The sequence below is a fragment of the Sphingobacterium sp. UBA7625 genome, from assembly GCF_002484085.1.
GTDB classification, from domain to species: Bacteria; Bacteroidota; Bacteroidia; order Sphingobacteriales; family Sphingobacteriaceae; genus Sphingobacterium; species Sphingobacterium athyrii.
On the sequence record NZ_DLJD01000026.1, the window covers coordinates 57672 to 115342 of the forward strand.

38 protein-coding genes (2 of these 38 cut by a window edge) are annotated in these 57671 nt (G+C 40.9%); 31 read left to right on the forward strand and 7 right to left on the reverse strand.

Features of this window, described 5'->3' with window-relative positions:
* The 3 genes from B4G94_RS10760 to B4G94_RS10770 form a co-directional block, all read right to left on the reverse strand.
* A protein-coding gene (locus B4G94_RS10760) for a SusC/RagA family TonB-linked outer membrane protein (protein WP_286858818.1) crosses the window boundary here: on the reverse strand, positions 1-565 show its start. It extends 2909 nt beyond the left edge of the window; 565 of the gene's 3474 nt are visible here — the first part of the coding sequence; the start codon lies at positions 563-565; its stop codon lies beyond the left edge, outside the window.
* 163 nt (positions 566-728) lie between these two features.
* Positions 729-1865, reverse strand: a complete 1137-nt coding sequence (locus B4G94_RS10765; RefSeq protein ID WP_286858820.1) for a FecR family protein — start codon at positions 1863-1865, stop codon at positions 729-731.
* Between the two features lie 110 nt (positions 1866-1975).
* On the reverse strand, positions 1976-2548 hold the full coding sequence (locus B4G94_RS10770) for an RNA polymerase sigma factor (RefSeq protein ID WP_286858821.1): 573 nt from the start codon (positions 2546-2548) through the stop codon (positions 1976-1978).
* Between the two features lie 402 nt (positions 2549-2950).
* Here B4G94_RS10770 and B4G94_RS10775 point away from each other — a divergent pair, with 402 nt between their 5' ends.
* From B4G94_RS10775 to B4G94_RS10915, 29 genes are all read left to right on the forward strand, one after another.
* Positions 2951-3937 (forward strand): LacI family DNA-binding transcriptional regulator, encoded by a 987-nt coding sequence (locus B4G94_RS10775; RefSeq protein WP_286858823.1) that lies wholly within the window; start codon positions 2951-2953, stop codon positions 3935-3937.
* 172 nt (positions 3938-4109) lie between these two features.
* Entirely contained in the window at positions 4110-6461 is a 2352-nt protein-coding gene (locus B4G94_RS10780) for a GH92 family glycosyl hydrolase (RefSeq protein WP_286858825.1), read from the forward strand.
* An 18-nt stretch (positions 6462-6479) separates the two neighbouring features.
* A complete protein-coding gene (locus B4G94_RS10785) occupies positions 6480-7199 on the forward strand; it encodes a basic secretory protein-like protein (protein ID WP_286858827.1) in 720 nt (239 codons plus the stop codon).
* A gap of 10 nt (positions 7200-7209) precedes the next feature.
* The gene (locus tag B4G94_RS10790) at positions 7210-9513 is read left to right on the forward strand and encodes a GH92 family glycosyl hydrolase (protein ID WP_286858828.1); all 2304 of its coding nucleotides are present in this window, start codon (positions 7210-7212) and stop codon (positions 9511-9513) included.
* Positions 9514-10172: 659 nt separating this feature from the next.
* Positions 10173-13109 carry a SusC/RagA family TonB-linked outer membrane protein gene (locus B4G94_RS10795; RefSeq protein WP_286858830.1) on the forward strand — a complete coding sequence of 979 codons (2937 nt, stop codon included), beginning with the start codon at positions 10173-10175 and terminating at the stop codon, positions 13107-13109.
* A gap of 10 nt (positions 13110-13119) precedes the next feature.
* Positions 13120-14634: a RagB/SusD family nutrient uptake outer membrane protein gene (locus B4G94_RS10800; protein ID WP_286858832.1), complete on the forward strand. Its 1515-nt coding sequence runs from the start codon at positions 13120-13122 to the stop codon at positions 14632-14634.
* 13 nt (positions 14635-14647) lie between these two features.
* Positions 14648-15754, forward strand: coding sequence for a fasciclin domain-containing protein (locus B4G94_RS10805; RefSeq protein ID WP_286858834.1), 1107 nt, complete (start codon positions 14648-14650; stop codon positions 15752-15754).
* Positions 15755-15776: 22 nt separating this feature from the next.
* Positions 15777-16889 carry a DUF5007 domain-containing protein gene (locus tag B4G94_RS10810; protein ID WP_286858836.1) on the forward strand — a complete coding sequence of 371 codons (1113 nt, stop codon included), beginning with the start codon at positions 15777-15779 and terminating at the stop codon, positions 16887-16889.
* Positions 16890-16901: 12 nt separating this feature from the next.
* On the forward strand, positions 16902-20060 hold the full coding sequence (locus tag B4G94_RS10815) for a SusC/RagA family TonB-linked outer membrane protein (protein WP_286858837.1): 3159 nt from the start codon (positions 16902-16904) through the stop codon (positions 20058-20060).
* 12 nt (positions 20061-20072) lie between these two features.
* The gene (locus tag B4G94_RS10820) at positions 20073-21620 is read left to right on the forward strand and encodes a RagB/SusD family nutrient uptake outer membrane protein (protein ID WP_286858838.1); all 1548 of its coding nucleotides are present in this window, start codon (positions 20073-20075) and stop codon (positions 21618-21620) included.
* 11 nt (positions 21621-21631) lie between these two features.
* Entirely contained in the window at positions 21632-22396 is a 765-nt protein-coding gene (locus B4G94_RS10825) for a fasciclin domain-containing protein (RefSeq protein ID WP_286858839.1), read from the forward strand.
* Between the two features lie 30 nt (positions 22397-22426).
* Positions 22427-24043 (forward strand): DUF5008 domain-containing protein, encoded by a 1617-nt coding sequence (locus B4G94_RS10830; protein WP_286858840.1) that lies wholly within the window; start codon positions 22427-22429, stop codon positions 24041-24043.
* 15 nt (positions 24044-24058) lie between these two features.
* Positions 24059-25795, forward strand: a complete 1737-nt coding sequence (locus tag B4G94_RS10835) for an alkaline phosphatase family protein (protein WP_286858841.1) — start codon at positions 24059-24061, stop codon at positions 25793-25795.
* A gap of 16 nt (positions 25796-25811) precedes the next feature.
* Complete coding sequence (locus B4G94_RS10840) at positions 25812-27182, forward strand: DUF1735 domain-containing protein (protein WP_286858842.1); 1371 nt, start codon at positions 25812-25814, stop codon at positions 27180-27182.
* A gap of 47 nt (positions 27183-27229) precedes the next feature.
* The gene (locus tag B4G94_RS10845) at positions 27230-28273 is read left to right on the forward strand and encodes a PKD domain-containing protein (RefSeq protein ID WP_286858843.1); all 1044 of its coding nucleotides are present in this window, start codon (positions 27230-27232) and stop codon (positions 28271-28273) included.
* A gap of 296 nt (positions 28274-28569) precedes the next feature.
* Entirely contained in the window at positions 28570-30858 is a 2289-nt protein-coding gene (locus B4G94_RS10850; RefSeq protein ID WP_286858845.1) for a GH92 family glycosyl hydrolase, read from the forward strand.
* A gap of 158 nt (positions 30859-31016) precedes the next feature.
* Complete coding sequence (locus tag B4G94_RS10855; protein WP_286858847.1) at positions 31017-31397, forward strand: hypothetical protein; 381 nt, start codon at positions 31017-31019, stop codon at positions 31395-31397.
* 151 nt (positions 31398-31548) lie between these two features.
* Entirely contained in the window at positions 31549-32655 is a 1107-nt protein-coding gene (locus B4G94_RS10860; protein ID WP_108636337.1) for an efflux RND transporter periplasmic adaptor subunit, read from the forward strand.
* A 13-nt stretch (positions 32656-32668) separates the two neighbouring features.
* Positions 32669-37219, forward strand: coding sequence for an efflux RND transporter permease subunit (locus B4G94_RS10865; RefSeq protein ID WP_286858848.1), 4551 nt, complete (start codon positions 32669-32671; stop codon positions 37217-37219).
* Positions 37220-37495: 276 nt separating this feature from the next.
* The gene (locus tag B4G94_RS10870; RefSeq protein WP_286858850.1) at positions 37496-39016 is read left to right on the forward strand and encodes a DUF6377 domain-containing protein; all 1521 of its coding nucleotides are present in this window, start codon (positions 37496-37498) and stop codon (positions 39014-39016) included.
* A 253-nt stretch (positions 39017-39269) separates the two neighbouring features.
* A complete protein-coding gene (locus tag B4G94_RS10875) occupies positions 39270-42242 on the forward strand; it encodes a SusC/RagA family TonB-linked outer membrane protein (protein ID WP_286858852.1) in 2973 nt (990 codons plus the stop codon).
* Positions 42243-42252: 10 nt separating this feature from the next.
* Positions 42253-43773, forward strand: a complete 1521-nt coding sequence (locus B4G94_RS10880; protein ID WP_286858853.1) for a RagB/SusD family nutrient uptake outer membrane protein — start codon at positions 42253-42255, stop codon at positions 43771-43773.
* Positions 43774-43807: 34 nt separating this feature from the next.
* Positions 43808-45280 (forward strand): glycoside hydrolase family 30 protein, encoded by a 1473-nt coding sequence (locus tag B4G94_RS10885; RefSeq protein WP_286858855.1) that lies wholly within the window; start codon positions 43808-43810, stop codon positions 45278-45280.
* Between the two features lie 11 nt (positions 45281-45291).
* Positions 45292-46623, forward strand: coding sequence for a DUF5125 domain-containing protein (locus B4G94_RS10890; RefSeq protein ID WP_286858857.1), 1332 nt, complete (start codon positions 45292-45294; stop codon positions 46621-46623).
* Positions 46624-46733: 110 nt separating this feature from the next.
* Entirely contained in the window at positions 46734-47114 is a 381-nt protein-coding gene (locus B4G94_RS10895; RefSeq protein WP_108636332.1) for a hypothetical protein, read from the forward strand.
* A 376-nt stretch (positions 47115-47490) separates the two neighbouring features.
* A complete protein-coding gene (locus B4G94_RS10900) occupies positions 47491-48435 on the forward strand; it encodes a hypothetical protein (protein ID WP_286858858.1) in 945 nt (314 codons plus the stop codon).
* Positions 48436-48440: 5 nt separating this feature from the next.
* A complete protein-coding gene (locus B4G94_RS10905) occupies positions 48441-50429 on the forward strand; it encodes a TonB-dependent receptor plug domain-containing protein (RefSeq protein WP_286858859.1) in 1989 nt (662 codons plus the stop codon).
* A gap of 22 nt (positions 50430-50451) precedes the next feature.
* Positions 50452-51303, forward strand: a complete 852-nt coding sequence (locus B4G94_RS10910) for an MbnP family protein (protein ID WP_286858860.1) — start codon at positions 50452-50454, stop codon at positions 51301-51303.
* A 91-nt stretch (positions 51304-51394) separates the two neighbouring features.
* Entirely contained in the window at positions 51395-52417 is a 1023-nt protein-coding gene (locus B4G94_RS10915) for a cytochrome-c peroxidase (protein WP_286858862.1), read from the forward strand.
* Positions 52418-52465: 48 nt separating this feature from the next.
* On the opposite strand, the gene folP is transcribed toward B4G94_RS10915, so the two are convergent.
* From folP to B4G94_RS10935, 4 genes are all read right to left on the reverse strand, one after another.
* The gene (folP, locus tag B4G94_RS10920; protein ID WP_286858864.1) at positions 52466-53305 is read right to left on the reverse strand and encodes a dihydropteroate synthase; all 840 of its coding nucleotides are present in this window, start codon (positions 53303-53305) and stop codon (positions 52466-52468) included.
* Positions 53302-53781 (reverse strand): DUF4920 domain-containing protein, encoded by a 480-nt coding sequence (locus B4G94_RS10925; protein ID WP_108636326.1) that lies wholly within the window; start codon positions 53779-53781, stop codon positions 53302-53304. The genes folP and B4G94_RS10925 overlap by 4 nt, the downstream gene beginning before the upstream one ends.
* A gap of 132 nt (positions 53782-53913) precedes the next feature.
* Positions 53914-54492, reverse strand: coding sequence for an L-threonylcarbamoyladenylate synthase (locus B4G94_RS10930; RefSeq protein ID WP_286858866.1), 579 nt, complete (start codon positions 54490-54492; stop codon positions 53914-53916).
* Positions 54493-54520: 28 nt separating this feature from the next.
* On the reverse strand, positions 54521-55339 hold the full coding sequence (locus B4G94_RS10935) for a 2,3,4,5-tetrahydropyridine-2,6-dicarboxylate N-succinyltransferase (RefSeq protein ID WP_108636324.1): 819 nt from the start codon (positions 55337-55339) through the stop codon (positions 54521-54523).
* Between the two features lie 174 nt (positions 55340-55513).
* Between B4G94_RS10935 and B4G94_RS10940 the strand changes: the two genes are divergently transcribed.
* Positions 55514-55924 carry an RNA-binding S4 domain-containing protein gene (locus B4G94_RS10940; protein ID WP_108636323.1) on the forward strand — a complete coding sequence of 137 codons (411 nt, stop codon included), beginning with the start codon at positions 55514-55516 and terminating at the stop codon, positions 55922-55924.
* 99 nt (positions 55925-56023) lie between these two features.
* On the forward strand, positions 56024-57671 hold the 5' portion of the coding sequence (locus tag B4G94_RS10945; RefSeq protein WP_286858868.1) for a SusC/RagA family TonB-linked outer membrane protein. It continues 1481 nt past the right edge of the window; the window shows 1648 of its 3129 coding nt (coding positions 1-1648); the start codon lies at positions 56024-56026; its stop codon lies beyond the right edge, outside the window.

Genomic DNA, 57671 nt, shown 5'->3' on the forward strand with positions numbered 1-57671 from the left:
TTGATGCGCCTTCTACGGGTTTGCCTTGCTCATCTACGACCCTACCCTTGATTCCCTGTTGGATACTGGTGTTGACAATCTTTTCAGGTGAAATGGTTGTTATTGTTTGAAGTGGCGTTGTCGCCGCTCTCTTTTTTACAACAACTGTTTTGTCGAAAAAATCGTAAGAAAGATTCGCTTTGTTAAAAATGATATTCAGCACTTGTTTGAAGGGTGCTTCCTTTATATCAGCAGATAGATCAATGACTTGATTGATCTCATTTTTCTTGTAAAAAAATGTATATCCACTTTGTTTTTCAATTTTTTTCAAAATAGCTTCAAGGCTTGCCTTTTGCTTTTTGAGGGTGATCTGTTGTGCATAGGTGTTTGCGTCTACTTGAGACAAACCTAGGCCGATCATTAAGGTAATTAGGTTGATCCTCATGAGAGATCTCGATAATGGGCGCGCAAAAAAAAGGCTGTGTTTTTCATAGGAACGCCACGGATTGGGTACAGCATTTGCCGCCAACGTGGTCAAATGAAAATCTTTCTCCTTCTTGTTGAACGGAGTTAGTGTAAATTTCATTAAATTCGTTTGGTTTTAACGTGTTAATAATTTAGAAGTTAGACGATACTTTAATACCAACAAATCCGACGGGTTCTGCGCCAACAGAATCCGTCTTTTTATTGATATTATTGATATGATCAAGGAGGAAATTTTTTACTTTTCATAGTTCAACAATTTTTGGTTATGTAATGATTAAGTTGATTTTATTGTTTTTATCTAGCACTGCCTTTGTATTTAAATCAGCAAAATTCAACAGTTTGATTAATTTATCCAAGCTGAGGTTACGGGGAATTTTTCCAGAATATTGTTCCTTGTTGCTGTTCGCTTTATAGGTAATTGTAATATTATACCATCGGGCAATCTGTTGAAGTACTTCGGCTGTATTATTCCCATTGAAATAGAATTGACCATTTTTCCAGCTTAGCGCTTCTTCTATATCAATTTTATGAACACTCAATCCACCTTGTTTGAGTACGGCTTGTTCATTGGGCAGGAGCCGAACACGTGATTTATTGTTTTTTTCCAGAGAGACAAGGACAGAGCCCTCTGCCAAACTCGTTTGGATTTTTCCAGTTTCTGGATATGCATTGATATTGAATTGCGTTCCTAAAACTTCCACATGTTGATCTTTTGTTTTGACAATAAATTTGCTTTTATTGCTTGTCTTTCGTACGTGGAAGTAGGCTTCTCCTTGTAGTTCTACGACTCTGTTGCCCTCAGTAAAAGATGTGGGATAGGTAATTTTTGATTCCGCATTTAAGGTAACTAATGTGCCATCAGAAAGGGTTAGGTCATACGTAGCGCCCTTGGGGGTATGCATGCTGTTTTTTTGAACTATTGGCTTGTTGCTTTTCGCATCATGATAACTTATCTGTCCATTGCCATCCTTGATAATGATAACATCTCCTGTTTGAATACGCTGATTTAAATTCAGTTGTTCGAGGTCGATCTTTTTTCCGTTACCTAAAGTAATGGTTGCTCGTTCTTTTCCAGCAGGGACGGAAGCCAATAATTCTTCGGAAGCAATATTTTCGGTTGAGGGCCATAAGTTGTAAGCGAAGAAACCAATAAGCAGTACCGCAGCAGCAGTACCGATATATTGCAAATATTTTAGTGTAGTGGACGTTCTTTCAGTTGTCCCGATTTCGTTCAATAAACGATTTCTGACATTCTGTTGGATGTCCGAAAACTGCTCTTTAGGTATTTGATCGGCCGATTGCTGATCAAACCAATCAAAAAGCTGTTTACGTTCCTCAATATTTTCGGCTCGGCTCAGAAAACTGCTTATCAATCTATATAATTCTTTCACTTGCTTCATAAATCGCAACTTATACTGGTTGGTTATATTACAAGTGATGTAAATGAAGAGGAGCTTCTACTCAGAAAGTAAAAAAAAAATTTTTTATTGAAATCGACGATTACTGATAACTAAAAGAATAAAATAAAGTGGAAAAGATGGCTAGTTGCTGTACGTAGATGTCGGATGGCTTTGTTAATATGTTTTTCCACCGTGGATTCGCTGATTTCCAATTTTATAGCAATCTCTTTGTTACTCATATAATATTCCCTGCTCAATTTGAATACTTCCCGACATTTTTGAGGAAGATTTTCTACTTCTTTGGCAACTATATCGATAATATAACGGTAATAGAGTCGATCTTCGATGTTTATGGATTGATCTGCAAACTCAAGATGTTCAACGTTTTGGGTAATCTTTAGTTTCATCTCTTTGCGGTAATGGGCAAGGACTAAATACCGGCAAGAACTAAATAGATATGCTGGAAGAGACTCTATTTTTTCAATTAACGCTCTATTTTTCCATACGGAAATAAAGAGGTCATGCAGGATATCTTCGGCTACTTCGCGGCTGCTGATCTTTTTTGCAATAAAAGAAGTAAGATCGGGGGCAAATAAATCATATAATGCCGAAAAAGCACGCTGATCCCCTTGCTGTATAAGGGGGAGGAGATCTTGGTAGTGATATGATCCAGTGTTTTTCATAAGGAGCTAGTCGCCAGTAAATTTAAAAAAAAATTAACATTCTCATTACAAGATTGGTAAAGTAGTGCTGTTTTTTGTGTTCATTTTTGTGTTTTTATTAAAATTCAACAAAAATTTATATTTTTTAATTTGAATTAACCAATAACTCGTCATAGGCGAAATAGGCTTCCAGTAGGTTTGAAGTATAGATTAGGTATTGTTATCGTATGACAGTGAAGCTACTTTAGCTAACTTAAAATGTTGTTATCATAAAAAGGCTATTTGTTATTGCGCAAGGTAGCGGGAACAACAAAAAAGTATTCAGTTAATTCACGCAAACGATTGTGTTGATATTCATTTGCCTCAATAAGAGTTTATTCTTCATTTATTTTCTAATTTCACCTAATTTTATGAAATGCTCTTATGGCCAAATCTATTAAAGAAATTGCACAGGAACTTAATGTATCCAAATCCACCGTTTCGTTGGTGATTAATCATAAAGCGGAGCAGGCTCGTATTAGTAAAGAGCTTGAGAAACGTGTACTGGATTATGTCAAGAAAGTTGGGTACAAACCTAATTCATTGGCAAAGAGCCTCGCCACAGGCCGTTCGAATACCATTGGCCTTATTGTCGAAAATATTGGTGATTCGTTTTTCGGTCCTTTTGCTTTGCATGTTGAGGAGCTATTGCGCAAGAAAAATTACCATGTTCTATACAGCAGTACATTAGGGGATCCTCAAAATGCGCAGGATATCATTGATTTTATGCTTGAAAAGAAAGTCGAAGGCATCCTCCTGGCACCTACTGTAGATCTGGAAGAACACCAGCGAAAGATATTGGAACATAAAGTCCCTTTAGTCGTTTTTGACCGAAATTCGCCAGAAGTAGCCACACATTATGTCCATATTGACAATGGAGACAGCAGCTTGAAGGCTTGTTCACATTTGCAGTCGATTGGATGTGAGAATTTTGGATTGGTCACAATTGATTCGGATCAACCTCAGATGCTTGCGCGTAAAAATGCCTATTTGCAATTTTGTGAAGAAACGGGGATGCAAGCACGGATATTACATTTGCCCTATCAGAACCTGCGGCAGAAGGGTATGACAACCTTACAGAACTGGGTGGCAAAAAATATAGAATTGGATGGTTTATTTTTTACCACCAATTACCTGTGTATCCTTGGTCTGAAATCGCTTCGGACAGAGGAAGGAAAGAATTTTGATTTCCCATTGTTTTCTTTTGATGATCATGAATTGTTTGATCTTTTGAATCCTAAGATCTCCTGTATCCGGCAACCTTTGGAGCCTTTGGCAAAAACCTGTGTGAAAGTCCTGTTAAAAGAAATAGACCGAGGGGTTTCCAGTCCCAGAGAATACGTAATTTCGACCGACTTGATTAAAAGATAGTCGAATAGCTGAAGCGCGAATTCGCTTTGGGTTTGCCCCAAAGAAAGTGAAGCCCTATTGTAAAAATCTTAAGACCTCCACTTCGGAAACATAGCGTTTATTTTGATTTAATAATCTTTTTTATATCTTTACTAATACGTTTTAGTAGAAATATTTATATATATCCTAAATAATGAAGAAATCATTAAGTGTTTTTCTAGGGTCATTATTGTCCTTGGGTTTGTTTTGCGCAAAACCGGTTTTGGCTCAGAAGTTTAGAGGACAGCAAATGGAAGCTGTGGATCTGGTGAATCCTTTGATGGGTACAGAATCCAAATTTGAGCTTTCCAACGGGAATACTTACCCTTCCATAGCGAGGCCATGGGGGATGAATATGTGGACGCCACAGACAGGCAAAAATGGTGATGGTTGGCAGTATCAATATACAGCTGATAAAATCCGCGGATTGAAGCAGACTCATCAGCCATCTCCCTGGATGAACGACTATGGTGTTTTCTCGATTATGCCGGTGACGGGAAAACCGGTTTTTGATCAGGACGAACGTGCGAGTTGGTTTTCGCATAAAGCAGAAATTGTGAAGCCTTATTATTATTCCGTTTATTTGGCAGATCACGATGTAACAGCTGAGATGACGCCAACTGAACGTGCGGCGATGTTTCGAATCTCTTTCAATAAAACGGATGATGCCTATATCGTGTTGGATGCTTATGAAAAAGGTTCAGAGGTGCAGATCATTCCTGAGAAAAATATGATTATTGGCTATTCTTCGAAATACGCGCGTGGACCTTTACCTGAAAATTTTAAGAATTATTTTGTACTTGTCTTCGATCAGCCTTTTGCCAGTGTTGCGACTTGGGAAGGAAAGCAAAAGAAAGATGGACAGCTGCAAATTAAAGGTGACCATACCGGCGCTATTGTTGGCTTTAAAGTGAAGGATAAATCAAAACCTGTTCAAGTCAAAGTTGCATCCTCTTTTATCAGTGCTGAACAGGCGCTGTTGAACTTAAACGAACTCGGCAATAAGTCTTTTGATCAAATTAAAGAGGATGGTCGCCAGATTTGGAATACAACCTTAGGTAAAATTAAGGTAGAAGGAGATGATATCGATCAATTGCGTACATTTTACTCGACTATGTACCGGACGTTATTTTTTCCGAACAAATTATATGAGATTGATGCAAAAGGTCAGCCTGTACATTATAGCCCATATAACGGTAAGACGCTTCCGGGATACTTGTTCGGCGGGACAGGTTTTTGGGACACATTCAGAGCCTTGTATCCTTTCTTAAACTTTATGTACCCATCGATCAATAAAGAAATGCAAGAAGGACTGCTCAATGCTTATCTTGAAGGTGGATTTCTACCTGAATGGAGCAGCCCGGGATATGCTGACATCATGGTTGGTAACAACTCCGCTTCGGTCGTTTCGGATGCTTATATGAAAGGTCTGCGTGGTTATGATATCAACAAATTGTATGAAGCCTTGCAACATGGTGCAAATAATGAGGGACCAATGACTGCTGTCGGGCGAAAAGGTGTTGAATATTACAATAGCCTGGGTTATGTTCCTTATGACGTTAAAATTAATGAAAATGCTGCCCGTACATTAGAATATGCTTATGATGACTTCACCATATACCAATTGGCAAAAGCATTAAATCGTCCTAAGGCCGAAATTGACTTATATGCTAAGCGAGCTCAGAATTATAAGAACTTATTCGATCCTTCCACCAATCTGATGCGTGGTAAAAATAAGGATGGTAAATTCCAAACTCCTTTCAATCCATTGAAATGGGGAGATGCATTTACGGAGGGCAATAGCTGGCATTACTCCTGGAGTGTTTTCCACGATGTGCAAGGACTGATCAATTTAATGGGTGGCGAAAAAACTTTTGTCAATATGTTGGATTCTGTATTTGTCCAAGCTCCAGATTTTGATGATAGTTATTATGGTGGTATTATCCACGAAATTCGGGAGATGCAGGTTGCCAATATGGGCCAATATGCACATGGTAATCAGCCAATCCAGCATATGCCATACTTGTATAACTACGCCGGCCAACCTTGGAAAACACAATATTGGGTTCGCCAGGTCATGGACAGGATGTACAAGCCGACTCCTGACGGTTATTGTGGTGACGAGGATAATGGTCAAACATCGGCATGGTATGTGTTTTCGGCTTTAGGTTTTTATCCCGTTTGTCCAGCGACAGATGAATATGTGCTTGGGGCTCCATTATTTAGGAAAGCTACCTTAACTTTTGAAAATGGCAAGACATTGACTATTGATGCGCCTAAGAATTCCGGTGAAAATGTTTATGTGAATACTTTGCAGTTTAACGGAACAAATTATGGTAAAAACTGGTTGAGTCACAAGGCTCTTCATGAAGGTGGAAATCTGAATTTTGATATGGCCGCTAAACCGAACTATAATAGAGGGGCTACCTTAAGCGCGGCTCCATATTCGATGACGAATGAATTGAAGGGGGATGTGAATTCAACTAAATCAAAGAAGAAAAAATAGCAAATTATAACTCTAATTATGAACTTTAATTTTTTGAAACAAGCATTGGCCATCGTCGGTCTGCTGTATTCTTTTTCAGTTTCGGCACAGGATAATTGGCAACATACCGAAAATGACCGTAAGGCAGCGGTGGATGTTGATAGCATTACCAAAAATGGATACACCTTGATCTGGATTAATAAAGACAAGGGGTTTAGTCCAGCCTTAAAGGATAGATTGGTGGCGGCGTATTTTACTAATTACCCCAAGCTGGCAAAAAAATATAATAACAAGACCATAAAAAAGGTATCCTTTGTCATTGACCCCGATTATAAGGGTGTAGCGGCTACAGCAGGTGGAATTGTCCGCTATAGTCCGGAGTGGTTTGCAAAAAATCCGGGCGATATAGATGTCGTAACGCATGAAGTCATGCACATTGTTCAGGCTTATCCAGATGGAGCCGGCCCTTGGTGGATTACTGAGGGAATAGCAGATTTCGTTCGGTTTGACGAAGGAATAGACAACGCTGGTGCAAATTGGAAATTGCCGGACTATACAGAGAAACAAAAATATACGGATTCATATCGTACGACGGCACGATTCCTTTACTGGATTAACAAAAATGTAAAAAAAGATTTTGTTAAAAAATTGGACGGAGCAATGCGAAATAAAACATATACCGATGATTTCTGGAAGGCACAGACCGGCAAGACGATTGACGAGTTATGGAGTGCTTATAGTCAAAACCCTAAGATCTAATCCTGAAGTGATGAACGTAAGAAGTTTAGTTTGTGTCGGTTTACTATGTATTCCTTATTTTTTAAGGGCACAGGAAACCAAATTAATTCAATATGTCAAACCGCTTATAGGAACGGCACGGATGGGCCATACTTTCCCCGGTGCGACAGTTCCTTTTGGGGCAGTGCAGCTCAGTCCGGATACAGATACGTTATCGTATGCCGTAAATGGACAATACAATGGCGACGTGTATAAGTACTGCGCCGGCTACCAGTACGGCGACCCAACAATTGTGGGTTTTAGCCATACCCATTTTAGTGGTACCGGCCATTCTGATCTGGGCGATATTTTGATCATGCCAACTCAAGGTAAGGTACAGCTCAATCCGGGAACAGCGGATAAACCGCAGGAAGGATATAGGTCGCCTTATTCACATGCAAATGAACGGGCGGAGCCAAACTATTACAGTGTTTTGTTAGACAAACATCAGATTAAGGCCGAATTGACGACGACAACTCGTGTGGGGATCCATCGTTATACCTTTCCGCAATCTGATGCGTCGCATCTTGTCGTGGATTTAACGGCTGGAATTTATAACTACGATGGTAAAAATGTCTGGACGGTTGTCAAAGTTTTAAATGACTCAACTTTAGTAGGCTACCGCCAAACCAATGGATGGTCCCGGACACGTACCGTATATTTTGCGATAAAGACGTCCAAACCTTTCAAAAACTACGGTGCGAAATATGAAGATGGTAAGTCCGTATATAATGGTTTTTGGCGCAAGTTTGACCAGCAGCATAATTTCCCCGATCTGGCGGCTCACAACATCAAGTTGCATTTGGATTTCGATACCAAAGCGCAAGAATCCATCCAGATGAAAGTTGCATTAAGCCCTGTAAGTATGAAAAATGCACTCAGCAATATGGAAGCGGAAGCACCGAACTGGGATTTTGACGGCTACGTGCGTAGAGGGCAATCGGCTTGGGAAAAAGAACTTCAGAAGATTGAAGTGGATATGTTAAACAAGGAAGACTTGGTTAACTTTTACACGGCCATGTATCATGCCAGTCTAATGCCTACCATTTATATGGATCAGAATGGTGAATATAAGGGACTGGATCAGGAGATACATCAGGCTAAGGGATTTACGAACTACACCTCGTTTTCGCTCTGGGATACGTTTAGGGCATTCCATCCGCTGCTGAACTTAATTAATCCTTCCCGCAATTCAGACATTGTCGCTTCAATGATGGCACATTACGATCAGAGTGTATTGAAAATGCTGCCCATTTGGTCGCATTATGCAAACGACAATTGGTGTATGAGCGGTTATCATTCCGTATCCGTCATTGTTGACGCGATATTAAAAGGTGTCTATAAAGGCGATCCGGAAGCTGCTTTAAGGGCTTGTGTACAAACGGCAAATACCCGTAATTATGAGGGAATTGGTGCTTATATTGATAAAGGATATGTCCCGGATGATGTGTCAGGTACTTCCGTATCCAATACACTAGAATATGCTTATGATGATTGGTGTATTGCTCAATTGGCGAAGAAGCTGGGTAAAGAAGATATCTATCAGACTTTTTCAAAACGGGCCGAAAGTTGGCGAGCACTCTATGATCCGACGATTGGCTTTATGCGACCAAAGAATGCTCAAGGAAAGTTTAAGGAACAGTTTGATGTCCTAGATACACATGGACAGGGGTTTATTGAAGGGAATTCGTGGAACTATAGTCTATATGTGCCGCATCAACCGAAGGAAATGATGGAACTTATGGGCGGTAAAAAGAAACTGGAGACCTATCTGGATTCTTTATTCACAATGGAACTGCCGGATAAATATTTTGAACATACCGAAGATATAACACGGGATGGTATTATTGGCAATTATGTCCATGGAAATGAACCATCTCATCATGTGGCTTATCTGTATAATATTACCCAAAGCCCTTGGAAGGCGCAGGCAAGATTGCGCCAGATTATACGGAATCAATATCACAATGGGCACGCTGGTTTAGGTGGAAACGATGACTGTGGACAAATGTCAGCTTGGTACTTGTTTACAGCACTGGGATTTTACCCTGTGGCACCCGGTGAGGATGCCTATTGGATCGGTAGCCCACTGGTGAAATCTGCGAATGTCAATCTAGAAAATGGCAAACGCATCTCCATTACTGCGCGTAATCAGTCTGAAAAGAATGTGTACGTCAAATCCGTAACATGGAACGGTAAAGTGCTGGATAATCTAAAATTATCCTATGCGAGTTTGATGAATGGTGGAGAATTGGTTTTTGAAATGACAAATAAGCCCAAAAGAGGGAAGTCTTAATTCAGCTTAACTTACTTACTATATAGGAAAAAGACCGATCGTTTATTGATCGGTCTTTTTTCGTTAATTCCCCATGTTGCTTGCCTTTAACTTTCCTTGAAATCAAAGACTTATTTGATCCCATTTTGGACTGCCTTTTCGATAAAGATATTTTATAAGCTTTTTTGTATGAATAGGCGGCGGGCTTTTAGTCGTCAAGACGGGGCGGAGTGTTACAATTTGTAAAAAAAAATAACTCATGAGTTTTTTTAGCAAATCTTAATTTTGGTGGTCAAAAATCGAGTTTTTTAGTAAAAAACAGCTTAATGTTGCATACTAAACCAGTTTAGCAAAATAAAAAAAACGGAGAAAAAATTTTTTTTTCTCCGTTTTCTATATATCTTCAATATAACCGAAAGCGATAAGTGCTGACCAATTAAGTAATTAAACCAGTTTTGACAGAAGGGGATTCCCTATTATGCTAAAACGTTTTTTATAAACACTTTAAACCTTAGATTATGATAGTAGTTTTATTTGATACTGCATAACGTGTTTTTTGAGAAAGAATAGGCCAATTTTCTTATCTCAAAATATCAACACCTTTAGCCGCTGATTCAGGGGCAAATAACCAACTAAACTAGAAAAGTAAAATAACCTAATTATATATCATTCTTATGCACATGATTAAAAAGAGGTGTTTAAGTGGGCTTGTTGTCTTGGGATGGTCCTATGCTTGCTGTTCTTTTGCTTCTGGCCAGGATAATAAGCAATTATCTCCTTCAGACAGTCTTAAGCTTCAGATTGGAACTGTAAAATTAGACTCCATATTTCAGATCAAAGCTAGTCAGGTCAATCCTGTTGAGATCAACAAGCAAAGTTTGTTGCCCTATACATCCCTTCAACAGTACCTTAAAGGAAACAATACGGGACTTTACGTGACCGAGCCGTCTGGAGAGCCCGGGACGAAACAACCCATGTATTTCCGTGGCGTTTCTCGACCATTGCTTTCTGATATTGATGTGTTTCAAAACCAGCCTTTGGTGGTCGTGGATGGTATCCCATTGGTCGGGGAGCATCCGTTTGCCTATGCCGTGCAGACTTATGACCTCGAACGTATCGGCCCAGCGACTAATCTTTTCGCTAATATCAATATTGATATGGTCAAGTCGATCGAAGTATTGAAAGACGTCGCTGCAATGGCTATGTACGGGCCCAATGCCGCCAATGGAGCAATTGTCGTGCAGACAAAGGAACCTAAAGCGGACAAAACAAATCGTATTGCTGTCAATATGTATACTGGATTAGCGCAACGGCCGCAGGTGACCACAATCAACGGTGAATACGAAAATAAATTCAGAAAGCAGTTTTATGATCTGTATACATCCAATGGCCGATATGATGATGGCGATTCCTATCCTGTATACCTGAGCGATTCCCTTAACATGAACTATTTTGGTAAATCAGATTGGACCGATTCTTATTACAACAATGGCCTAGTATATAATTTAAATGCCAACCTTTCCGGAGGTGGTCCACGGGCAAATTTTCAATTTGCGGCAGGATCGACGCAAGATAAAGGTGTTGCGGATAAGGTAAAACTAAATAAGTATTATGCGTTGTTTGGTTTAAACATGCGACCTCTTACTTGGCTGACCTTCTCCATGCAGGCCAATATCTCCAGGTTGGACCGGAATCGGAATCTCAATATGAGGGACAGATTTGCACAATTGGCTTATTTTCCGGATCTGTCCGCCCCTCTTTCGCCAAATAAAGAGGTATACAATGAGTATTTAAGTTACTATAAAAAAGGTTTCGATAACAATAAAACCAACGTTGTACAAGGGTATGGAAAGCTGCAGTTGGATTTTGGAAATTTCCACTTTCTAACAACCGGTATGGTCGATTACAACGAGGGCTATAGAGATCAGTTTTACCATAGTAAATTGATGGAATCCAATAATTTCGCGTCCAATTATTATGGTTATAACCAACGTGCAATTTTTGACAATAAGGCATACTATGATTGGAAAATTGATGATAAAAACAGCCTGAATCTTTTGATCGGAAATAGCCTGCAATGGGACACTTATCGCTATAATTATGCATATGCTTACAAAGGAGTAAACGATTTTATCAAGGTGAATCTTTTGGAGGATGATCCGTTCAATTCAAATTATCTGGAGGCTACGGCTTACCCTAAGGCACTTATATTTAAATTTTTGGATCGCATACGCCATAATTTGGTCTCCTTCTATGGCCGGGCAAATTATAATTATGATAAAAAGGTTGATGTTTCACTCTTGTTGAGAACAGATGGTTCTTCCAATGCACAGCCGGATGCACGCTGGATTTTTACGCCTTCGCTATCAGCGAATTGGAATATTAAAAACAGTTATTTCGTTTCCGATAATAGCTTGAAAGATCTGACCGCCAGATTTAGCATCGGACGCATTGGCGTGAGTAACGTGTTTGATGATTTTGCGCAGGGACCCAATTATGTTGCTCAAATGGGATTCACAGGTAACCAGCTGATCGCAGGATATAATGCAATCGCTGGGCTGGTACGTCCTTATGAATCGGGATGGGTAGGCTACAATATTCCCTGGGCTTACACAGATCAGGGCAATTTAGGTCTTGACTACGCAATTGAAAAAAAGAACTTTCATGTATCCTTGGATGTGTATATGAAACAAACTAAAAATCAGCTTATTAATATTCCATCCTATAGCGAATATGGCTATAAATCCAGTTACATGGCAGGAATGGATGTTCAAAATACAGGTGTTGAACTTACTGTTGGACTCGATCCGATCCAGTCCGGGCGGTTTAAATGGTCCACGGCACTCAATGTATCACACAATCAGAATAAGCTCAAGGCACTACCTAATGGTTTGGAACAGCTCGTCATGGGCAATAGCCTGTTGGAGGTGGGAAAATCCCTTGACCAATACTGGTTGCTTTCTAATACAGGGATTTATAAAACGGATGCCGAGGTGCCGCAGGGGATGACTTATAATTCTATTCAATTACACGCCGGAGATCCGATATGGAAAGACCAGAATGGGGACAACCGGATTGATGATAGTGACCGAACCTTGCAGGGGCACCGATTACCCCTATTGTTTGGTAATTGGTTTAACAATTTTGTCTTTGGGAAATGGGATTTAGGGATCAATATGTACTACAATATCGGACGTGAACTAATTAACCAGGAAATGGCGACCCGATTTGACTTTATCAATAATGAAGGTGCTAAAAAATTAGATGCGATCAAGGAGATCACGTATTGGGAAAAAAGAGGCGATTATAGTAAGTATCCATTATACAATCCTTGGAGTTCTGTCATTCCTTATCAAGCGGATCAGGATCTTTTTTTAGAAAATGCGTCTTTTTTGAAAATACGGGCCATTACCCTGGGTTATGATCTGACTTCGCTTTTGGGTGGGCGGCAACAACGTATCCAGCGTGCCTATGCTTATGTTTCTGCGAATAATGTAGCGACAATAACATCCTATAGTGGTGTTGATCCGGAGATTGTGGATTATACCGGCTATGATATTGGATCCAAAATGCAGATACCACGGATCTATACCCTCGGTATTAAAGTTGACTTTTAAACGAAAAGAAATGAAAAGATACCACCTTATAATTCGTTTTTTACCATTTTTCCTACTCACTCTGGGAGGGTGTAAGAAAATGTTGGATATTGATTCTTCTCGTACAGTCAAAGAGGAGAATATGTGGAATGCCCTTGAGGATACCCGAGCAGGTCTGATGGGGATCTATGGTCTGACCAAAGCAGCATTGGACGATAATAATGCGTATTGGCTTTATGGAGAAGTTAGGTCGGGGGATTTCGAAAGTCCAAATCGGCAGGATTTAAAGGCTATTATTAAAAATGACCTCAAGGCAAATTATGAATCTTTAAACGCATTGTCCAATTGGAGACGCTGGTTTGCGGTAGTCAACGCTGCTAATATATTTATGGAACGCGCTCCGGAAGTACGGACAAAAGATCTGCGCTATACCGAAAATAACCTGGTGGTAGATGTCGCCCAGGCAAGATTTTTACGTGCCTATGCCTATTTTAATATGGTACGTATCTGGGGTGATGTCCCATTGATTTTAAATTCCCACGATGGAAATTTTGAAAATAAAGGTCGGGAGGATCGCCTAAAAATCTATGCCTGGATCGAAAAGGAAATGTTTGATGCTGCACAGCTCTTACCTTACTCTTATAGCACAGGAGATGAACAGCAAATAGGCAATTATTACAATGAAGCCTCCTCACGCTGGAGTGGTGCACTCGTCCGTAAACTTTCTGCCTATGCCATCTTAGCACATTTAGCCGCCTGGCAGGCAAATTATGCGGATGCAGCTGCATACACACAATTTATTATGAACAATTATTCAAAAGGGGGAGCTTATTATTTATCAACTTCATTTTTAACAGATGGTAATGGGTTTTTCTTTGAAAAAAGATCAGAACAGATGTTTTCTTTCCCCTATATCTGGGCACACGTTGAAGCGTCGTTCACAGGGCATATTGAAGAACTTACACTTGCCTCTCCTGTGGTGAGTAAATCTGTTCCGGATATTTATATGCCGAAGGAGACGATCCTAAAAACCTTTAACGAGAAAAAAGATCAACGCTTTAGCATCGATACACTCGGAAATCCGAATACGGAAGTCTATTTCCGAAATTTTAATAGCAAATATCCCATTTTTAGCAAAATCAAATGTATCATGGGCGGTTCGTCCGATCCCACCTTCCGAATTTTTACCAGTGCGACAATTTTGACCCGACTGGAAGATATCACTTTGTTGCGCGCCGAAGCGCTTGCTGTACTGGGGGAGAAATCTACAGCGATTGAACTATTGAATGAAATCAGGGAAAGGAGAGGCCTCAAAGTTTATAGCGAAACGGTCAATGGCGATTTAATTGATGCAATTTTTTTGGAGCGGAAAAGAGAATTGATGGGAGAGGGGCATCGTTGGTATGATATGATCCGTCGTGAAAAGATCAAACATGATAATCCCCAGTTGGCCGGATTAATTGCAAACGATGGAATCTATTGGCCAATTGCCAAGGAAATTCTGGCCCAAAATAAGTTGATAGCACAAAATTCTTACTGGAAGTAAAGGAACAACAAAAATGAGAAAGAACCTATTTGTACGCTGCATATATGCATTTTTAGTTTTGGCCTTGCTCTACGCTTGCGCCAAGGATAAAGGCTATTATTCGCCGATATCGAAAGAGCAAGTTTATAAGGGCAATTTATATAGCTATCTGAAAAGTAAACCCGGGGTTTACGATTCGCTGATTAAGGTGATTGATCGGATCGGCTTACAAAAAAAACTGGAGGACAGCACGGTGACTTTGTTTGCATTGACCAACGCAAATTTTCAATTGGCTATTCAGAATCTCAATAATACGCTGAATGTCTCGGATAAGCCGGGGCAGTATCTGACCTCGGTAAAATATGAGATACTTGACTCATTGATGTGCCAGTATATTGTCCAGGGAAGGACCTCGAGTGATTCACTTTTAAATCAAGACGGTAAAGATGTTCGTGGTATCCGCTATGGCTATCCGATGCATATTGGATTGAATCGACAAGCTTCGTCCGGATTCTTGGATGGTGGACCAACTATCATCGACTTTTCTGATACCAGAAGATCTGTTTTCAATCGGAACTGGGTGACCACGGAGACAAGCTCACTAAATATACAGACCGACAATGCAGTGGTGCATGTGTTGAATCCAGACCATGTTTTTGGTTTCAACAAGTTTGTCAGTCAAATCATATACATCCCACCACCAGAGAATCTATTCGTTACAGTCGGTGGTAAGGGCTCCGCATCAAAAGAAGCTTCTGGCGGGCCAAATGCGGTAGAGGCATCCAAGTACGTGTTTGATGGTAATCCGGAGACCAAATTTTTCCTTTCAAATCCTGGACAATTCTATTTGCAATGGGATTTTCTGGTCGCGGTGGCCGCTAACAGTTATACACTCCGGTCAGCCAATGATATTCAGCAGCGGGATCCAACAGACTGGACTTTGCAGGGACTGAATGAGCAAACAGGCAAATGGGAACTTTTGGATACCAAAAAAGACGAAGTATTCGACGAGCGGTTTCAGTTACGTGTATTCTTCTTCAATAATACCACAGCCTATAAAACCTATCGTTTGAATATTGCCCGGATGTATAGCGGGGGTGATTTCCAGTTGGCAGATTGGACGATGAACCGCAATCAATAAACCAAATTAACAAGATATAGACATGAAAATTTCGAAAAGAAATAGTACGATATATAGGCATGCATGCTCCTGGGGTTTATTGATCTCGTTGTGTGCGGGCTTAAGCGGGTGTAAAAAATTATACAATCTACCGGATGAAAAGGACTTTTTGAGTGTGAATCTGACCTATGATGGAAAATCCTTTTACCCCATTTTGGGCCGTACAACGCTTATGGGGACAGTCAATACAGATCATTCAACCACACCATTGCATTTTGAGATTATTAATCCCCGCTATGGTGATGGTAGACCTTACACTGATCTTTTTCAGGTAAAACCTGTATACCAGTGGGTCACACGTTATGATGGTACAGAAAAGAATCTGGAAGAAATTGAGGCCAAGCGTAAGCTGGTCAACCGTCCACTTTTTGAAGTGGATTCCACCGGTACCTTTATCCTCTGGAATTCTTCTACCAATGAGTTGATCCCGCCCCGTTCTAAAGACAGTATTGATCTCGTTCAAAATGTACGTTATTTTGATCTCAAAGTCTCTAATTCTGGTGGCTCGACCATCGTTAAAGATTTTATGATTCTTCCCTGGCGGGTGCAGGATTATGAGCCTTATTCGGATAAGAATCCCTATAATGGTGAAGTTGCTCCCGATCCACAAGATCCCAAAAACCCCAAGAAGCAAAGTTACATTTGGCCCGCTTATATGAACAACGTTTACGGCGAGTCTTCCAACCAGCTTTTGCGGACAAATGATGAATTCAAAGATTTAGTTGTTTATATCCGCCGTTTCGATGGAGGCAATGGCCATAATCTGCGATTTGTTTTTTGGGATAAAGACAAGAAACCGATCAATCCCGAAAGTTTTAATGAAACAAACTGGGCTGAACTTGTGCACGGTTTTAACATAAAGAAAACGCCTACTTATGTGCAATATGATGTGGCATATCCGATTCCGTTGACCAATTATCCGACCAAATACACCAGCGGAAGTAGCGCAAAAATTGATTTTGGCTATTCAAGGATTGGATTTGGGGGGACATTGATCACGGCAGGATTTGGCCTAAACTTCAAAATATTTACCAAAGGTGATTGGGAGATTGTCTTCCATTTTCAACGGGAAAATCCACGATTTGATAATGAATAATAGCGGAAAGTTATGCAATTAAAAATATTTTATAGCAGATTTATTTTACTGGCGTTGTGTATGCTTTTGTCTGTTGGGGCTTTTGCACAAGCGATTATTATGTCCGGCAAAGTAACGGATGATAAGGGGCGGGCGCTTGCCGGGGTAACTGTGCGTTTTGGAAAAAGCTCACGTGAAGTTACCTCGACGAATTCCTCGGGAGCGTTTAGCGTGACTGTTAGCACCGGCACGTCAATCGCATTTCGATTGATCGGTTACGAAGGGGTCTCGATGACTGCCCGGGCAGACCGCACAGTAACTGTTCGTATGAAGGAACTCGACAATCAGATGGATGAGGTTGTAGTACGGGGCTATGTCAAGCGGCCAAGGGAGACAACTACCGGGGCTTCGACCAAAATTAGCGGAAAAGAAATTCAGGATATTCCTGCAGCCAATGTAGAAAACCTGCTGCAAGGTAAGGTGGCTGGGTTAAATATACAGGTGAATACAGGGGCTCCAGGGTTTAGGGGCTCAACGCAGATCCGGGGACTTTCGACCATTAGTGTCAGTGGCAGTGGAGATCAATCGTTTTTGACGCCAACGTCACCCTTATATGTCATCGACGGGGTACCCATGGACGCTGACCGCGCAAATGAGTTGGGATTGAGCCAACAGGGGCCGGGTATCAGTCCTTTGTCATTGATTCCGCCTGAAGATATTGAAAGTATTGAGGTTCTGAAAGATGCACAAGCAACATCGTTGTATGGTTCACTGGCCGCTTACGGTGTTATTATTATCAATACCAAGCGCGGCAATTCTGAAGTACCCAGGGTACGGTATACAGGTAATTTCTTTTTGAAAACACCACCAAAACTACGGGCGACTTTGGGCGGAAATCTTGAACGCCGCCTTAAACTGATGCAAATTTACGGCAATGCCTTATCTCAATTGGATCTGGATCAAATTTCGCAGACACCCATGTTGTCCGACAGTTTGAATGCTTATTATAATAACTCGACTAATTGGCAGGACTTATTTTATGCAACAACTTATAACCAAACGCATAATGTCGCCATCGATGGTGGTAACCAGAAGTTGAACTATAAAGCAAATCTGAATTATTACAATGAAAACGGGATCATCAAAAATACCGGTTTTGATCGTTACATGGCCAATATGCGCTTTGAGTACTATCCAAATGAAAAATTTAGGTTTACAGCTCAGGTAAATGCATCCCTTGGATCTAAAAGTAAGGGAAATGGCTTAGGTATATTGCAGTCTGGAGTTGCAACCAATGGAACATTCTCTACCTTACTCCCTGGGCCCTCCTTTTATCTAGCATCATCGGGATATAACTCGGCTTTGCAAACAAAGAATGATAATTCCTCCAAGTCGATCAAACCATTTATCGAAGCGTCCTATGAATTTCTCTCCGGCCTACGCGCAACAACGACTGTAAGCTATGAGTCTACTTCTGACAATGAGAATACCTTTACGCCGGCTGCGGCAAACGGTCAGTTTGCCCAGGTGTATGCCTACTACGGGCGTTACAATTCCCTCTATAATCGGAATTCGATCAACTATAGTCATACGTTCAACGAAAAACATACCGTGTTCTTCAATTTGTTCAATGAAATCCGCACCTTAGAAAAGCAGGCAAATGCGGCATTACAGGCACGTACGCCAAATGATCAATTTGAAGGACCTTTGGGTTTTGACGGGTATTTCTCCAAAGGTGGGGGGCTATTGCGACGCGGATTTGGAAAAGAACGTGGGTTATCTTTTGCGATTGCGGGTACCTACGATTACATGAAGCGCTATGTGGTAGATCTTTCCTACCGTAGGGATGGATCTTCTCAAAACGGATTTGGAAATTTGTACACCAAAAACCCAGCGGTAGGTTTCCGCTGGAATGCCTACCATGAAGAGTTTTTAAAAGAAGTCGATTGGATAAACCTACTTTCCCTGCGAACCAGTTGGGGGGTAAATGTGATGCCCAATAGTACATTGGAGCGGGTCTATGGTAAATACGACATTACGGGGAGTTACAATGACAAGATCGGTATCGGTATCAATTATGAGCAGATTCCAAACCCAAATCTAAAACCTACGACAACGACACAATATAATCTTGGATTAGACCTCGCTCTCTTCAACAATAGGTTTGAAATGACTTATGACACCTATTATAAAAAGGTGGATAATATTCTTTTCGAAGAGCGCCTGTCTTCTTCTTTGGGGTTTGAAAAGGTCAATAGTAATTCTGCTGCAATTGCCAATTATGGGCATGAGCTTTCCCTGATGTTCAGACCTTGGACCGAAGGACGCTTTACCATGTCAATTGGCGCGAATGGGGCCTATAATAAGGATGTATTGCTCAAGTTGCCAGAGCATTATGGCGGTCAATTTGTCCGTTGGGAGAACGATGATAAATATAAGCAACATGTTGTTTTTCGGGTTGGTACATCAACTATGTCTAACTACATGTTGCTAAACCGTGGTGTATATAGTACAGATGCCGATGTGCCTGTGGACCCGGCGACTGGCCGACGCTACCGGATGGCAAATGGTACTGAGTTTCAGGCCGGAGATCCCATTATTGCTGATCTTGATGGCAACTATATCTTAGATGAAAATGATTATGCGCGTACAGGAAATTCTCAACCCTTGATCACAGGCGGTATGCAATTGAATTTTAATTACAATCATGAGACTTTAGGCTCATTTGGATTAAATGTATATGCATCTTATACAGCCAAACGTACAATTTTAAATAATGCTCTGGCGGAACGACTCCAATTAATGAGTGATCCTTATGGAGATAAGGCGGTAGTTCCATTGGATGATATCAACATGTGGATGAAGCCTGGTGATGTAGCGAAGTATCCCTATGCTTATGATTTTAAACGGTATGCGAACATCAACCCTTTCCGAATGGATCAGGATCTATGGGCTGAAGACGGATCCTACTTTAAATTAAACAGTGTAACGCTTTCCTATATGTTTACAAAAAATGCGGCAAGACGGTATGGTATGGAGCGCCTGCGCGTGTTTGTATCGGCAGAAAATTTAAACACATTTTCGAAATACAGCGGTCCCAATCCAGAGAATGTTACAAGTATGGGAAGGGATGGTTCTGGTGGATATCCCGTTCCAAGACAATATAATGTAGGTGTTAATATCGATTTCTAATAGGTTGTTGTCATGAAAATTAAAATGAATTTAGGAAAAATCGCAGTTGTCTTATGCCTATGTGTATTTGTTACTGTGAGCTGTAAGAAGTTTTTGACCGTTGAGCCCATTGATCGGCTTACAGGGAACAATTTTTATCAATCCAAAGAGGATGTTGAAGCGAATATTGCCCGTATCTATAGCCAGTTTTTTGAAAAATTGAATGAATCTTGGGTGATGGGTGCCATAGGAGAGGCTCGGTCTGGTGAAATATTTCCATCTCCGACCTCTTCAGGCGACCGGATGATCCTGCGGGATCTGGGCACGAATAATATGAACATGGTTTATATCAATAGTTCTTCTGGAGGTCGCTCAAGTGGTTACCAGATGTATAAAGTTGGAATCTGGGATACCTACTATAAAGTGATTCAAAGTTGTAATATCCTTCTTTCCAAATTGGAGGAAGGTATCCCTGGACTTTCAGCCCCCGATAAAGACCGCTATAAAGCAGAAGCGACATTTATGCGCTGCCTCAGCTATTTTTGGATGGTTCGGCTTTATGGTGATGTGGTTTATTATACTGATCCCTATTTTGCGCAGCAGTTGGGTAGAGAGGACATGGTGTCTGTCATCGACAAGTGCATCGCTGATCTGGAACCGGTCAAAGATATTATGCCCTGGACTTTTGGCGATGCTTCACAACGTGGCGCCAGGGCGAGCCGTGGAAGTATTATCGCTTTGTTGATGCATATGAAAATGTGGAATGCAAACTTTAATCCATCTATTGCAACGAAATATTATGAAAGCGTCGCAGCTCTAGGTAAGGAGCTGCGGGGTAGTGGCGCACATTATTTGTATGCGCTTACACCGGAAAATTGGGCTAAAGTCTCGAAAGGCCGTACCGAAGAATCTCTTTTTGAATTTTATCGCACGATCAATTATGGCGATCAAAATAATGCCTATGCTCCCTTGTGGGACCACTTTTTGAGGTGGCCATATAAATTCCCACGTTACAATCAACAATTTAGCATCGCGTATTATTCATCCGTGTTTATGTCGCGGATTTATCCCTTGAACGGACCGGCGGATAAACGAAAAGAGATTTGGTACGAGGATATGTATGCGAATGATGGTCTATTTGTGTTGAAAAAATTTGCTGCAAATGTATTTGCCTCAGGAAATGAGGATTCTAATCCGGACAATACCTTTATGATTTTTCGCTATGCCGATGCACTTCTTTTGGAGGCCGAAGCTTTGGCAAATCTTGGATCGGCACGTGAGGCCGAAGCAATCAACGTTTTAAATATTGTTCGGGACAGAGCTGAAGCCCCCAGATATACTGGCGGCGGTACTGAGCTCAAGAACTTCATTTTTGAAGAGCGCTGTCGAGAATTGATCGGGGAGGGGGTACGCTATTTTGATCTGATCCGAACACGACGGATATTGAACCCGCAGTGGACAATGGCGCCGATGACAATTGATCAGTACAATCGACGCGCCTGGACATGGCCTTTGGACGCTTCGGCTAAGAATTTTAATGCTAAAATCGTATTGAACGAATATTGGACTAGTGGAAACTAACGATGTGTATTATGAGAAGTTTAAAAAATATAAGCTACGTAATTTTGATAAGCCTGTTGTTTTGTGGTATAGCTTCATGTAAGAAAGATGATTATTACAAAGATGGTGGATTGGCGCAGGCGAAATTTGAGGGATCAATTATAGCCTATCTGGATTCAAAACCGAGAGAATTTGATTCCATTGCACAGATCATCCGTTTGGCTGGATTGGAAGAAGATTTCAAAACCAAAGAATTTACCTTCTTTGCACCAAGGGATGAGAATATCAAGAGGTTAATTGGTCTGGCAAGAGGAAATGCACAAAACGGCCCTTCGGGTGCCAATATGTTGCTGTACCAATTGGGGAGGGATACAATTAAAACACTGGCGGATGTAGATAGTACGATTTGGCGAAAATATCTTTTGCGGTATATGTTCAATGGAAAACGTAAACTGATGGATTATCCGCAGATTGATTTCGACTTATTAAATGTCTATAAGGGGCAGAATTATACGTCGTTTGGTAATACTGTCTCTAATATTGGTGTGGTGTACAATGACGCTATTAATGACTCGGACAAAAATAACATTACCAGATTGAAATATATGGGGTATAGGCAGCTTCATATTTCTTATATCCCAGATATCAGTAGGCCAAGGGAATGGATTTCTTGCCCCGTTGCCTCCTCTGATATACAGCCTGATAATGGTGTTGTGCACGTTATCGATTATACAAAAGCTGAGTTTGGATATGGAAGAGGAGAGATTATGGTTGATATTTTGGAAAGTAAACGTTAAGAACCAGTTATGAAATAAATCATGGATGTTATGTATAGAATCATGTGGAAATATATTGCCCTATTGTTTGTTTTCTCTCTCTTTTTCGGATGTAAGAAGGATGACAAAACATTTTCTGCACCCTATGAGGAGGGATTACCTCCTTTGGATATCGAGATTAATCCAACAGATAAGATGCAACCGGAGTCTGGAAAAACCGGTACGGAAACAACTATGCGGATCAAGGGATTGGATAAATATAAAGATAAAGCGGTTATTCGATTCAATGGAGAAAAAGCTGATGTGATTGAACTGACCGCAGATCACGTCAAATTGAAGGTGCCTCCGTATGCAAGTACAGGTGTACTTTCGGTAACAATTGATGATATCGTATTCTTTGGCCCACAATTTACTGTTTTAGGAAATGTGGCAATAGATGCAACCTTTCAGGTGGGCGTGGGGACAAATAATTTTGTTTCGGACGTACTCTATTTGGAGGATGGTAAAATGATCTTTACCGGTGCCTTTACAAATTATAATAATAAGGGGTCAATACGTCCGATAAACCGCCTGGTGCGGACTTTTGCTGATGGTACTTATGACGCAAGTTTTCGCATAGGAACCGGCGCAAATAATTCACTGAATAGCATTTTAAAGTTTGGTAACTTTTACTATTTGGCGGGATCTTTTTCTGGATATGGGCAGCGGAATGCCGATATCAGCAATTTGACCCGGATCAGTATGACAGGCGCGATAGACACTATGGGGATCAAACCATTCCGTAGACCCGGTCAATCGGATACGTTGAAATATTATCCTGCGTTTAATGGTGGATTTGACGGCAATGTGGGGAATATTTATGAATCTGATGGGAAAATTTTAGCCACGGGAAATTTTAGATATTATATACATCGTACCTATGGTAAGCCTAATAAACTGGAAACGAGAGACACTGTTATTTTGGACAGTACGGAAATCCGGCACGTTGCCCGGCTCAATACCGATGGTTCATTGGATAAGTCGTTCAGATTTGGGCCTGATGGTAAACCGTTTGTCGGTGGAAATGGCAGTGTTGCCACAGTTTATCATACCGTTGGTCCACTAAAAGGAAAAATTTTGGTGTATGGTGGTTTTAACCGGTTTGATGGTGAGTCCAAAGGGTATATCGCCCGCTTAAATGAAAATGGCACCTTAGATGCAACATTTAATCCCGGTGCACAAGGCGCCGATTACAACATCTCTTCGGTCACGTATAACAGTGTGACGAATAAGTATCTGGTCGTGGGCTCTTTTACAAAATACAATGGTTCTACGGCAGTCAAAGTCGCCTTGCTCAATGCAAATGGCACGTTGGATCCTTCTTTTCAGGTGAAAATATTCGAGGGTGGAGACCCATCGTATGGTGTGCAGCTGAACGATGGACTGATCGTATTGGCGGGAGATTTTGTGCGCTATAATAATATCGCCCGTAACGGATTTATGATTTTAAATGCAAATGGCGAATTGAATGCTGCATACAATACTTCGGGGTACTTTTCAGGATATATCAACAAAGCTGTTGAAACGAAAACGGAGGATGGAAAACGCGCATTGCTACTGATGGGATCTTTTGATCGATTTAATAATGAAGAAGTGCGCAATTTGATTCGCATTAAACTGGAACAATAACCTAAAATTAAACGGATGAAAATGCAAGATAATTTTCGAAATATACATTTGTGGCTAATTTATTTACTGCTGATTTCGACGATGGCTGCCTGTAAGGATGAGTTTGGACGCGTTATACCGGACAATCAGGGTAAGCAAGATACGGTAGATTTAGTGTACGGAAAGCCAAAAGTACTGCTGATAATAGCGGATGGGGCCAGAGGTGAGTCTGTCCGTAATGCCAATATTCCTGTCATAAACGGGTTACTGGATCATGCCATTTATTCATGGGTATCGTTGAGTGAAGAGCATGAAGATAAGCAGGCGACAGGAGCCGATTTGGCAAGTATTATTACCGGAGTCACCCAAAACAAGCATTTGGTAATTGGAGACAATTTTAGCAATAATAACCTACAGACTTTTCCTACAGTCTATACGCGGATTGCTGCGAATGTTAAAGCGCCCGAGTTTAAAGTGTATAGTAGCTCCAAATTGTTTGTTGACAACCTGGCTCCTACAGCCGTCGCCAAACTTGAAGGTTCTGATCAAGCAGTTGCTGATGCCGTAAAAGAAGGGTTGAAACAGCCGGACTTAACGATGTTGACTGCCCATTTCACCGAAATTGACAAGGCTGGAAAGGCAACAGCCTATGATAATAGCAGTGTGCGATATAAAATGGCGATCGAAAACTTCGATAAACAAGTGGGCGAAATCACAAAGGCACTGGAACAGCGGTCGACCTTTAAAAAGGAAAATTGGCTGGTGATTATCACCTCAAGTAAGGGTGGGCCTTTTGAAATTCCTCCAGCACAAAACGACAACACGATTTTTAGCAATGCCAATGTCAATACATTTACCATATTCTATTCACCTAAATATAATTCAAGATTTATCAATAAGCCTTATCTGGGGAGCAGGTTTTCCGGAGACTTTCTACGGTTTAAAGGAGGCATATTTGCCGAGATGGCCGAGGCCGATACACTTTTTGACCTGGGAGATAAGAATAGCGAATTTACCATCGAATTAAAGGTGAAAAAGAATAAGGGGCCAAATAATACATACAGGTTTCCAAATTATCCGTCTTTTATTGGAAAACGTGAAAAATGGGAGTCTGGCGCGCCTACCAACGGATGGATTATGGCCTTTAAGGAAGATTATTGGATGTTTAATGCGCGGGGCCCGAATGGAAGCGGAGAGGTTAACGGCTCGAAATTAAACAATGCAACCTGGAACAATGTCACCGTTGTGGGATCCATAAGCAGTGGCGGAAAAAGGGTTATCAAAACCTATACAAATGGGTTGCCAGGAAATGAAATGGATGTCAGCGATTGGGGCGTGATTAAAAGTCCTGCAAAACTGCGGCTTGGGTTGGTCAATGGCGGTAGCAATTGGAATGAAGGTGACTATTATATCGCAGATGTGCGTTTTTGGAAGAAGGCTTTGCCTGAGTCGGTTGTTTCACAATATAATTGTGAGGTTGGGATAAGTGAGGATCATCCTTATTTTCATACGTTAGCGGCGAATTGGCCAGTCGTTGGCACGGTCACAGACGGTGTACTTTATGACGAAGGACCATTTGGAAATACCTTGAAAGTTGGTAATACAACATATGAGATATCAAAACTCAATGATTTTCTATGTGCCCCTTCCGTGGAGACCATCAGCACCTTAGTGCCGAAAAGTACAGATATTACTGCGCAGATTTTCAGTTGGCTTCAGATTGCAAGACAGGAGAACTGGCAGCTGGATGGTCGAGTGTGGATTGATAAATAATCTTAAAGAAGATAATATGAAGAGATTTTTTTATTTTTTGGCGATGATTTTGAGTTATGGCCAATTCATGGGCTGTTCGAAAGATAATCTTGAAGTATTTAACTTGCAGGATAATAGGCCTGTGCAAGTAATTGCTGAAGGCGGGGGCAAAGATCTGGTCAAGACCAATGATTATGTTCAGGTACCCATGAAAGTTAAGCTGAGCGCTCCCGCATCAAAAACTTTTGATGTCGAGCTCCAGCTGAATACCGACACGGTAACGAAGCTTATTGAATCAGGAGCTTTAAAAGATGTAATAACATTGCCTAATTCGGCTTTTTCTTTCCCGAATGTGGTTAAATTTCAATACGGTTCGGATACGGCTTCCTTTGTGCTCACTATATCCAGAACGGAAATTGAGCGGGTGTATGGTGAAAAATTTGCACTTTCTTATAAACTAACGAATCCGGGTAAGGGCAATCAGTTGGGTAATCCCAATAGCATCATTATAACCCTGGATTCCAAAAGTTTGCTAACGGCTGCAGATATTCATTATCTTTCCATAACAAATTCTCCCGCAACCATCATTTTGGCAAGCAGTCACAATAATTATAATACAACCCCTTCAGGGATTGAAATCCCATTAGGGGTTTCATTGGCCTCATTTCCGAGTAAATGGTTTTATGTGGAAGTACGCGGTACGACGGACTCCATTTCAAATTGGATAGCTAAGAAAATATTGCCCGCAAATACGATAGGATTGAAAGATAATGAGTTTATGCTTCCATCACGTGTGCAGGTATTGGGTAACAAGTCATCTGCGGACTTCAATATTTCAGTTCCTTGGGACATTATTGCAAAAAATAAAGACAAATACCTGGCAATTACTGTCTATTTAAAAGATCCGACATTGCATGTCATCAATCCGAAAAAGAACTATACAACTATTTTAATTGACTGTGCGAACGTTGTTGAATTTGATGTGACGCAAGAGGGGACGTTAACGGTTAATAGGGATAATAATGGCGGACCAAATGCAGGTGAGGGAAGTCTTAAATTTGTAGATAATCTGATAAACTCCAAATTTTTGCAAAGTGCTTTTACAGGTGATTTGCAATGTACATTGACCTTTACGCGCACACTTAAAATTGGAGCCTACACACTTACTTCTGGAAATGACGCGATCGAACGTGATCCAAAGAGCTGGACACTTGAAGGTTCTCTTGATGGTAGCACTTGGGAAGTTATCGATACGAGGACAAATGAAAGTTTCCCAAATCGTATGCAAACACGAAGATTTAACATACAGAAACCGGGCAATTATAAAATTTATCGTCTCAACATCACGGAGAATGTTGGTAGTAGTTTGTTCCAATGTTCGGAGTGGCGGATGATTGAATTCTTGTAGTTTGCGCTTGTCACTTGGGTTATTTTATAACGATGAAAATTATAGTCATGAAATTAGGAAGATATATTTATAGTATAGTTTTACTATTTACCTTAATGGGCTGTGGTAAGGATAAGGAGGTTGTGGTTGAAAAACCGCAACTCCCTAATCCTCAGTCAGCCTTCTCAATCAAGCAGATCGCTAAGGATGATCCCTTTACATTTGCATTTACAAATCAATCTAAAGATTACACGGAAACGCGCTGGAGTTTTGGTGATGACAGTACATCATCTAAAACATCTCCACAGCATACATTCTTAACCACAGGAACTTTTATTGTGAAGTTGCGCGTGCTTAATGAAAATGGCGATTGGGCGCAACGCGAACAACTGGTGACAATTGATGCAGAAAAATTGGTACGCTTCAATGCGACAAAAAATGGAACGGGTAAACTGACCTTGAGCTACGATAGCGACGTTGCGGTGAAAGGCGTCACCTGGTCTGTGATGACGGATGAGGACAAGTACCAACAGGTTTCTGATCAGGCCAGAGCCGATATAGCTATTGACGTTGGAACGTTTGCAAATTATAAACTTGCCGTCAAGACACCAAAAGGTTCTGTGATAGAAATTCCCAAATTACTTACGGACCTTGGGATCGTCAAAGACTTGACCAATATCGACAATACCTTCTACATTTCGCAGGATAATTCCAGCGGGCCTGATGCGGGAGAGGGGTCGAAGAAGCTTATAGATGGTGATCTGACAACTAAATTATTTATCGGTGGCTACCAGTCGGGAATGTTCTGGCAATTTACGTTCTATCAACCTCAGACAATCAATGGGTATACCATCACGACCGGAAATGATTCGCCCGAACGGGATCCCAAAGACTGGGAAATACAGGGGTCTAATGATGGCGAGACTTGGGTGACTTTGAATACTGTCACAGGTTATAGCTTTGGTACAGCACCCACAGACCGAAGAAGATCGCAACCGTTTACGTTCTCGAACACAAAATCCTATAGCTATTACCGTTACGTTGTGAAAGCTGTATCATCGGGGTCAAACTTTCAAATGACAGAGTTCAGGTTATTAGAGTTGCCACAATAACGGAAAAAAATAATTTTAGCTGCAATAGAATGTATGCAAGCTAGAAAAAGTAGGGTGATTTTTAGAAAGCAGTATTGAGGTTTACAGGTCATAAAAAAGCTGGACTTCAATGCTGTTTTTTTTAACAAAAAAATACAGAGAATAAGGATTGGAACTACCAAATAATCGTGCTTGAATTGTAACCATCTTGTGAAAAACAGGGCTTTTATTGCTTATATTTAAAATTCTTAATTATATTTACTAATACGTTTTAGCTTTTAGGTTGTTTTTCAGACAGCACCAACCAGATCAATATCATGTTCAATATTAAAAAATTAACAGGCGCTATCCTTTTTCTTTTAGCAGCTCAGGTGAGTATGGCACAGCAATCCTCGCCAGTAGACTTTGTAAACCCGCTCATAGGTACAGAATCTAAATATGAGTTGTCTAACGGAAATACCTATCCTGCCATTGCACGTCCCTGGGGAATGAATTTTTGGACCCCGCAAACAGGCAATATGGGCGATGGGTGGGTATATACATATACTGCTGATAAAATCAAAGGATTTAAGCAAACACATCAGCCTAGTCCCTGGAATAATGATTATGGCCAATTTTCTTTGATGCCCATGACGGGTAAACCACAGTTTGACCAGGAAAAACGCGCGAGCTGGTTCTCGCATAAGGCCGAAATTGTGAAACCTTATTATTATAGTGTTTATCTGGCAGACCATGATGTGACTACAGAACTTACACCTTCACAGCGCGCGGCTGTTTTTCAATTTACTTTTCCAAAAACAGACAACGCCTACGTTATTATCGATGCATTTGATAAAGGATCTTATATCAAGGTGATTCCTCAAGAAAATAAAATTATTGGCTATTCGACAAAAAATAGCGGTGGTGTTCCGGACAATTTTAAGAATTACTTTGTCATTACTTTCGATCGGCCTTTTTCCTACAAAGCCGGTGTAACGAATGGTAATATTAAAGACAATCAGCTGGAAGTTCGGGATGATCACGCTGGGGCGATCGTAGGTTTCCCTTCGTTAAAAAGGGGAGAGAAAGTAGTGGCCAAAGTTGCATCTTCCTTCATCAGTTTTGAACAGGCAGCGCTTAATCTGAACGAAGTAAAGTCCAAAACATTTGAACAGGTTGCCATGGAAGGCAAGGAGCAATGGAATGAAGTGTTAGGCCGTGTCCAAGTTGAAGACAATAATATTGATCGCCTGCGTACTTTTTATTCCTGCCTTTACCGTTCGACATTATTTCCACGGGATTTCTCGGAAATTGATGCTTCTGGAAAAAGAATCCATTATAGTCCCTACAATGGACAGGTTTTACCCGGCGAGATGTTTACGGATACAGGTTTTTGGGATACATTCAGAAGTTTGTTTCCACTCTTGAATTTACTCTATCCATCCATGAATGACCGTATGCAAGCGGGATTGGTGAATGCTTATAAAGAAAGTGGCTATTTACCAGAATGGGCATCACCCGGACACCGTGCATCTATGATCGGTAATAATTCCGCTTCAATAGTAACAGATGCCCTGATAACCGATCGAAAAGGTTATGATAAAGAGGTGCTTTGGGAAGCCCTAAAACATGGAGCCCATAACGCTTATCCCAAACATTCCTCTACCGGACGCTTTGGCCATGAATATTATAACAAATTGGGATACATTCCAGCAGATGTAAAGGTAGATCAGAATGTGGCAAGGTCACTGGAATACGCTTATAGCGATTGGTGTATTTATGAATTTGGAAAGACGCTGGGGAAACCAAAATCCGAAACAGCCATTTATGCGCAACGTGCGATGAATTATAAAAATCTTTTTGATCCCACGACAAAGTTGATGCGGGGCAAAAAATCGGATGGCTCTTTTGTGGATAATTTTGATCCTAGTGCTTGGTCTCGGGAGTATACGGAAGGTAATGCCTGGCATTGGAGCTTTTGTGTATTTCATGATCCCCAAGGGCTAATTGATTTGATGGGCGGAAATAAATCTTTTGTTGCTATGTTGGATACCGTGTTTGTTATCCCGAGTTATGAAGGAATGAAAAGCCGTAGCATGATCCATGAGATGCGCGAAATGCAAGTGATGAATATGGGGCAGTATGCACATGGTAATCAGCCTATACAGCATATGCCTTATCTCTATAATTATGCGGCAGAACCATGGAAGGCACAATACTGGGTTCGTAAGATAATGGATAAACTATATCTCCCGACGCCAGATGGTTACTGTGGAGATGAGGATAATGGACAGACCTCGGCTTGGTATGTTTTTTCATCACTGGGATTTTATCCTGTATCCCCGGGTTCGGGAGAATATGTGATCGGTTCGCCTCAGTTTGATAAAGTAACCTTGAAACTCGAAAATGGTAAAGAAGTACATATCCATGCAGCCCAACAGGGAGTAGATCAGGTCTATGTGGATCAACTTTCCTGGAATGGAAAAACTTATGATAAAAACTATATCCGTTATTCAGACTTATTGGGTGGTGCAAATCTGAATTTCAAGATGGGCGCGGAACCGAATAAAAATAGAGGTATCAAGAGAGAAGATGCACCCTATTCGTTCAGTAATGAAAAACGTTAAATGAAGCTTCAATAAAAAAATATTTTTTAAAAAAGCAGGTTGTATATGTAGTTCGATCTTATTAGATGTCAAATAAAAAACCATGATGACAAATCCCTTCGCTGTCATGGTTTTTTTACATTAATAAAATAATCTTAGCAGTTTAAAACCATACCTTTGTGATTCGAAAATTCGATATGTTAGGTAAATTATTCCATCTTCTAACACTCTTTGCGTATCTCAATCTCTTGACGTATGATTCATTCTCATCAGCGACAGGACAGGTTTTGCATGCCGGAGAAACGATCGTGGAATATTTTTTGGATGATGTATTGGATTTAGAACCTATTCATTCTTCACAGGAAGAGAAAGTATTATTGCAGGACGATTATCGTATATTTTCTGTCAATAGTCAGGTACTATCCATCTTTATATTTGTTTTTGGGATTGTATTTACTGCGTTGTGCTTTTCGAAGGATAAGGTGCATCCTTTTTATCGGTCAAAGACACTCTGTCGACCGGGATATTATGAGTTCTTGTATAGATTCCGGCCTTTCTAGGTATTTCCCTTTTACTTTTCTATCGGAGTCTATAAAATCTACTGCTTTTTAACTTTTGTTAATGATGTCACAAGGCAGTAGCTTCCTTGCGTTGTTATGCAATATTATTGTAGCTCCCATCTAGTTTAACATTTTATTTTTTATCGTTTTTATGAAGAAATTACTTGCGCTGTGCCTATTATTGGGTACGGTAGGGATGCTGGCTTCCTGTCGCTCCTCCAATGCGAATGCCGAGCAAAAAGAAGAAATTAAAAATATCCCCGTTACACCCTTGATTGTAATGGATACAACAGTCTACCAGGAATATATTGCAGATATTCAGGCTTTGAAAAATGTAGAGATCCGGTCCAAACTGAACGGTTTTTTGGATAAAATCTTTGTGGACGAAGGGGCTCGGGTAAAGAAAGGTCAAGTGTTGTTCAGATACAATAACGAAGAATATCGTTCGGAACTCGCCAAGGCGAAAGCGCAATATGATAACTCCATTGCTGAAGCGCAAAAAATTAAGCTTGAGATGGAAAGAACTCAGAAATTGGTGGATAAAAATATTGTGAGTCCTTCGGAATATAATCTATTGAAAATTCAATTAAAGGCCGCCAATTCCAAAATTGAGGAAGCGCGTGCTTTAGTTAATCAAGCTCAGACAAGATTGGATTACACGGTGATTCAGGCTCCATTTGATGGTCGGATAGATCGGATTTTATTAAAGGAGGGATCACTACTGACAGAAGGAAGCCTTATCACAACGATTTCGGATTTAAGCCAGGTCAATGTGTATTTTGATATTTCTGAACGAGAATACCTGACGATGATGCAGGATAAAATGAATGGTAAAGAAACGCGTAAAACTGTAAAATTGATCTTGGCTAATGGGGTCTTATATCCACATGAAGGCGTTGCTCATATTGTAGAAAGTGAATTTGAAGCAAATACAGGATCAATTTCCCTCCGTGTACAATTTCCCAATGCTGAGCATATCTTAAAACATGGGGCAACCGGCAAGATTGCCGTACCAATGGAAACTGGAGAGCATGCATTTGTACATCAAAAATCAGTATTTGAAATACAGGATAAAACATATGTCTATACCATGCAAGCGGATAGTACAGTCAAGATGACACCCTTTATTGCTGGGCCTCGTGTGGGGCATTATTATATAGTAGAAGGTGGTCTTGATCCAAATGTTAAAGTGGTCTATGAAGGTGTGCAAAACTTGCGTAATGGAATGAAGATTAATCCAAAATTGAGGAAGCTGTAGCGGAGGATAAATTATGTTTGAAACATTTATAAAAAGACCTATATTATCACTGGTCATATCGGTTTTTATTACCCTCTTGGGATTACTGGCCTTATTTACATTACCGATTACGCAGTTCCCGGATATTGTTCCGCCTTCGGTGGTGGTGAATGCCAATTATACGGGGGCAAATGCGGAGGTAAGTACCAATGCGGTGGCTATCCCACTAGAAAAAGCAATCAATGGTGTTGCAGGGATGACTTATATGAACTCCGTGTCGACCAATAACGGAAGCACGGTGATCCAGATTTTCTTTGAAGTGGGAACGGACCCAGATATTGCTGCGGTAAACGTACAAAATAGGGTAACGACAGTACTCGATGAACTGCCCGAAGAGGTCATTAAAGCTGGGGTAACGACAGAGAAGGAAGTCAACTCGATGTTGATGTATCTGAATGTGTTCACTGACGATGAAACTGCTGACGAACGTTTTATCTATAACTTCGCCGATATTAATATCCTGAAGGAATTAAAACGTATCGAGGGGGTCGGTTTGGCCCAGATTATGGGTATGCGTGACTATGCGATGCGTGTATGGGTAAAACCGGATCGTATGGCCGCCTATAATATCTCTGCGGAGGATGTGGTGGCGGCTTTGCGCAAACAAAATATTGAAGCAGCGCCCGGACAAACTGGGATAAGTTCCGATAAGATGCGAAATATGCAGCAGTACGTTTTGCGTTACCCTGGAAAATTTACAGAAATTGACGAATATGCGAATGTGCCTATTCGTGCAAATTCCAACGGTTCCATTATTCGTATCAAGGATGTGGCTGATGTCGAGTTTGGTTCCCTGGATTATGAAATGGTGTCCAAGACCGATGGCCGGCCATCGGCCTCTATTATGCTAAAACAGCTTCCCGGATCAAACGCACAGGAAGTGATTCAACGGGTAAAAGATCGCATGGCGGAATTGAAGCAGACCTCGTTCCCAGCCGGTATGACCTATACCATGGGCTATGACGTGTCCCGTTTTCTAGATGCGTCTATTTCGTCGGTGATAAAGACGCTATTGGAAGCATTTCTATTGGTATTCATTGTCGTGTTTATCTTTTTACAGGATTTTCGAGCGACAGTTATCCCGATTTTAGCCGTACCGGTCTGTCTGATCGGAGCTTTGTTTTTCATGCAGATGTTGGGCTTCTCCATCAACTTACTTACACTATTTGCACTAGTATTGGCGATCGGAATTGTGGTCGACAATGGGATTGTGGTCGTGGAGGCAGTTTACGCTAAAATGGAAGAAGAACATTTGCAGCCTATGGAAGCGACTTTGGAAGCTATGAAAGAAGTCGGTGGTGCGGTCGTGGCAATCACCTTGGTGATGTCAGCAGTGTTTGTTCCTGTTGCTTTTCTGTCGGGGCCAGTGGGGATATTTTATAGACAGTTTTCACTAACTCTGGCGGCGGCTATCGTGATTTCAGGTATTAATGCCTTGACATTGACACCAGCGCTATGTGCGCTTTTTCTCCGGTCGCCACATGACCGCAAGCCGTCCAATAATTGGTTAGACCGTTTTTTCAAACAATTCAATGCTATTTATGACCGAACCGCTTTCGGTTATAAAGGAATATTGATGAAAACAAGTGCTAGACGCGGACTCACACTACTATTGTTGGGTGGATTCTTTGTTGCTACTTGGGGAAGCAGTGCGATATTGCCATCGGGTTTTATTCCAACAGAAGATCAAGGTATGATCTATGTCTCGGTAACTACACCTCCGGGAGCAACAGTAGATCGTACAGAGCGCGTATTGGATAAGATTGATTCCGTTGCACGTAAGTTGGATATTGTCGAAACAGTTTCAACCCTATCGGGATATAGTATCGTTACTGAGGTCTCCGGTGCATCGTATGGAATGGGGATGATTAACCTTAAACCTTGGAAAGAAAGAGATCAAACGGTCGATGATGTAATCAAGGAATTGCGGGAGAAAACAAAGGATTTTGTAGATGGGCAAATTGATTTCTTCCCTCCTCCGACAGTTCCGGGATTTGGTAACTCTTCAGGTTTTGAATTACGGTTGTTGGACCGTAGCGGGAATGAAGATCTCAATAAGACGGCGGAGGTATTGCAGAAATTTATGGAGGATATGGAGAAAAGTGAAGTCATTCAGGATATCAGTTCCAGTTTTGATGTTAACTTTCCGCAGTATATGCTGAAAGTAGACTATGATATGGCTGCAAAGAAAGGGATATCGGTAGAAAATGCAATGAATACCCTACAAACCTTGATGGGGAGTCTCTATGCAACAAATTTCATCCGTTACGGGCAAATGTATAAGGTGATGGTACAGGCAGGACCTGAGTATCGCCAGCGGCCTGAGGATGTACTCCGTCTATATGTAAAGAATGAAACCGGAGAGATGGTACCTTATAATGCTTTTATTTCCATGGAGCGTATTTACGGTCCAGAGCAGATTACGCGTTATAATATGTTTAGTTCAGCGATGGTGACAGGTCAGTCTTCTCCTGGGTTTAGTTCAGGACAGGCGATCGAGGAAGTTGAAAAGATTGCATCATCTTTACCGCAAGGTTACAGTATCGAATGGTCGGGGATGACCCGTGAACAGAAGATTTCAGGAAATCAGGCCCTGTATATTTTTGCGCTCTGTTTACTCTTTGTTTACCTGTTGTTGTGTGCTCAGTACGAAAGCTTTTTATTACCATTACCAGTTCTCCTCTGTTTACCTGCCGGAATTTTTGGAGCCTTTATTTTCCTGAAAATATTTGGCTTGGAAAACAATATTTATGCCCAGGTCGCACTGGTCATGCTGATCGGTCTTTTGGGTAAAAATGCGATCCTAATTGTGGAATACGCCAATTTAAAATATAAGCAAGGAATGGATATCGTAACGGCTTCAATTGAAGGGGCTGTTGCTCGTTTACGCCCTATTTTAATGACTTCTTTCGCCTTTATCGCCGGACTGATCCCATTGATGATGGCTAGTGGTGCCGGAGCTTTGGGAAATCGAAGTATTGGTACAGCTGCGGTCGGAGGGATGCTTATCGGGACGATATTGGGTGTGATTGTTATTCCGGGACTGGTCATCTTATTCTCGAAAAAAGAGAATAAGAAACAGGTCATAAAACAGACCTCATTGGTGATTGCTGCACTTATTCTTTTTGGTAGCTGTTCCGTTCCCAAGAAGGCGGCGCAACCTGAAAAAATTGTCATACCGACAGCCTTTTCAGAACGAGCAGCTCTTGATAGCGTAAATGTGGGTAATCGGTCCTGGCGGGAGATCTTTAAGGATCCGCTTTTAGTCGCATTGATTGATTCCGCTTTACAGCATAATATTGATATTCGTCAATCGATCTTACGGCTAGAGTCGGCGCAAGCTTATTTTAAACAACGAAAGGCTGCATTAGGCCCCACGGTTGAAGCAGCAGTTGAAGGGGGAATACGTAAATATGGGCATTACACAGAATCTGGTATCGGTAATTATGATTCGAATTTCTCCGATAACCTGAAAAGCGATGAAAAACTGCCTGAACCATTTATTCCTGATTATTTTATCGGACTTCGTTCTTCTTGGGAAATTGATCTATGGGGTAAATTAAAAAGCCAGAAGCAAGCTGCTTATTTTGGTTTTTTGGCCGAGCAGGAAGGGAGACGCTTATTGGAAACCGAATTGGTATCTAATATCGCAACAGCCTATTATGAGCTGATGGCCTTAGATCAAAAGATTAAGGTATATAACCGTAATATTGAACTACATACCAATGCCCTTGAAGTGGTGGAAGTAAAGAAAGATGCCGGTTATGCTACCGAGCTGTCTGTTCAACAATTCAAGGCGCTATTGGCAAATTCAAAATCTGCTCAAGAAAAATTGAGTCAGGAGATTGCACTTTGGGAACATCATATCAATGGATTGCTGGGACGGTATTATCAACCTATCGAGCGCAGTGCATACGTTGAGAACACCAATCTCTATCATGCAATGGCCTTTGGTACACCAGATGATCTGGTCAACCAGCGTCCGGATATCAAAACAGCCTATCTGAAGATGATGGCCTCGTCAAACAGCCAGGAAGCATCTCGGCTTGCTTTTTTGCCTTCGGTAGCTATTAGCCCTTTTGTCGGTTTGCAGAGTTTCAGTTTCAACAAGTTGTTTAATCTGGACAAGTCCATTGCCTATAATTTATTTGGTGGCATTACATTGCCTATATTGAATCAAAGACAATTGAAGACGCAGTATGAAATTGCAAAGGCTGATTATGGAATTGCTTTTTTAGACTATGAGAAATCTGTTGTAAACGCCTATAATGAAGTGTCTAATGTTATCATGACCCAAGAAGCGATCAGCAAACGGCGAAAGTTTGTGGATGAGCATGTAAAGGCATTGGATCTATCCATTGAAGCCGCACAAGAATTATTTATTGCTGGGCGGGTGACATCGTTGGACGTCGTTACGGCACAAAAAGAATCCTTGGAGGCCCAGATCGGAAAAGTCGAATTGGAGAAAGAAAATACCCTGAACCAGATTTTACTTTACAAAGCTTTGGGCGGTGGATGGAAATAAACCAAATGTCCAGCTAATTAGGAAAACTATTTTTCATGCGATAAAGAATTAACTTGTTAATTCTTAGATTCTTAATCGGATCAGGGAAAGAGGCCGTCGTGAGATGTCCTCTTTTTTATTGTTATTTTTATGTAGTTTAGCTTTGACTATGTTGAACCGGGCTTTATTATGTTGCAGCGCATTTTTGTTTTCATTTTTCTATTTCATTTAAGTTTTATACTATCTGCCCAGAACTATTCGGATAGTACAAAGATTTTTCAAAGGTTAGAATATCTAATGGAAAATCAGAAGATGTACGTTAAGAATAGGGAAGATAAATTGGATAAACTAAAGCAGGAAGCAAAATCACTTGAAGCTGATCAGAACCTTTTTTTTCAGAAGAATTATGAAATTTTTGAGAACTACAAAAAATTCGATTCCGATGCCGCACTTACCTATATCACGCTTTGCCAAAAATTAGCTCCGTCCGACAATGATTCACTGCATACCGTTATTCAACTAGATTTAGCCTGGGTTTATTCGACGATTGGACGTTATATTGAAGCGTCAAAATTGTTGCATGAGATTAGTCCCGCGGGCCTTGGTAACAAACTTTTAGCCAAATATTACGATACCTATAGCTCATTTTATAGTCATTACGGACAAAGTAACAACCGACAGGAATATTATCAGGCGAGTGAACGTTATCGCGATTCACTATTACAGGTTTTACCGAAATCTTCATTGGAATATCGGACGACCATTGCAATAAAGACCTTATTTAATGGCAGTCGGGAAGATGCAAAAAAGCAATTTTTCAGGCTCTGGACGGAAAGCCAGAAAGACTTGGAGCAGCGCGCCCTATTGTCCTATTTTATTAGCCTGATCTATAAATATGAAAAAAATACGGCCGATCAACTTTATTATCTGGCTGTGTCGGCAAGTGCGGATATTGAGATGGCAAATCGAGACAATGCGTCATTTCATGATTTAGCACTAACTTATTATGACAAACAGGATTTTGATCGTGCCTTTCGATATATTGAAAAGGCGATTGATGACGCGATGCTGTGTAAAGTACGTTATCGGATTATCGAAGGTACTTCTTCCTACCCGATCATTAACGCAGCATACCAACAGAAAATCAATAGCCAGAATAAGCAATTGATCGCCTTGGTTGTTGTGGTCAGTATTTTATTGGTCGGTGTAATTATTGGCTTGATTGTGATCTATCGTCAAGTACAGCACTTGCGCAGGATCAGATCCGAACTGTCGGGAACCAATCAGCAGTTGCGGTCATTGAATACTGAAATCAATCAAACGAATTTAAAACTCTCCGAATCCAATCACATTAAAGAGGAGTATATTGCGCAATTTTTTGATATGTGTTCAAGCTATATCGACAAAATGGAGGATATACGAAAAGCATTGCTGAAAAAAGCATCCAACCATCAGTGGGAAGCAATTCGGGAGCAATTGAAATCGACACAGATGGAAGAAAGGGAGATACAACAACTTTATATCAATTTTGATCGGATCTTTTTGAACCTTTATCCAACCTTTGTTGATGAATTTAATGCCCTTCTTCAGGAGGACGAGAAGATATATCCGAAGAAGAACGAACTGCTCAATACGGAACTGCGGATCTTTGCCCTGATTCGTTTAGGAATAGATGACTCGGTTAAGATTGCCAGCTTTCTGAGGTACTCCCTTCGTACAGTTTATAACTATAGGACCAAGGTACGTAACAAAGCAGCCGGTCATCGCGATGACTTTGAGGCTTCTGTTTGTCAAATTGCAACTATTGATCGACCTTAATAAGCACTGAAAATACCAAAAAAATAATAATGTAGGAGTGGATAGTATCTCTTTTAAGTACTTTTTACATTGTATTTATTTTTTCAACATACTGTTTTTAAGTGTTTTACGATTTTAGTCAGGTACTTTTTGAGTACCTTCACTTTTTTTCCTGTTTAGGTCCTACTAGTTTTGTTTTGAGCGATGGAGCAGGGGAAACTCCTCGCAATTTGGAATAACCAAAGACAAAACAATAACCAATTTTTTATTTCATATGATTTACTTTACTCGAAAAGTAACCTTTTCCATGGGGCTGATTTTCTTGTGTACCTGGTTGAATTCGGTATTTGCACAGGACCGCATTCAGGTCAGTGGGCGGGTGCTGGATGCGCAGGATCAGAAACCACTCACAGGTGTAACGATAACACAGAAAGGTACCAGCAATGCGGTTTCCAGTAATGGAGAAGGTCGTTTCCAGATTTCGGCTCCACAAGGCAGCATTCTTCAATTTAGTTTTATTGGCTATGACAACAAAGAATTGCCGGCCAATAGTACCATGACTGTTCAATTAAATTCAGCTACCAATGTCCTTGAAGATGTTATAGTCATCGGCTACGGTTCCGTAAAACGGAAGGACGTAACCACTGCAATTTCTTCCGTATCGACCAAAGACTTGGAAAAGAGACCGGTCGTAAGTTTGGGGCAGGCCATACAAGGAAAGGCGGCAGGTGTATCTGTGATTCAACCCAATGGAGCACCAGGTGGTGAAATGTCAATTAAAGTCCGTGGGACGACGTCTTTTAATGGATCAAACGACCCGCTTTATGTTGTCGATGGATTACCTGTTGAGGACATCAAATTTTTATCACCAAGTGATATTACGGACATTCAGATTTTAAAAGATGCCTCTTCTGCAGCTATATATGGATCGCGCGGAGCAAATGGTGTTATTCTTGTGACCACAAAATCCGGAAAAGCAGGGGAAGCTAAAATTACCTTAGGAGCACAAGCTACAGCAAATGTGGTTAATAATACCGTAAAAGTCCTGAATACCGCACAATACAAAGAGTTGATGGATGAGACAGGTTATGTTAAGCTGCCTGAAGGGCTTACTGATCAAACAGACTGGTTTAAGGAAACCTATCAAACCGGCGTTCAACAGAATTATCAGTTATCAATCTCCGATGGTAACGAGAAATTACGCTATTATTTGGGTGGGGGGTATCTGACAGAGAAAGGCACGCTGCAGGGCTCCTTTTTTAGACGTTATAACTTCAAAGCGAATATAGATAATCAGGTGAAAAAATGGATGAAGGTTAACGCTAATATATCTTATGCGGATTACAATACCAATGGAATTATATCAGGCAATGGATCTAATCGAGGTGGAGTAGTTACTTCGATCATCAATACACCAACTTATGCTCCTATATGGGATCCTTTGTTTCCTGATCGGTACAATACCAATTTCAATGGGCTAAATATCAACAGCCCTTTAGAAAATCTCGAACGAACCAAGAATAACAATAATCGTGAGAATAGGTTATTGGCGACAGGAAGTGTATTGATATCCTTTATGCCCAATTTAACCTGGAAGTCGTCATTTTCAATGGACAGACGGTCGGGCGTACTGACAACATTTTTAGATCCCTGGATTACACAACAGGGTAGAAATCAGTTTGGAGAGGCGTCTGACGCTCGCAACACAAACACGGTATTGACCTGGGACAATGTGCTGACTTATAGCAGAAGCTTTGGAAAACATAGCTTGGAAACGATGGCAGGGTCATCCTGGACAGATTCCAAATATTCTAATAGTTATATTTATGGTTCGAATTATGCTAATGGTATCATACAGACACTCAATGCGGCAAACAAGATTTCATGGGATAGAACTGGCTCCGGGGCATCCAATTGGGCCATCCTATCCTATTTTGCCCGTGCGATGTACAATTATGACGGAAAATACCTTGTAACTGCAAATATGCGAGCCGATGCATCGTCTAAATTAAGCCCTTCTGGTCGCTGGGGATATTTCCCTTCGGTATCGGCAGCATGGCGCTTATCAGCGGAGGATTTTATGAAAGATGTAGACTGGATCAATGAGGTGAAAATACGTGGAGGATGGGGGCAGACTGGTAACCAATCCGGACTTGGCGACTATTCCTATCTTTCGTTCAATGTGATTCAGCGGTTACCTTGGTTTGAGGACAAATACCAATATTCTCCGCCGAATATTGGAAATTCGACTACATTGAGAGCGACAGATTTAAAATGGGAAACGACTACCCAGGCAAATGTGGGGATTGATTTTTCTACATTAAATAACAGATTGAACCTGACCTTAGATTACTACCATAAAAAAACAACAGATATGTTGATGGAAGTGAGCTTACCTACAGGGTCCTCTTCGGCGAGTACAATTAAACGGAACGAGGGCGAGATGACCAATAAAGGATTTGAGATCGGAATCAACTCCAAGAATCTAACAGGAGATTTTACATGGAATACAGAATTTAACATTTCCTTTAATAAGAACCGTCTGGACAAGCTCGTCTTTACAAAAATCTACAACGATGCGGTTACAAATAATCTAGTCAATGCAACTGTCGTTAGGAACGAACCCGGAAGACCTTTAGGTGGATTTTACGGTTATATCTCTGATGGTGTAAATCCGGAGACAGGCGAATTGATGTATAGAGATTTGAATGGTGATGGCAAAACATCTCCTTCCGACCTGACTTATATTGGAGATCCCAATCCAAAATTTGTATATGGATTGACAAATAGCTTTTCCTGGAAAAATTTTGACTTAAGTATATTTCTTCAGGGTACTTATGGTAATGACATTTTCAACGCGAGCCGAATGGAAACAGAGGGAATGTATGATGGTCGTAATCAAACAACCGTTGTACTCGATCGCTGGCGCGTTCCGGGACAGATTACACATGTGCCCAAAGCAGGCTTTGATATTAAAAACTCATCTTATTTTGTGGAAGATGGAAGCTATTTGCGCGTAAAAAATATTTCATTGGGCTATTCTATCGCACCTGAACGTTTGAAAAAGATTGGAATAAAAAAGATTCAGCCTTATTTTTCGGCCAGTAACCTATTTACGCTAACTAAATATTCAGGCATGGATCCGGAGGTAAACCAGTGGGGAAATTCGGGAAGAGTACAAGGTCTCGATTGGGGGACATATCCGCAAAATAGATCTTTTGTACTTGGTGTAAATGTAGAATTTTAATTGAATGGTGATGAAAAAAACAAATATTAAATACGTTTTACCGTTGTTCATGACAGGATTGTTGCTGGCTTCGTGCTCGCTAAATCGCGATCCACTGGACAGTTATACAGATGTTAGTCAGGGTAAAACTGAAAATGGAACACAGATCGTCTTTAAAAACAGAAGCGAAGTTGATAATTTTCTCTCTGGGATTTACCAACAGATGCGAGATAGGCAAGAACATTGGTACCTGGATTTATTGCTGATCGGCGATTCCCATGCTGATAATGCGTACGCAGGAACAACAGGAGCCGAAGTTGTACCCTTTGAGAATAATTCTATTGAGGGATCGAACTCCGTTGTTGATCGAGATTGGGCACGTTATCTGGAAGATATTGCGCGGGCCAACCGTTTAATCATCAATGTCGATAGTGTTGCGGATAAGTCAATTAGTGACGCTGACATTAAAGTCTATAAGGCGCAGGGTAAAATCTTTCGGGCACTGGCGATGTTTGATATGGTGCGCATATTTGGATCCATCCCAGTAATTACAACTCAAGGAAAAGATATTACCGCAGAAAATATCGAAGCGGTATACCCGGAATATTTCCCCAAGCAGGCGACTGAAGAGGAAGCGCATAAACAGATCGAGAAGGATCTTTTGGAGGCCTTGGTTGATGCCCCGGTCAATAACAATGCGAATAAGACTTTGTTTACAAAGTCTGTAGCTCGGGCAATGTTGGCAAAACTCTATGCGGAAAAACCCCTCCGGGATTATAATAAAGTTATTCAGTATGCGGACGCATTGACTGGAGATGGATTTGATTTGAATCCCAATTATGGGGATTTATATGAATTGAACGCCGCCAAGACGGACTTAGCGCAACGAAATACAAAAGAATCAATTTTAGAGGCGCAATTTATGCCTGGATCTGGAAACTGGGCGACCTGGATGTTTGGTCGCGACCTGTCCAATTACGACAATGCATTTACATGGGCCAAATGGGTCACACCATCTCGTGATTTGATACAAGCATATACGAATGAAGCAGACCAAATTCGGATGGCACAATCTATTGTTTATTATACAACAACCTGGAGCAACTATTACCCATCAAGCCATTATCCTTTTATGTTTAAGTTGCGTTCGGGCATGAGTAGCATTGTCAAGCTCCGCTACGCCGATATTTTGTTATTGAAAGCCGAAGCGTTAATCCAGCAGGGAACCGATCTTTTGGGGGCAGCTGACATTATTGATAAGATCCGTACACGTGTAAAATTACCCAAATTATCCGCTGGAGTTCGTGCGAATAAAGATGCTTTGCTGGAAGCATATTTAAAAGAGCGTCGCTTAGAATTAGCCTTCGAAGGACAGCGTTGGTTTGATCTGGTTCGTTTGGATAAGGTGGAAGCTGTCATGAATGCCGTGTATGCGAAAGACTCAGGAAGAAAGCCCCGGGTATATCCGTTCACAAAGAATTCCTACCGTCTGCCGATTCCGCAACCTAAAATTGACCAGAATCCTAACTTAGTTCAGAATCCGGGATACTAATTATTTTAATTTTATGAAACGTAATAATAACACTATGATATATACATTCTTGTTGTCCTGTTTGATCACGGCAACATCTTGTAAACGAGATAGCTATATACCTTCTCAAGGCGATGATATCAAAAAATCTGGCGATGTCACTATTGTAACGACCAATACAAGTCGAGCCTATGATCTGACAAAAAAGTATGTCGATTTTAGTACAAAGTTTAACATGTCGCCCAATACGATTACCTTAAATCCTGATCAGAAATTTCAGACAATGGATGGATTTGGTGCGGCTATCACCGGTTCTACCTGTTATAATCTGATGAAAATGAGTAAGGAGGATCGGACGAAATTTCTCACGGAGACTTTCTCCGATAAAGATGGTATGGGCATGAGTTACATACGTATTGCTATCGGATGTTCTGATTTTTCATTGAGCGAGTATACCTGTTGGGACAAAGAAGGAAAGGAAAATTTTGGATTGCAGTCAGAAGAAACGCAATATGTTATTCCTGTGCTGAAGGAGATTCTAGCCATCAACCCAAACGTCAAAATTATGGGATCGCCATGGACTCCGCCAAAATGGATGAAGGTCGATAATCTGACAGATTTGAAACCTTTTGATTCTTGGACCAGCGGTCAATTAAATCCGAAGTACTATCAGGATTACGGTTGGTATTTTGTCCAATGGCTTCAGGCAATGAAGAAAGAGGGAATTAATATTTATTCAATTACCGTTCAAAACGAGCCATTGAATCGAAAAAATTCTGCTTCAATGTACATGTCATGGCAGGAGCAACAAGCATTTATCAAACAATCTCTAGGCCCACAACTTAAGGCTGCCGGTATTGCTACGAAGATCTATGCATTCGACCATAATTATAATTACGATAATATGGCCGATCAGGAAGATTACCCCATCAAAATCTATAATGATGCCGGTGCCGCTTCTTTTATCGCTGGCGCAGCTTATCACAACTATGGTGGTGACAAAGCGGAGTTAATTGATATTCATAATCAGCGTCCGGATAAAGATCTGGTTTTTACAGAAACATCCATCGGGGAATGGAATGATGGGCGTAACCTTGACAAGCGTTTAATGGAAGATATGCGCGAAGTAGCGTTAGGGACTGTAAACAATTGGAGCAAGGGTGTTATTGTTTGGAATTTGATGTTGGATACCGATAAGGGCCCAAATCGCGAAGGCGGTTGTCAGACCTGTTATGGTGCTGTCGATATTAGCAAGTCAAATTACAGGAGTATCACGCGCAACTCGCATTATTATATTGTAGGACATCTGTCGTCTGTGGTTAAGTCCGGAGCGACACGCATTGGCGCTACAGGATATACCGCTGCAGGACTGGTCTATAGTGCCTTTCAGAATACAGACGGAAGCTATGCTGTCGTGTTATTGAATGAATCGAACGACAACCGTAAAATCACGTTGGCAGATGGTAAAAATCATTTTAACTACGAGGTTCCTGCAAATTCAGTCGTCTCTTATCGTTGGAAAAACTAAATATTGGGATTATGAAAAGATATCTCATCAATATACTATTGGGAACAATAGCTGTGGTAAGTTCTTGTAAAAAGGATGAAAAATATGTGTATCAAATCGGCGATCCAAAAATAGAATTGAAATCAGCTATTTCTGCTGCTCATTTTGGTGATAGTTTAGTCTTTAATGTTCGTGTATCGGATAGCGAAGTCGCTTTGTCTACGCTGAAAGCTCAATTATATTTTACAGACGATAAGGTTACCGAAACGACGATTCGTACAAAGGAGAACGGCGACTATAGCGGAAAAATTTATGTCCCTTTTTTGAAAGACATTCCAGATGGGAAAGCGACCATTAGGTTTGTTTTACAGAATATTAGTCAAAAGAAAACAGAACAATCTTTTGATATAGATTTAAGCCGTCCGGACTTTCCTTACCTCACATTGGTTACCGAATCAAAGTCCTTTCGGATGGAGAAAACCGGGCGGAATCAATATGCTGCCAAGGAGAATTTCTCGGCTGAAGTAAAGGGTTATATCCAAGCCCCAAAGGTTGGCGAACAGGGGAATGCCATGAGTTTTGGATGGGTTAATAATGCTGTTGATTTTGGTTCTATAGCTGAAATCCCGTTTTCAAATTCAACATCTGGTGTATACCCGATACAATTTAATACATTGACGTTTCAAGCCTCTCCATTTATTTTCGTGCTGCTTAATGGATCGTTGTTCGGCCGTCTTGATGATACGCATTCTAAAGTTGAAATGGTGTTGAATCAAGGGGAGACAGCAACTTTTGAAGGTATTGCGGATCTACAAGATTGGTGGATTGACCCTGACTTCTTTACGCGAGCCGCCGATGGGGTCATATCGTTTAAAGGAATAACAGGGAAATACCGTGTTACTGCAGACTTCGCGCTAAAATACTTCGTGGTTGAGGCCATGGCCGGAAATGATCTTGCTAAATTGCAGGAAGATGGTACCGGAGCCGTATGGATAATTGGAGAAGGCGTTGGAAAGCCAAAAGTTTCCAGTAATCAGGTTGGTTGGAATACCGATAAAGCCCTCTGTTTAGCTCCATTAGGTAATAAAAAGTACCAAATTACACTGAAAGCAGGCGAATCAATCAATACCAATAATATCAACTTTAAGTTCTTTCACCAAAAAGGCTGGGGCGGAGAGTTTGGGGGTACGGATGTGACAACGTCAAGCGATCTAATTTTTATTGGTGACGGTAAAAATGGGCGTGATTCCGGAAACTTGGGTATCAAAACAGGTAAAACGTTGGAAGCTGGAAAAACGTATCTATTTACGCTGGATTTAACAGCGGGTAATAAAAAAGCGGTGCTTTCGGTTGTATCAAAATAAGCAGCTTTTTAATTTTTCAGGCCCTGGGTAAGACTTTACCCAGGGCTTTTATTGTTCCTGATGAATTTGTGTATTCGGGGATTCATTTATATATTTGCCGAACTCACAAGATGAAAGCTAAACAGTTCATATGGATTTTATTGCCTTTGATGCTCCTCCAGAGTTTCTCAACAGTATGGCTATGGTCCATTTTTGAGCTGAATCGAGATTACATTGCCCGTTACGAATGTATCAACCGTTTCAACGAAAAGGCGCTCTCGTGTAGAGGACAATGTATCTTGATGAAGAAAATGCGTGAGCACGAAGAGAAGGAGCAAAAGAACCTGGAATCACGTATTATTGATGTTGTTTTTATCAATAATACTCAAAATTTTGATTTTAAGATTTCTTCTTTATTTCAGGAAGATGCTGCGGAACGCCCGTTCCCAGAATACAACGAAAATTATTCTTACAGACCAATCTTCACAATTTTTCACCCTCCATTAGTTTAAATCCATTTTTAGAAATTATCATGACATGTATGTCGCTAGTTGATAGTGATATGTATATGCTCATGATCGCTTCATCGGCTATAAAGTATAATTTATTCCAATGAAACCATCGTGATTTATTCAATCGTATAAGGGAACGAATAACCCGGCGAAGTAAGCTCAAGAATGCAGCTTAGAACGCACCCTTGATGAATAAATCTGATCGCTTCATCACTACTGAATAAAATTTAAGCGGATGAAAATTTTATTTGAACAGGTTGTCGGTTTTCGGACGACGGGTTCCGGGTAATTTAGAAAAATTTCTATGTTTTCTTCTAACCATGCTTGAACCTGTGTTATAAACCTCACCTGTTAACTAAGCTAACATGGTATTTTTATGAAGGTAAGTATATTGATAAAAACAATAGGTTTTTATGCTGCTCTTGCGTGTGTCTTTCTCGGATCATGTACAAAGGGAAAAACAAATTATGAAGCCGAAAGGGGAGAAGTAATTGAAGAGAATAATGAATTTAAGGAGGTTTCAAATGTTGTAACCTCTGCTTACACGGTCAGTATAGAAGCGCTGAACGGCGTATTATATCGCGGCTATAATGATATCCGCGTAAGAATTAAGAACACGCAAACAAATACTCCTGTGGAAGTGTCGGGTCTTACATTTCTGCCAATCCAGGCCACTGTCATGGGAGAAAAGAGTTCGTGTCCAAATCAGTATCATTTCGGTTATAAATCAGCGGATAAGTATTTTTCAGGTTACACCGTTTTCACCAGCGAAAGCGGTACTGAGGGAAGCTGGACAGTCTATATCAGTTTTAAAGTTGGTAATCAGACTTTTTCTGCAATTAAAGATGTTGAAGTAAAACAACAGACCAATAAAAATCTCAATATGACCGTGTTCACAGGGGCGGATAATGAGCAGTATGTCATAGCATTGATTGCTCCGCGGAAGCCAAATGTCGCCGAAAATAAATTGGTCGCCGGCATCTATAAATTGAATAGAATGCTCGATTCTGCAGCAAAAGGGCCCGCTGATCAACTGCAATTTTCCTATTCGCAGGTTGAGCGTTATACGTTGAAGTTAGACCCGCGTATGCCTGAACCTTCCATGGGCAATCACTCGTCTCCTAACAATAGGGATCTGATACAGGATAAGGACGGTTTGTACCATGGTGTTGTGAATTATACCATGACGGGAAATTGGACATTAAATTTCATCCTGTTGAATCCAGAGGGAAAGGTGATCCGTGGTACTGAAGTGCCAAAAGATTTTACACCGGGAGTGGAAGGACGTAAAAGCGAACTACATCTCGATATTTTATTCTAAGAGTCATGAAGAAATTAAGTCTAGTTCTTTTTATTCTTTCTCTTGGGTTGGATGTTAATGGACAAATTGCTCCGGTAAAAAGAGATACAACGAGACGTTTGGGGGAAGTCAAGGTTAACGCTACGGTCAAACGAAAGATCGAAAACGATATGAAGATGGCTGTCTCAGTCGATGAGTTTTTGGCTTCATCAGACAATATCAGCTTTATTAAGCGTGGAGCTTATGCATGGGAACCGTTACTGAACAACATGAGTACAGAGCGTTCTACAATCACAATCGACGGTATGCATATTTTTGGCGCCTGTACGGATAAGATGGATCCCATTACTTCGTATGTGGAGAGCAATAACCTGTCTTCGGTCGATATTAAGTCAGGTCAGGAGGGGAGTATGCATGGAGCCACAGTGGCTGGAAGTATAGATCTAAAAAGGAGGAGTACTCCCTTTGGTCTGCAGCAAAAATTAGGCGGTGCGTATCAGACGGGTTTCGAGTTTAACAATAAGCAAGCATTTAATCTTGGAAATCTGTTCTATTCAACAGACAACTTTGTGGCTGACGGTAGCATTTCCTTTCGTAAAGCAGGTAATTATTATGACGGAAACAACAAGGAAGTACTGCATTCACAATATAATAAACTGAATGCATCATTGGGCCTAGCCTATAAGACAAGTCCACTTTCTGCTATCAGGGTAGATGCAATATTTGACCGTGCAAAAGATGTGGGTTTCCCAGCTTTGCCCATGGATCTTTGGTTATCGCGGGCGATTATTACATCCGCATCCTATAAACAATTGTTTGAGCAAGGGCTTGTAAAAGTATGGGATACCAAAGTTTATTTCAACGCGGTGGAACACTATATGGATGATACGACACGACCGGAGAATTTGGTACACATGGATATGCCCGGATGGAGTATGACGTATGGATTGGTGTCAAAAATAAATTTAAAGAAAGACCGATATTCTTCGGAGGTACAGTTCAATGCCTACGATAATCTTTCGATAGCGGAAATGCGAATGTACCCCCAAGATCGTTCCAAACAGACCATGTTTGCTTATAGCTGGCCATGGGTAACAACCCGTTTTGCAAGTATTGCAACGAATAATTCCTGGGAAATTTCAGAAAGGAGTAAAGTGAATCTCGGTGGTTCGTTAGGCTGGAACTATAACTACTCCAAATACGTGGAATTTAACTGGATTTTTCATCCCGGAGCACCACAAAAAAAGAATAGATGGCTTCCGGGCCTACATGCCAGCTATGAGTTAAACTTAAATCAGTTTGATATTTCGTTAGGAACGGGTTTTGGCCATCGCGCGCCTTCTGTTTCCGAAGCCTATGGCTATTATATCTACAATAGCTTTGATCGCTATGATTACATCGGAAACCCTGATCTCAAAAATGAGATTTCTTATGAGGTTAACGCCAGTGTTGGGTTCAAAACGGAAAAGCTAAGTGTATCCGCAAAAGTGAACTACTTCTACATCGACAATTATATCATCGGACGGATTTTGAGTTTAGGAAGCCCAATGAATTATCAATCCGTTGGTGTGAAGGGGTATACATCTTTAAAATATGCCACGCTGTTTAATACAGCGATGAGCATAGATTATAAAGTCCTGGATAACCTGCATTGGAAAGCGGTGCTTACCTACGCCAGAGGTAAGGACGACGAGGAGGGGAATCTCCCTTTTATACGGCCGTTAAGCTATCAAACAGCACTTTATTATGGCTATAAACGAATAGGCTTGCGGACCTCCTTAAACGGAGATTTTGCACAGACCAACTACAGCCCCATGTACGGTGAAGATCTAACTGGCGCATACAAAATATGGAATCTATCGGCCGATTACGGTTTCAATCTTGGTAAGCTCAAATCTGTCTTTCAGGTTGGTGCCGAGAACCTGTTGAATGAATATTATAGTACCTATGCGGATTGGGGAAATATACCCCGGATGGGACGGAATATTTTTACATCCTTAAAAGTCAATTTTTAAATAACTTAAAACTTAGAATAACATGAAAAAAAATGCAATTAAACTCCTAATGATTTCTTTGGTCATGATCTCTTGTAGTAAAAATGAAGATGTCGCAAACAGTGTTAATTTACATTTCAACAATACTTTTAAAAATACGACAATCGTGCTGGGGGGCTTAGATTCCCCGGTAGCGACGACGAATACATCGGCTGATGGCCAAGTGCATCAATTTTCGGAGTTAAAGTACGTGATTAGCAATATCAGACTTGTGAAAGCCGATGGGTCCGAAATTCCTTATAATGTAAATGATTTGGACAAGGGAGCTACTGTGGTTAATCAGGCAAAACTTTCAAGTTTGGATTACATGTTGGCAGACATACCCGTAGGGGAATACAAGCAGATAAAATTTGGACTTGGTATAAAGCCGGGATTAAACACGTTGGATCAGTTTAGATTTCCTGTATTTTATGCGACTGCTGAAGCCAATGATACGGAGATGATGTGGCAATGGGCGACTGGTTATCGTTTTGCTAAAATGGAGGGTTTTTATGAAAACGATCATAAAAAATTCACGATTCATACCGGCAGTACTTTAAATGGAAAGCCTGGACAACCAGATACCTACGTGCAGGGAGTAGATGCTTATCGTGATATTACATTGGATTTAGATACAAGGCTTGTTGTCGGTGGTAACAAACCCGAAATTACGATTAAGGCAGATTTTGATAAGTTATTTAGTGGTAAAAATAAGATCAGCATCAATGCAAAATATGCGACAGCACCACAACAACATGAAGGTATGGAGGTCATGGTAGAATATGTCAATAATCTTGGCGGAGACGATAAGGAAGATAGAGCAGGAATGTTCTCTATTGAAAAGGTCGAAAACTAAAATAAATTATACAATTGATCATCATGGAGGGCAAGCGTATACATGACGACATAGCCTATCCATGATGATTTTACAATAAATAGACATGCAGATGAAAACCGTAATTGGGATTTTGTTTACCTTGTTGATTATCTTATCCTGTAGCAAAGAGGATAGTTTTGTGTTGGATAACGATAGCAATCCCGAAATTCCCTTTTTTATACCTACAGATTTTCCCGCACTGAATACTACTGTAAAAGATAATAGACCTACGAAATATGGTGTGGAATTAGGTGAGAAACTATTCAATGAGAAAAGATTCAGTGGTAATAACGCGATTTCATGTGCAAGTTGTCATAATCCTTCCCTGGCTTTTTCTGATGGAAAGATGCAGGCAATAGGTATTGAGGGGCGGGTTGGACTGCGGAATACACCCCCTTTACAGAATTTGGCCTTTATGAAATTCTATAATTGGGACGGTAATATTCTTGAGCTGGAAAAGCAACCTTTGGTTCCCATCATCACGCATGAAGAAATGAATTCTTCTATATTAGAGGTTATCCGTAAGATTGGCGACGATTCCGATTACAAAGATTTATTTCAAAAAGCATTCGGTGAGGGTGGCATAACACCTGATCGAATTTATCGCAGTATTGCACAATACGAGTATACATTGATCTCTGCCAATAGCAAATATGATCGTGTAAAAAGAAATGAAGGGGAGCGATTTACAGCGGAAGAGGAGAGAGGGTATACAACTTTCAAGACTAAATGTGCAAGTTGTCATGGTACGGAGCTTTTTACTGATCAGAGCTTTAGAAATGTGGGCTTCCCAATGAATCCCAATCCAGAAGAAGTAGGACGGGGCCGGGTTACCGGACGGCAAGCTGATCAAATGGCTTTTCGTGTTCCCTCCCTAAGAAATGCTGCTTATACAGCACCTTATGGGAGTTTTGGTCAATTCCCAACCTTAAGATCCGTTTTGGACTATTTTAATAAAGGCGTACTTGATGCAGAAAATCTTGATCCTATCCTAAAGGAAAATGGCAATCGTATTCCATTAACGGAACAGGAAAAATTAGCTATTATTGCTTTTATAGGAACATTAAGTGATCCAACATTTATTGGCAAGTAAATACGACATACCCGGAACGATGTTTATACAAATAGTATGTACACTTCTCTAATAGAAGAGATCAACAAGCTGTTTTGCCTCTGCGACATCGTGGACACGAAGCATCTGTACACCTCTTTCCAAAAGTAAGGTATTTAATGCCGTTGTACCATTGAGGGCATCCTGTGCTGTAATACCCAATTTTTTATAAATCATAGATTTACGTGATATGCCGCCTAAAATTGGAAGACCAAAATAGTGGAGCTCATTGACGCGGTATAGTAATTCATAATTTTGGTCGATCGTTTTCGCAAAGCCGAACCCGGGATCCAGGATAATGTCCTTTACTCCCAAATCCCTTAACTTTGCTACACTTTCCCCTAGAAAGGTAGCAACATCGGTCACGATATCGGTATACTCCGTTTGCTTCTGCATATTTTCGGGAGTACCACGCATATGCATGAGGATATAAGGTACTTGGTATTTGGCTACTGTGGCAAACATTTCCTCATCAAGCGTACCTCCCGAGACATCATTGACGATGTGTACACCTGCGTCAATAGCTTCGGCAGTGACATCTGCCCGAAAAGTGTCTATGGATAAGATGGCTTCTGGAAAAGCCTCTCTGATTGCCAGGATAGGAGGGAGCGCCCTGTCCATTTCTTCCTGAGAAGATATTAATGGAGCGCCGGGACGTGAAGAATAGGCCCCAATATCGAGAATTTGAGCGCCTGCCGCTAAGAGATTACTTGCTTTTTCCAAGGCTTTCTCCACAGTGGTATTATCTCCACCGTCATAAAAGGAGTCCGGGGTAACATTGAGTATGCCCATTACAATAGGTTTCTCAAATGTCAATAGCTGTCCACCTACATTGATGGATGGGGCAGTTGCTGTCTGAAATTTTTTCATCTTACCACAAGTACTCCGTCAGCAACAATATTAATATCGTTTTTTGGCTGAGTAATCTGATTTATTTCGGCTTGAGATTTACCGAGATCTTTTGCGGCATGTTGCAGTGATGCAACTGAAGTTTCTTTCCGCTTAGCCACGCCTTCGACCACGACCGTTTTACCGATGATATCAGCAGGCATAAAGAAGCCGTAATCTTTAAAACGTACCATAATAGGCTCTTCCCCATCGCGCGCTAGGGTCATGAAACAGCCTTTCTTCTTACAGACTTCAACAACTTTACCTTCAATTTTGCCAGTGAAAGTATTTTTGTTACTTAGCTCTTTTTCTAGTTTAGCAACAGAAATCGCCTTATTTGCCTGAATTTCCTTTCCATATTTTACACCGGGCTTTGCGGAAGGAATCTCCTTTTTTTGCGCATGTAATTGTGTATTTATAGCAATTGCCAGGGCAAAAAATAAAATGATCTTTTTCATCCGTTTAAATTATTTATAATCTTTGGTCTCATCTTTACTTCGTTCGCGCAACCGCAATTTCATCGTCTGTCTCTTTTAAGCCCTATTCAAGATCACAAAAACCGTTTCTCTAAAAAACAGGAGAACTTTCTACTACTTTCGAATAAATTCAAATTTACCGCTCGGATCCAGTTTCATGATGGTAGACGATTTACCATCGGTTTTTACATGTCTATCGTAAGCGACAATATAGTCTACGCCTGACTTGATGTCTTCAGCGATTTCGTCAAAATCCTTCGCTGTTGGCTCACCACTGATATTGGCTGAAGTGGAGATAATAGGCTTACGAAAGCGTTGTAGAAGTTGTTCGCAAAAAGGATGTTTGACAATTCGAATGCCAATCGAACCGTCCTCTGCGATGGCATTGGGGGCGAGATTTTTGGCATTCGAATAGACAATTGTCAATGGCTTGTCCGTATATTCAATAAGCTGATAAGCAACGTCCGGGATTTCGTTCACATAACTTGCCAATTGGTTGTCGTTATGTAAAAGGACGATCAGACTCTTGGATTTATCTCTTCCCTTCAATTGAAAGACTTTCTCTACAGCTTCCGGATTAGTCGCATCACAGCCTATTCCCCAGATCGTATCTGTTGGGTATAGGATTAATCCACCTGCTTTCAGCGTTTCCAACGCCTTGTTTAAATCCTCACGATCCACGAATGCGCTCATTTTTTATTTCTTTAGTTCTGACTTGAATTTAGACAGCGACATTATGCTCACGCAAAGCATCATTTAATGAAGTTTTCTTATCGGTAGATTCTTTGCGTTGACCAATGATCAATGCACAAGGAACTTGATACTCGCCCGCAGCAAATTTTTTGGTGTAAGATCCAGGGATGACAACCGAGCGTGCAGGCACGTAACCTTTATATTCCACTGGTTCAGGTCCGGTAACATCGATGATTTTTGTCGATGCGGTCAATACAACATTAGCACCTAATACGGCTTCTTTTTCTACACGAATTCCTTCAACAACGATTGCTCTTGATCCGATAAATACGTTGTCTTCAATGATAACTGGAGCAGCTTGAACAGGTTCAAGTACGCCACCGATACCAACGCCGCCACTTAAGTGTACATGTTTACCGATTTGAGCACAAGACCCTACTGTCGCCCAAGTATCTACCATCGTACCTTCATCGACATAAGCACCGATATTAACGTATGAAGGCATCATGATTACTCCTTTAGCTAAATATGCGCCTAGACGCGCAGAAGCTCCGGGAACAACACGTACACCCGTGTGTTTGTAATCCGTTTTTAACTTCATTTTATCATGGAATACAAAAGGACCGGCCGTCATTTCACGCATATCATTGATCGGGAAATACAAGATCACAGCTTTCTTGATCCAGTCATTGACATGCCATCTCGTTCCGATCATTTCAGCTACACGGATTTCACCGCTGTCCAGCTTCATAATCACTGTACGAATTGCTTCTGTATATTCTTTATACTCCAATAACTGTCTATCTTCCCAAGCTTCCTCAATCAATTTTTTAAGTGGCTCTACCATATTATTTGTTTGCTTATTTGAATTTGTTTATTTTGATGTACAAACTTAGATAAAGTTGCATTTAAAAGCAACTTTATCGTTCTCTCCCCTCATGAAGAAAATGTTCATCGGGGAAATATGTTAATTTTCGGTGGAAATACCACGATAATTTGCTAATATAACTATTTTTGAACTATGGCTGCAGCATCAGAAAAATTGAGAATTGATAAATATTTATGGTCGATAAGATTGTTTAAGACGCGAACCTTGGCAACCGAAGCCTGTAAGGCGGGACGGGTCAAGCTGAAAGGTCAAAATATTAAACCTTCTTACGAGGTTAAAATTGGTGATGTCTATCATATCCAAAAAGGAATAGAAAAGAAAGTCGTGCAGGTAACCGGTCTTCTTGAGCGCCGGGTGGATGCAAAAACTGCGGTTCAGTTTTATGAAGACCAGACCCCAGTGGAAGAGACTGTGGGCTACAAATCGGTGTTTCAGGCGCCGGTACTTAAACGGGACCGCGGAACGGGGAGACCTACGAAGAAGGATCGTCGTGAAATAGATGATTTACAGGCATCCGACTGGTGGGACAAAGAAGATGAATAAAGTAAAAAATATTTCATTTCTTCGATAATTATTTGCATTTTAGGTTAGCTAAAGTTATCCGCATGGATAGACTTTAACACTGACCAAAATGCAAATATTATGAGAGGTAGCATGCACGCACAAGCGCTGATGACTCTAGCGCTCACCCTAAATCTATCACCAGCTCTCGCCAAGTCTGGACACTCCGCTTCAGCTGCCAGTTATGGCTATTCGTTCGCGCGCTTACAACAAACTATTCGAGGAAAAGTTCTTGATGAGAAGGGGCAAGGCATAGGAGGAGTCACTGTCAGAAATTTGACAGCTGGAACAACTGCACAGTCAACTCCGGACGGTAGTTTCAGTATTGCTGCAAAACAGGGGGATCAATTGGAGTTCTCCTCTGTGGGCTATGACCGACAGAGCAATACTGTCAGTGGTTCGGGGCCGCTAACGATTGTATTGGCAAATAAGAGCACGGTGTTGGAGGATGTGACAGTGACAGGATATACGAATTATTCCAAAAAACAGTCCGCCAATGTTTCCACCACAGTAAAAGCAAAAGATCTGGAACAAGTACCTATGGCTTCGGTAGATCAAATGCTGCAAGGGCGTGTTCCTGGGATGAGTGTGATGGCTAGTTCAGGACAACCCGGTGCTACTGCTTCTGTTGTTATCCGGGGGATTGGTTCCATCAATGGTATTTCGGATCCTCTGTATGTGATCGATGGAATTCCTATTGCCACATCTGAACTGAAGAATTTTAGTGCGAATGATTTTGAATCTGTCAATGTATTGCGCGATGCAACAGGAAAATCTTTATACGGATCCAGAGGTTCAAACGGTGTTATTGTTATCACGACAAAAAAAGGTAAATCAGGTCAGTTGACGGTGAATTTTAACTCTCAATATGGTCTTTCCAAACTGACAAGGCCAAAATTCCAGATGATGAATACACAGCAACGTTTGCAATTTGAAGAAGAATTGGGGGCTTTTGTCGATCCAGATAACAATGAAGGTATAGGTCCGGGATGGACTTATTCACCTAAAAATCCTGACGTAGCAGGGGGAACTTCAGCTTATAAAGCTCGAGCAGCTCAACTATTGGATAGTTTGAGAGGAATTAATGTTGACTGGCGTGATTACTTCTTTCGCAATGGAAAGTTTATGGATCAGCAGGTAAATGTCAGTGGAGGCGGGGAGCATGTACGGTTTTATAGCAGTGCGGGATACTATAAACAGGAGGGGGTCGCCATTCGATCTGGTCTTGATCGGTATACCTTGAAAAATAATGTAGATTTTGATAAAGGGAAGCTTTCAGGAGGTGTAAATGTGACCCTTGGGTATACAAATTCGAAATTTACCGAAGGTGTAGGAGCTTCACGTGTCGGATCGTCTATGGCATCGGTTTATTATGCACTACCTTATGAATATCCGTATGCACCGGACGGAACGCTTATTCATTTTGGTAATGAAGACGATTACTTTATTTTGGATCAGCGCGAAGGGAGTGCCGGATTGGAACGTCTACTCAACTCAAGTAGTTCTTCTGAGTTATTTAATACCAATGTTGGCCTCAATCTAAATTATCAATTACTACCGACCTTAAAAGTCTACACGCGATTGGGGATAGATTATAACACGACTACCGGCCAAGATTATATCAACCCTGATTCTTATTACGGATCACGGGATCGGGATCCGACACTTGGTGGAAAGGGATTATTCGCAGAAGACAACCTCCGGTCTACCAATGTGATCAGTACCACCG

Bases quoted from the DNA above. Each gene is read 5' to 3' on its own strand.
- B4G94_RS10765 (WP_286858820.1), bottom strand. From the start codon at position 1,865: ATGAAGCAAGTGAAAGAATTATATAGATTGATAAGCAGTTTTCTGAGC.
- B4G94_RS10770 (WP_286858821.1), bottom strand. From the start codon at position 2,548: ATGAAAAACACTGGATCATATCACTACCAAGATCTCCTCCCCCTTATA.
- B4G94_RS10775 (WP_286858823.1), top strand. From the start codon at position 2,951: ATGGCCAAATCTATTAAAGAAATTGCACAGGAACTTAATGTATCCAAA.
- B4G94_RS10780 (WP_286858825.1), top strand. From the start codon at position 4,110: ATGAAGAAATCATTAAGTGTTTTTCTAGGGTCATTATTGTCCTTGGGT.
- B4G94_RS10785 (WP_286858827.1), top strand. From the start codon at position 6,480: ATGAACTTTAATTTTTTGAAACAAGCATTGGCCATCGTCGGTCTGCTG.
- B4G94_RS10790 (WP_286858828.1), top strand. From the start codon at position 7,210: ATGAACGTAAGAAGTTTAGTTTGTGTCGGTTTACTATGTATTCCTTAT.
- B4G94_RS10795 (WP_286858830.1), top strand. From the start codon at position 10,173: ATGATTAAAAAGAGGTGTTTAAGTGGGCTTGTTGTCTTGGGATGGTCC.
- B4G94_RS10800 (WP_286858832.1), top strand. From the start codon at position 13,120: ATGAAAAGATACCACCTTATAATTCGTTTTTTACCATTTTTCCTACTC.
- B4G94_RS10805 (WP_286858834.1), top strand. From the start codon at position 14,648: ATGAGAAAGAACCTATTTGTACGCTGCATATATGCATTTTTAGTTTTG.
- B4G94_RS10810 (WP_286858836.1), top strand. From the start codon at position 15,777: ATGAAAATTTCGAAAAGAAATAGTACGATATATAGGCATGCATGCTCC.
- B4G94_RS10815 (WP_286858837.1), top strand. From the start codon at position 16,902: ATGCAATTAAAAATATTTTATAGCAGATTTATTTTACTGGCGTTGTGT.
- B4G94_RS10820 (WP_286858838.1), top strand. From the start codon at position 20,073: ATGAAAATTAAAATGAATTTAGGAAAAATCGCAGTTGTCTTATGCCTA.
- B4G94_RS10825 (WP_286858839.1), top strand. From the start codon at position 21,632: ATGAGAAGTTTAAAAAATATAAGCTACGTAATTTTGATAAGCCTGTTG.
- B4G94_RS10830 (WP_286858840.1), top strand. From the start codon at position 22,427: ATGTATAGAATCATGTGGAAATATATTGCCCTATTGTTTGTTTTCTCT.
- B4G94_RS10835 (WP_286858841.1), top strand. From the start codon at position 24,059: ATGAAAATGCAAGATAATTTTCGAAATATACATTTGTGGCTAATTTAT.
- B4G94_RS10840 (WP_286858842.1), top strand. From the start codon at position 25,812: ATGAAGAGATTTTTTTATTTTTTGGCGATGATTTTGAGTTATGGCCAA.
- B4G94_RS10845 (WP_286858843.1), top strand. From the start codon at position 27,230: ATGAAATTAGGAAGATATATTTATAGTATAGTTTTACTATTTACCTTA.
- B4G94_RS10850 (WP_286858845.1), top strand. From the start codon at position 28,570: ATGTTCAATATTAAAAAATTAACAGGCGCTATCCTTTTTCTTTTAGCA.
- B4G94_RS10860 (WP_108636337.1), top strand. From the start codon at position 31,549: ATGAAGAAATTACTTGCGCTGTGCCTATTATTGGGTACGGTAGGGATG.
- B4G94_RS10865 (WP_286858848.1), top strand. From the start codon at position 32,669: ATGTTTGAAACATTTATAAAAAGACCTATATTATCACTGGTCATATCG.
- B4G94_RS10870 (WP_286858850.1), top strand. From the start codon at position 37,496: ATGGAAAATCAGAAGATGTACGTTAAGAATAGGGAAGATAAATTGGAT.
- B4G94_RS10875 (WP_286858852.1), top strand. From the start codon at position 39,270: ATGATTTACTTTACTCGAAAAGTAACCTTTTCCATGGGGCTGATTTTC.
- B4G94_RS10880 (WP_286858853.1), top strand. From the start codon at position 42,253: ATGAAAAAAACAAATATTAAATACGTTTTACCGTTGTTCATGACAGGA.
- B4G94_RS10885 (WP_286858855.1), top strand. From the start codon at position 43,808: ATGATATATACATTCTTGTTGTCCTGTTTGATCACGGCAACATCTTGT.
- B4G94_RS10890 (WP_286858857.1), top strand. From the start codon at position 45,292: ATGAAAAGATATCTCATCAATATACTATTGGGAACAATAGCTGTGGTA.
- B4G94_RS10895 (WP_108636332.1), top strand. From the start codon at position 46,734: ATGAAAGCTAAACAGTTCATATGGATTTTATTGCCTTTGATGCTCCTC.
- B4G94_RS10900 (WP_286858858.1), top strand. From the start codon at position 47,491: ATGAAGGTAAGTATATTGATAAAAACAATAGGTTTTTATGCTGCTCTT.
- B4G94_RS10905 (WP_286858859.1), top strand. From the start codon at position 48,441: ATGAAGAAATTAAGTCTAGTTCTTTTTATTCTTTCTCTTGGGTTGGAT.
- B4G94_RS10910 (WP_286858860.1), top strand. From the start codon at position 50,452: ATGAAAAAAAATGCAATTAAACTCCTAATGATTTCTTTGGTCATGATC.
- B4G94_RS10915 (WP_286858862.1), top strand. From the start codon at position 51,395: ATGAAAACCGTAATTGGGATTTTGTTTACCTTGTTGATTATCTTATCC.
- folP (WP_286858864.1), bottom strand. From the start codon at position 53,305: ATGAAAAAATTTCAGACAGCAACTGCCCCATCCATCAATGTAGGTGGA.
- B4G94_RS10925 (WP_108636326.1), bottom strand. From the start codon at position 53,781: ATGAAAAAGATCATTTTATTTTTTGCCCTGGCAATTGCTATAAATACA.
- B4G94_RS10930 (WP_286858866.1), bottom strand. From the start codon at position 54,492: ATGAGCGCATTCGTGGATCGTGAGGATTTAAACAAGGCGTTGGAAACG.
- B4G94_RS10935 (WP_108636324.1), bottom strand. From the start codon at position 55,339: ATGGTAGAGCCACTTAAAAAATTGATTGAGGAAGCTTGGGAAGATAGA.
- B4G94_RS10940 (WP_108636323.1), top strand. From the start codon at position 55,514: ATGGCTGCAGCATCAGAAAAATTGAGAATTGATAAATATTTATGGTCG.